Source organism: Paenarthrobacter nitroguajacolicus, assembly GCF_029952445.1.
Classification (GTDB): Bacteria; Actinomycetota; Actinomycetes; order Actinomycetales; family Micrococcaceae; genus Arthrobacter; species Arthrobacter nitroguajacolicus_B.
The window spans coordinates 1-57,671 of the sequence record NZ_JAQPPK010000026.1 but is presented as its reverse complement, the minus strand read 5'-3'; the positions used below and the strand labels follow the sequence as shown (position 1 = coordinate 57,671).

General features: G+C 64.5%; 45 protein-coding genes (1 of these 45 running past the window's edge). 16 read left to right on the top strand and 29 right to left on the bottom strand.

The window, feature by feature from the left end; genetic code table 11:
- The 7 genes from PJL15_RS17670 to sufU form a co-directional block, all read left to right on the top strand.
- Positions 1 to 319: the 3' portion of a 50S ribosomal protein L25/general stress protein Ctc gene (locus tag PJL15_RS17670; RefSeq protein WP_281452445.1), read on the top strand. It extends 257 nt beyond the left edge of the window; 319 of the gene's 576 nt are visible here — the last part of the coding sequence; its start codon lies off the left edge, out of view; the stop codon is at positions 317 to 319.
- 122 nt (positions 320 to 441) lie between these two features.
- The gene (gene pth, locus PJL15_RS17665) at positions 442 to 1,026 is read left to right on the top strand and encodes an aminoacyl-tRNA hydrolase (protein ID WP_281452444.1); all 585 of its coding nucleotides are present in this window, start codon (positions 442 to 444) and stop codon (positions 1,024 to 1,026) included.
- Positions 1,027 to 1,168: 142 nt separating this feature from the next.
- On the top strand, positions 1,169 to 3,901 hold the full coding sequence (locus PJL15_RS17660) for a helix-turn-helix transcriptional regulator (protein WP_281452443.1): 2,733 nt from the start codon (positions 1,169 to 1,171) through the stop codon (positions 3,899 to 3,901).
- 41 nt (positions 3,902 to 3,942) lie between these two features.
- Positions 3,943 to 6,600, top strand: a complete 2,658-nt coding sequence (locus PJL15_RS17655) for an AAA family ATPase (protein WP_281452442.1) — start codon at positions 3,943 to 3,945, stop codon at positions 6,598 to 6,600.
- 679 nt (positions 6,601 to 7,279) lie between these two features.
- The gene (locus tag PJL15_RS17650; protein WP_281452441.1) at positions 7,280 to 9,715 is read left to right on the top strand and encodes an ATP-binding protein; all 2,436 of its coding nucleotides are present in this window, start codon (positions 7,280 to 7,282) and stop codon (positions 9,713 to 9,715) included.
- 79 nt (positions 9,716 to 9,794) lie between these two features.
- The gene (locus PJL15_RS17645) at positions 9,795 to 11,120 is read left to right on the top strand and encodes a cysteine desulfurase (protein WP_281452440.1); all 1,326 of its coding nucleotides are present in this window, start codon (positions 9,795 to 9,797) and stop codon (positions 11,118 to 11,120) included.
- Positions 11,121 to 11,153: 33 nt separating this feature from the next.
- On the top strand, positions 11,154 to 11,606 hold the full coding sequence (gene sufU / locus PJL15_RS17640; RefSeq protein ID WP_281452439.1) for a Fe-S cluster assembly sulfur transfer protein SufU: 453 nt from the start codon (positions 11,154 to 11,156) through the stop codon (positions 11,604 to 11,606).
- Between the two features lie 22 nt (positions 11,607 to 11,628).
- Here the strand turns inward: sufU and nhaA are convergent, their stop codons facing one another.
- From nhaA to PJL15_RS17620, 4 genes are all read right to left on the bottom strand, one after another.
- Positions 11,629 to 12,942: a Na+/H+ antiporter NhaA gene (nhaA, locus tag PJL15_RS17635; RefSeq protein WP_281452438.1), complete on the bottom strand. Its 1,314-nt coding sequence runs from the start codon at positions 12,940 to 12,942 to the stop codon at positions 11,629 to 11,631.
- A 158-nt stretch (positions 12,943 to 13,100) separates the two neighbouring features.
- Positions 13,101 to 13,322 carry an SCO4848 family membrane protein gene (locus tag PJL15_RS17630; RefSeq protein WP_281452437.1) on the bottom strand — a complete coding sequence of 74 codons (222 nt, stop codon included), beginning with the start codon at positions 13,320 to 13,322 and terminating at the stop codon, positions 13,101 to 13,103.
- Position 13,323: 1 nt separating this feature from the next.
- Positions 13,324 to 13,821 carry a DUF2505 domain-containing protein gene (locus PJL15_RS17625; RefSeq protein WP_281452436.1) on the bottom strand — a complete coding sequence of 166 codons (498 nt, stop codon included), beginning with the start codon at positions 13,819 to 13,821 and terminating at the stop codon, positions 13,324 to 13,326.
- Between the two features lie 47 nt (positions 13,822 to 13,868).
- Complete coding sequence (locus PJL15_RS17620; RefSeq protein ID WP_281452435.1) at positions 13,869 to 15,398, bottom strand: SDR family oxidoreductase; 1,530 nt, start codon at positions 15,396 to 15,398, stop codon at positions 13,869 to 13,871.
- Between the two features lie 108 nt (positions 15,399 to 15,506).
- Between PJL15_RS17620 and mfd the strand changes: the two genes are divergently transcribed.
- Both mfd and PJL15_RS17610 read left to right on the top strand, forming a co-directional pair.
- Positions 15,507 to 19,139, top strand: a complete 3,633-nt coding sequence (mfd, locus tag PJL15_RS17615; protein ID WP_281452434.1) for a transcription-repair coupling factor — start codon at positions 15,507 to 15,509, stop codon at positions 19,137 to 19,139.
- A 4-nt stretch (positions 19,140 to 19,143) separates the two neighbouring features.
- Positions 19,144 to 19,938, top strand: a complete 795-nt coding sequence (locus tag PJL15_RS17610; protein WP_281452433.1) for a metal-dependent hydrolase — start codon at positions 19,144 to 19,146, stop codon at positions 19,936 to 19,938.
- A gap of 79 nt (positions 19,939 to 20,017) precedes the next feature.
- Here the strand turns inward: PJL15_RS17610 and PJL15_RS17605 are convergent, their stop codons facing one another.
- The 11 genes from PJL15_RS17605 to PJL15_RS17555 all read right to left on the bottom strand — a co-directional run bounded on the left by PJL15_RS17605 (position 20,018) and on the right by PJL15_RS17555 (position 31,752).
- Entirely contained in the window at positions 20,018 to 20,245 is a 228-nt protein-coding gene (locus PJL15_RS17605; RefSeq protein WP_281452432.1) for a hypothetical protein, read from the bottom strand.
- Positions 20,246 to 20,297: 52 nt separating this feature from the next.
- Positions 20,298 to 20,990 (bottom strand): deoxyribose-phosphate aldolase, encoded by a 693-nt coding sequence (deoC, locus tag PJL15_RS17600; protein ID WP_281452431.1) that lies wholly within the window; start codon positions 20,988 to 20,990, stop codon positions 20,298 to 20,300.
- 127 nt (positions 20,991 to 21,117) lie between these two features.
- Positions 21,118 to 21,990 carry an FAD-dependent oxidoreductase gene (locus PJL15_RS17595; RefSeq protein WP_281452430.1) on the bottom strand — a complete coding sequence of 291 codons (873 nt, stop codon included), beginning with the start codon at positions 21,988 to 21,990 and terminating at the stop codon, positions 21,118 to 21,120.
- A 177-nt stretch (positions 21,991 to 22,167) separates the two neighbouring features.
- A complete protein-coding gene (locus tag PJL15_RS17590; RefSeq protein ID WP_281452429.1) occupies positions 22,168 to 23,511 on the bottom strand; it encodes a patatin-like phospholipase family protein in 1,344 nt (447 codons plus the stop codon).
- Positions 23,508 to 23,963 carry a hypothetical protein gene (locus PJL15_RS17585; protein WP_281452428.1) on the bottom strand — a complete coding sequence of 152 codons (456 nt, stop codon included), beginning with the start codon at positions 23,961 to 23,963 and terminating at the stop codon, positions 23,508 to 23,510. The genes PJL15_RS17590 and PJL15_RS17585 overlap by 4 nt, the downstream gene beginning before the upstream one ends.
- Positions 23,960 to 24,442, bottom strand: coding sequence for a DUF1772 domain-containing protein (locus PJL15_RS17580; protein ID WP_281452427.1), 483 nt, complete (start codon positions 24,440 to 24,442; stop codon positions 23,960 to 23,962). The genes PJL15_RS17585 and PJL15_RS17580 overlap by 4 nt, the downstream gene beginning before the upstream one ends.
- Positions 24,439 to 25,410, bottom strand: a complete 972-nt coding sequence (locus PJL15_RS17575) for an acetoacetate decarboxylase family protein (RefSeq protein WP_281452426.1) — start codon at positions 25,408 to 25,410, stop codon at positions 24,439 to 24,441. The genes PJL15_RS17580 and PJL15_RS17575 overlap by 4 nt, the downstream gene beginning before the upstream one ends.
- Positions 25,407 to 26,462, bottom strand: a complete 1,056-nt coding sequence (locus tag PJL15_RS17570; RefSeq protein ID WP_281452425.1) for an alpha/beta fold hydrolase — start codon at positions 26,460 to 26,462, stop codon at positions 25,407 to 25,409. Before PJL15_RS17570 ends, PJL15_RS17575 begins: the two co-directional genes overlap by 4 nt.
- A complete protein-coding gene (locus tag PJL15_RS17565; RefSeq protein WP_281452424.1) occupies positions 26,459 to 28,483 on the bottom strand; it encodes a hypothetical protein in 2,025 nt (674 codons plus the stop codon). The genes PJL15_RS17570 and PJL15_RS17565 overlap by 4 nt, the downstream gene beginning before the upstream one ends.
- Positions 28,480 to 31,170 carry a GMC oxidoreductase gene (locus PJL15_RS17560; RefSeq protein WP_281452423.1) on the bottom strand — a complete coding sequence of 897 codons (2,691 nt, stop codon included), beginning with the start codon at positions 31,168 to 31,170 and terminating at the stop codon, positions 28,480 to 28,482. The genes PJL15_RS17565 and PJL15_RS17560 overlap by 4 nt, the downstream gene beginning before the upstream one ends.
- Positions 31,171 to 31,320: 150 nt before the next feature.
- Positions 31,321 to 31,752 carry a hypothetical protein gene (locus PJL15_RS17555; RefSeq protein ID WP_281452422.1) on the bottom strand — a complete coding sequence of 144 codons (432 nt, stop codon included), beginning with the start codon at positions 31,750 to 31,752 and terminating at the stop codon, positions 31,321 to 31,323.
- An 88-nt stretch (positions 31,753 to 31,840) separates the two neighbouring features.
- Here PJL15_RS17555 and PJL15_RS17550 point away from each other — a divergent pair, with 88 nt between their 5' ends.
- The 3 genes from PJL15_RS17550 (at position 31,841) to PJL15_RS17540 (ending at position 33,885) form a co-directional block, all read left to right on the top strand.
- Positions 31,841 to 32,617, top strand: coding sequence for an SDR family oxidoreductase (locus PJL15_RS17550; RefSeq protein ID WP_281452421.1), 777 nt, complete (start codon positions 31,841 to 31,843; stop codon positions 32,615 to 32,617).
- A 49-nt stretch (positions 32,618 to 32,666) separates the two neighbouring features.
- Positions 32,667 to 33,260 carry a dihydrofolate reductase family protein gene (locus PJL15_RS17545; protein WP_281452420.1) on the top strand — a complete coding sequence of 198 codons (594 nt, stop codon included), beginning with the start codon at positions 32,667 to 32,669 and terminating at the stop codon, positions 33,258 to 33,260.
- A gap of 193 nt (positions 33,261 to 33,453) precedes the next feature.
- Positions 33,454 to 33,885 carry a LexA family protein gene (locus tag PJL15_RS17540; RefSeq protein ID WP_281452419.1) on the top strand — a complete coding sequence of 144 codons (432 nt, stop codon included), beginning with the start codon at positions 33,454 to 33,456 and terminating at the stop codon, positions 33,883 to 33,885.
- Here the strand turns inward: PJL15_RS17540 and PJL15_RS17535 are convergent.
- Positions 33,876 to 34,892 carry a LacI family DNA-binding transcriptional regulator gene (locus tag PJL15_RS17535; RefSeq protein WP_281452418.1) on the bottom strand — a complete coding sequence of 339 codons (1,017 nt, stop codon included), beginning with the start codon at positions 34,890 to 34,892 and terminating at the stop codon, positions 33,876 to 33,878. The genes PJL15_RS17540 and PJL15_RS17535 overlap by 10 nt on opposite strands.
- A gap of 137 nt (positions 34,893 to 35,029) precedes the next feature.
- On the opposite strand from PJL15_RS17535, the gene PJL15_RS17530 reads away from it, so the two are divergent.
- Complete coding sequence (locus tag PJL15_RS17530; protein WP_281452417.1) at positions 35,030 to 36,493, top strand: sugar porter family MFS transporter; 1,464 nt, start codon at positions 35,030 to 35,032, stop codon at positions 36,491 to 36,493.
- Positions 36,494 to 36,567: 74 nt separating this feature from the next.
- Here the strand turns inward: PJL15_RS17530 and PJL15_RS17525 are convergent, their stop codons facing one another.
- From PJL15_RS17525 to PJL15_RS17515, 3 genes are read right to left on the bottom strand one after another with little or no spacing between them, the layout of a single operon-like run.
- On the bottom strand, positions 36,568 to 36,978 hold the full coding sequence (locus PJL15_RS17525; protein WP_281452416.1) for an arsenate reductase ArsC: 411 nt from the start codon (positions 36,976 to 36,978) through the stop codon (positions 36,568 to 36,570).
- Complete coding sequence (locus tag PJL15_RS17520) at positions 36,975 to 37,694, bottom strand: aquaporin (RefSeq protein ID WP_281452415.1); 720 nt, start codon at positions 37,692 to 37,694, stop codon at positions 36,975 to 36,977. The genes PJL15_RS17525 and PJL15_RS17520 overlap by 4 nt, the downstream gene beginning before the upstream one ends.
- Positions 37,691 to 38,041 (bottom strand): ArsR/SmtB family transcription factor, encoded by a 351-nt coding sequence (locus PJL15_RS17515; protein ID WP_281452414.1) that lies wholly within the window; start codon positions 38,039 to 38,041, stop codon positions 37,691 to 37,693. Before PJL15_RS17515 ends, PJL15_RS17520 begins: the two co-directional genes overlap by 4 nt.
- 166 nt (positions 38,042 to 38,207) lie before the next feature.
- On the opposite strand from PJL15_RS17515, the gene PJL15_RS17510 reads away from it, so the two are divergent.
- A complete protein-coding gene (locus PJL15_RS17510) occupies positions 38,208 to 39,506 on the top strand; it encodes a Y-family DNA polymerase (RefSeq protein WP_281452413.1) in 1,299 nt (432 codons plus the stop codon).
- Between the two features lie 13 nt (positions 39,507 to 39,519).
- On the opposite strand, the gene PJL15_RS17505 is transcribed toward PJL15_RS17510, so the two are convergent.
- The 3 genes from PJL15_RS17505 to nirB are packed head-to-tail and all read right to left on the bottom strand — an operon-like array spanning position 39,520 to position 44,349.
- Complete coding sequence (locus tag PJL15_RS17505) at positions 39,520 to 40,677, bottom strand: uroporphyrinogen-III synthase (protein ID WP_281452412.1); 1,158 nt, start codon at positions 40,675 to 40,677, stop codon at positions 39,520 to 39,522.
- A 12-nt stretch (positions 40,678 to 40,689) separates the two neighbouring features.
- Entirely contained in the window at positions 40,690 to 41,724 is a 1,035-nt protein-coding gene (cobA, locus tag PJL15_RS17500; protein ID WP_281452411.1) for a uroporphyrinogen-III C-methyltransferase, read from the bottom strand.
- 12 nt (positions 41,725 to 41,736) lie between these two features.
- Positions 41,737 to 44,349 (bottom strand): nitrite reductase large subunit NirB, encoded by a 2,613-nt coding sequence (nirB, locus tag PJL15_RS17495; RefSeq protein ID WP_281452410.1) that lies wholly within the window; start codon positions 44,347 to 44,349, stop codon positions 41,737 to 41,739.
- A 282-nt stretch (positions 44,350 to 44,631) separates the two neighbouring features.
- Between nirB and nirD the strand changes: the two genes are divergently transcribed.
- Positions 44,632 to 45,012, top strand: coding sequence for a nitrite reductase small subunit NirD (nirD, locus tag PJL15_RS17490; RefSeq protein ID WP_281452409.1), 381 nt, complete (start codon positions 44,632 to 44,634; stop codon positions 45,010 to 45,012).
- Between the two features lie 20 nt (positions 45,013 to 45,032).
- Here nirD and PJL15_RS17485 read toward each other — a convergent pair whose 3' ends face one another.
- The 4 genes from PJL15_RS17485 to PJL15_RS17470 all read right to left on the bottom strand — a co-directional run bounded on the left by PJL15_RS17485 (position 45,033) and on the right by PJL15_RS17470 (position 51,438).
- A complete protein-coding gene (locus tag PJL15_RS17485; RefSeq protein ID WP_281452408.1) occupies positions 45,033 to 46,778 on the bottom strand; it encodes a phospho-sugar mutase in 1,746 nt (581 codons plus the stop codon).
- Between the two features lie 101 nt (positions 46,779 to 46,879).
- The gene (locus PJL15_RS17480) at positions 46,880 to 48,502 is read right to left on the bottom strand and encodes a glycoside hydrolase family 32 protein (protein WP_281452407.1); all 1,623 of its coding nucleotides are present in this window, start codon (positions 48,500 to 48,502) and stop codon (positions 46,880 to 46,882) included.
- A 93-nt stretch (positions 48,503 to 48,595) separates the two neighbouring features.
- Positions 48,596 to 50,197 (bottom strand): glycoside hydrolase family 68 protein, encoded by a 1,602-nt coding sequence (locus tag PJL15_RS17475; RefSeq protein ID WP_281452406.1) that lies wholly within the window; start codon positions 50,195 to 50,197, stop codon positions 48,596 to 48,598.
- Positions 50,198 to 50,637: 440 nt separating this feature from the next.
- Positions 50,638 to 51,438 carry a purine-nucleoside phosphorylase gene (locus tag PJL15_RS17470; protein WP_281452405.1) on the bottom strand — a complete coding sequence of 267 codons (801 nt, stop codon included), beginning with the start codon at positions 51,436 to 51,438 and terminating at the stop codon, positions 50,638 to 50,640.
- Positions 51,439 to 51,572: 134 nt separating this feature from the next.
- Here PJL15_RS17470 and PJL15_RS17465 point away from each other — a divergent pair, with 134 nt between their 5' ends.
- The gene (locus tag PJL15_RS17465; RefSeq protein WP_281452404.1) at positions 51,573 to 52,982 is read left to right on the top strand and encodes an NAD(P)H-quinone dehydrogenase; all 1,410 of its coding nucleotides are present in this window, start codon (positions 51,573 to 51,575) and stop codon (positions 52,980 to 52,982) included.
- A 104-nt stretch (positions 52,983 to 53,086) separates the two neighbouring features.
- Here the strand turns inward: PJL15_RS17465 and PJL15_RS17460 are convergent, their stop codons facing one another.
- From PJL15_RS17460 to PJL15_RS17450, 3 genes are all read right to left on the bottom strand, one after another.
- Positions 53,087 to 53,854 (bottom strand): MBL fold metallo-hydrolase, encoded by a 768-nt coding sequence (locus tag PJL15_RS17460; RefSeq protein WP_281452403.1) that lies wholly within the window; start codon positions 53,852 to 53,854, stop codon positions 53,087 to 53,089.
- A gap of 121 nt (positions 53,855 to 53,975) precedes the next feature.
- Positions 53,976 to 55,538: an FAD-dependent oxidoreductase gene (locus PJL15_RS17455; RefSeq protein ID WP_281452402.1), complete on the bottom strand. Its 1,563-nt coding sequence runs from the start codon at positions 55,536 to 55,538 to the stop codon at positions 53,976 to 53,978.
- Positions 55,535 to 57,671, bottom strand: a 2,137-nt coding sequence (locus PJL15_RS17450; protein WP_281452401.1) for a molybdopterin oxidoreductase family protein, incomplete at its 5' end; no start/stop codon positions are given. The genes PJL15_RS17455 and PJL15_RS17450, both read right to left, overlap by 4 nt.

Here is a 57,671-nt window from a genome sequence, read left to right as displayed (position 1 = left end):
GCACGTTGACCTCCAGACGGTCAAGGCCGGCGAGAAGGTTACTGTCGACATCGCCATCCACGTTTCCGGTGAAGTTGCTCCGGGTGCTGTCGCCAGCCTCGAAGCCACCACGGTTTCCCTGGAAGCCGAGGCTACCCACGTTCCCACCGCCGTCGAGGTCAACATCGAAGGCCGCAAGGCCGGCGAGAGCATCCACGCCTCCGACCTCGTTCTGCCGAAGGGTTCCACCCTCCTCACCGAAGGTGACACCCTGGTTGTCCGCGTTGCTGAAGCAGCCGGCTCCGAAGAAGAAGAGTCCACGGAAGCAGCTGCCGAGTAGTCTTTTGACTGCTTGAGGGCTTACGCCGTGAGTGGCCGGGTACCTTCGGGTCCCGGCCACTTTCCTTTCCTCCGAACAAGCAACCGCGGCTGCTTCCAACTACGTTTCCCTAGGATGAGACCATGACTGACACCTGGCTGATTGTCGGCCTCGGCAACCCCGGCAGCGAGTACAGCAACAACCGGCACAATGTTGGCCAGATGGTTTTGGACGAACTGGCATCGCGCATGGGTGGCAAATTCAAGGTCCACAAGGCGCGCGCCCAGGTAGTGGAAGGCCGCCTGGGTATTGGCGGGCCCCGCGTAGTGCTTGCCAAGCCGATGACGTACATGAACGTGTCCGGTGGGCCCGTGGCCGGACTGTGCAAGTTTTTCGACATCGCCCCGGACCGTGTGATTGCTGTCCATGATGAGATCGACATCCCTTTTAACACGGTCAAGTTAAAACTCGGTGGCGGCGAGGGAGGGCACAACGGCCTCCGGGATATCTCCAAAGCGCTGGCAACGAAGGACTATCTCCGGGTCCGCGTGGGAGTCGGAAGACCTCCGGGACGCATGGATACGGCCGACTACGTGCTGCGGGATTTTGCCACCGCGGAGAAGAAGGAACTCCCCTTCCTCCTTGATGAGGCTGCCGATGCCGTGGAACTGATGATCACCCAAGGCCTGTTGGCCGCCCAGCAGAAACACCACCCCGCGAAAGCTTGAGCAAATCTTGAGTAAAGCCTGATCAAAGACTGACGGTCCGGAGGACCTTAAGGCCTACACAGTGTCGGCCCCCGAAGGTAGTGTGCATGTTACGCAGATGAGCGGTGGGGGACTATCGCGATTGTGTTAGCTAAGGATGCGGATGTCGGCGGAGTTGCTAAACAGGAGCGGTGGAGGCGCAGCGAGGGCTGCGGCTCCCGATCTTGTGGGCGGACCAAGCGATCGACAGACCTGGTCGCTTCTGGCCCGGAGCCACGATCTGTCCAAGGCCGTCAAGTACCTCGGGTCGCCGGAATCCTATGGAGTGGTCCTTACGGGCGAGCGGGGAATCGGAAAATCAGGCCTGGCCCGCGCTGTGGTGTCATCCCTTGGCCCTAAGGTTCACAGCCTGCAGCTCCGAAACACTGTAGCGAACGGCCAAACCCCCTATGGCTGCCTCGGTTTCCTGTTGGCCCGTTTGCCCTCGGAGGCCGTGGGTTCACCTACGGGCATCCTGCATGCCGTGACCAAACTGATCAGGGCCGAAGCGGCGGGCCGGGAAACCGTCTTCATCGTGGACAACGCGGGCGGCATGGATCCCATGAGCACCGGCGTGTTGTTGAACCTCATGGCCACTGGCACCGCCAAAGTGGTTGCCACCGTCCAGCGGGCCAGCGATCTCCCGGCAGATTTCCACCGTATGGTCCTGGACGGTGAACTCGGCGAGGTGCACCTGAACACGCTCACCGAGGAACAGACAAAGCAGGTACTCGGCTCCGTCCTTGGCCACTATGTCTCGACTACCCTGGCCGGATCATTGCATTCGGCCGTCGGCGGGAATCCCATGCTGCTGCACGCGCTCCTTGAGGAGCAGCGACACAGGGGCAACCTGGTCCTGAATGACTCCGTGTGGACTCTCCGGGACCGGATCACGCTGGAGGGTGCCACGGTGGTGGAGGACTTCGTCCGCTCCAGGCTGGCGCGCGAACCGCAGGCCAGCAGGACGGTTGTTGAACTCCTGGCCTGCGCGCAGCGCGCAACCCTGGTGGATCTGGCCGCCATCTTTGGGACGCAGGTCCTGGTGGAGATGGAGGAAACCGGGCTGCTCACGGTGGAGCGGAACGGCGGACACTGGGTCTCCCTCCGGGATCCGTACGTTGGTGAGGTAGTGCGCGGCTGGCTGAGTACGCGCCGCATGCGGGAACTCAGGCTGATGCTGCACGGCCCCAAAGAGCCGGAACTGGGGGGACTGGCCCCGCAGGACCTCCTGAGCTACGCCGCCTGGATGCACGCCTGTGAAGATGAACCGCAACCTTCGCCGGCGCTGGCTCTGGCAGCCGGGGTGGCGGCTTTGGACGATTACGACCCCAACTTCGCCATTCAATGCACCACCTCCCTGGACCCAAAGGACGCGGAATGGGTACGCGGGCAGCGCCTCAAAGCAGCCGCCTACCTGATGCTGGACCTGCCGTTGCATGCCGCGCAGGCATTGGACGAGATAACAGATGCACATATTGCCGGACTGGACCCCATGGAGTTCGCCGAGGTCACAGCAGCGCAATGCCAGGCCATGACGTGGATAGACGGCCGGTCCGCAATGGTGCCGGGCGTCATTGCGGATGCCATGGAAAGGCTCGCGTTGATGTCCGCCGATTATCCGACCGGAACCATGGCCAAAGCCCGTAATAGGCTGCAGCTGTGCAACTACGAGTACAAGACTTACATGGGCGAGTACGCGTCCATGGTGGAGGATCTCGAAAAAGAGCTGGCCAAGGACTACAACGAGGACCGTGAGCATTGGCTCAGATCGTCCTTTTTCCTGATCGAAGCCCGGTGCATCCTGGGCCGCGAGTTGGAAGCGCAGCAGCTTGCCCGGAGAGTTTCACGCCACTTGGGCGACACCGACAGGCCGGCCCAGCTGGAAGAGGCTTTCGCCACGCATGCCTTCCTGGTCCTTCTGTTGTCCGGCCAGTGGCGCAAGTGCATCGAACTGATGCGGCGCACCCCATCCAGGCCGTCCCGCCTCCAGTACCGCGGCGCACTCACGGAGCTGGGGGTTGGCTTGGCCTACGCCTATGCCGGCAAGCCCGCCAGCGCCATCGAACCGCTGCGTTCCGCCGTTGCCCAGCTGGAGCTCCGCCCCGCCATGAACATGAACAAAGTGGCGTATGCTGCCACGGCCTTCGCTTATGCCCAACTGGGAAACTCCGCCGAGGCCGGCCGCTACCTTGACCTGTACAGGACCTGCAGGGGAGTGGGGATGTATTTCTCCGAGTCCGTGGCAGAGTTTTGCGCCGAGATGGCAGGCAGGTGGATGGGAGATGCGGACGTCAAGGAACGGCTCCTGGCCCGGGTCCATAGCGACATCGAACAGCAGCGCTATACGACGGCGGGCATCTGCCTGTTCGGCGCCACGGTGGAGGGGTCGGATGACGAATACCGCCTGCTGGAAGACATTGCCGGCCGCCGGCAGGGGCCGCTGGCCAAGATCTCCGGCGACCTCGCCCGTGGTTCCTTGAGCAAGAGTTCGCGGTCGTTGTTGGCGGCCGCCGACGCCGCCGCATCCCTGGACTTGCTGGTGGTTGAAGCGCGATGCGTAGCCATGGCTTTGGACTTCGCCAGGGATGCCGGCGAGACCACAACGGCCAGGACGGCCCAGCTGAGGCTTGAACGGTTGGAGCATTCGGTCTCGTCGCTTCCCATCCAGCCACGCAGCGACGCGCCGGTATTGACCGAACGGGAACGCCAAATTGCTAAACTCGCCGGAAAGGGTGTCAGCAACCGCGAAATCGCGATGGATATTGGGGTGTCTGTGCGAACAGTAGAAGGCCATCTGTACCAAGTGTTCACCAAGCTCGGTGTTTCGTCTCGGGGCGAGCTCAATGGGCTGCTGTGAGGTAAGGCGGGCAGTATCCACAAACCTGGTGCAGGTTGCCCATGCAGGCTGAGCACCTTGTAGGCCGGGACGCCGAACTGGACCTGGCTTTGGATATATTGCGTCAGGAAGGTGCCGGGGCCGTGCTGGTCGTGGCGGATCCCGGCATTGGCAAGACCGCCCTGGCTGATGAGATCGCCGCCCGCCTCGCAGCGGACATGGTGGTGATGCGGGTCCACGGCAGCCCCGCCCTGTCTGCCGTTCCTTTTGGTGTCCTTGCGCCCTATTTGTTGGATCTTCCCGTCGAGCAAGCCACGTCCCCGGTAGCTATCCTGCGCGAATTCTGGTCGCAGTTCGAGAAACGGCGCGGCGGCGAAGGCGCGCGCCTATTGCTTGTGGTCGATGATGCCCACGACCTCGATGAAGGCAGCACGCAGATCCTGGCCGAACTGGTCACGGCGGGGTGGGCGCGCCTGGTGGCAACCGGCAGGCCAAGGCCGGGTTTGCCGGCGGCGCTGCTCCAACTCTGGTACGACGGTCTGGCCGAGCGTTTGGAGCTCCATCCCCTGGACAAGGAAACAGCCACGGAGTTGGTGGAGAAGACCCTGGGTGGGACCGTCATGGCAAGTGCGGCGGAGGTGCTGCACGCTGTGTCCGAAGGTAACCCGCTGCTGCTGAGGTGTCTGATTGACGACTCCAGGGCTGACGGGAACCTGGTACGGCGCAACGGCGTGTGGCTCTTGACGCGGGAACCTTCCGGCAGCGGCGACAACCTGGCCGAGGTTGTGAGGAACAGGGTGCTGCGTACCAGCGAGGCCGAACGGGAAGCGTTGTTTGTCATTGCCTTGTCCGAGCCCGTGCCGGCTGCTTTGCTTGATGCTGAGGTAGGTCGCGACACTGTGCGTGCTTTGATGGACAACCGGCTCGTGATCCCCACGAATGGCCCGGGCAGCCCCTTGAAAATCTGGCATCCCATGTACAGCGAGGCACTGCGCCAGATAGTGTCGCCCGCCCGCAGTCTCCAGATCCGCCAGCGGATGGTCCAGCACCTTGCGGTGGAACCGACCACCGCTGAGGGGCTCCTCCGCATGGTGGGTTGGGCGCTGGACTGCGGCGCCGACGTCGAGGATGAACAGCTGCTGCAGGCTGCGTTCCTGGCTGCCAAACTCCTACAGAACCCCCTGGCGGTGGCTGCCGCCGGCAAAGTGCGCTCGGAGGCGCTGCGGCCGCGTGCCCGCGCGGTGATGGCCATGGCCAGCTATAACGACGGCGACTACAACAGTGCCGTGGAGCTGCTGCAGGAGGGCTTCGGGTTCCTGGACGCTGATCCGTTGGGCCCTTCGGGAGCCGGCCTGTTGTGGGCAGCGGCCCGATCAGCCCGTGGCGATTCGGCGTCGGACATTGTGGCCGACGCCCGGGCCGCCGCCAAATCGTTGACCGACGGGTCTCCAGCGTCCGACCCCATGGTTGCGCAGGTCCAGCGGCATGCCTGGGCATTGGAGCTGGCCGCGTTGGCCCACGAGGGCCGTTATGGCGAACTTCACGAGGGCCTGGATTCGTTTGGCGAAGGGCTCCGGACCGATGAGCCGGACAGCACCATGAACCGGATCTTCCTGCTGGCCATGCAGTGCGAGCTCCTCACCGTTGACGGGCAGCCCGGGCAAGCGCTCGACGCCGGTCGTGAAGCCTTGCTCCTGTTGGAGGAGCACAGCGGCAACCTCCTCTACTTCAACGACTTCGTCGTGGTCCGCTATGCCATGGCTGCCTTGGAGTCGGGGGACTGGAGCGCAGCGGATGCTGCCCTTGACCGTCACGCGGCCGGCTCGGCCATGGGGCTGATCACCTTCGGCGGCGACATCCAGGCGCTCAGAGGGCTGGCCTTGCTGCGGCAGGGCCGCGCGGAGCACGCCGCAGCGCTGCTGACCCCGGCGGTGGAGGCTCTCAGGGTCAAGGACCCCCAGCTGCTCCGAAGCCTGGGAAACGCCCTGGCGTTCTATGCAGCGGCCAAGTCCGGCAACACGGCGCTCGCCCAACGACTTGCCGCCGAACAGGTCCCTGGCACGGGCGGTGCCTACGTGGAGGCTTTGGCCGGGCTTTTTGTCCTCGCGGGCCAGGAACTGCTCAACAAGGGCTCAGGGCTGCAGAAGTTGAGGGACCTGCCGGAAACGGACCACTTGCACGCGTTGCCTGGACTCCTCCTGCAGAACCTGGTCCTGCGCGCCGAGCTCGGTGATCTCCGTGCCACCGAAGCCATCAGGGAAACAGCGTCCCATATGGCCGGGGCGTGGGCGGCAGGGTGGCAATCCCTGGCCGCCGCCCAGTTGGACGGTGCCGGCCAAGGTTTCGTGAACGCAGGAAACCTCCTGTCCGCGGCTGGGATGCCCGGTCCCGCTGCCGCGGCGTTCGACAAAGCAGCCGCGACCTTCGACGCCGAAGGAAAACGGCCCGAGGCACGGCAGGCCGCCGTCATGCGCGACGTCAGCGAAGCCAGCCTGGGCGACTCCCTGGTCCGCGATCCGAACACGGACGCTGACCGCCCCGTGCCCCTGACCCGGCGTGAGCAGGACATCGTGGCGCTGGCAGTATCGGGCCTCACGGATCGCCAAATCGCAGAGAAACTCATGGTCTCGGTCCGCACCGTGGAGGGCCACTTGTACCGCAGCTACGCGAAGTTGGGCATCCGGCGTCGCGAAGATCTCGGTGCTGCTGTCCGTCACTGACGCACGGGCTGCTGTGGAGTGGTCGGTGGTGTCCGTTTCGTTGGTTGGCTGCGGGGTGTGCCGTGGGTGGGGCCTGGTGTGCAGCGGGGCCACGAATTGGGCTGCTGGGGAGTGGTCGGTGGTGCCCGTTTCGTTGGTTGGCTGCGGGGTGTGCCGTGCGTGGAGCCTGGTGTGCAGCTGGGCCACGAATTGGGCTGCTGGGGAGTGGCCAGGGAATGTCCCGCTGAGTACCCAATCCGGCGCGTCGGCCGTCTTGTGCCCCAAACCAAGGGTATTTAACCATTCAATGGAGTAATGCCCGGGTGTTTCGTGTCGGAACCAAGTAGTGCCCTCTCCGGGTACTGAGTACAACACAGTATCCGTGCGTAAAAAGCCCCTGGGTAATCGAGTACCGATTACTGGTGTACGACATTTGCCGCCCCGGCAGTATTGATCTTGGAAGAACGGTTCAGCCCCAAGCATCACCGGGATTCCGAAAGTCGCAACAAATGCATCGGTGGTCTCTTCAGCCGATGCCCCGGCCACCGGAAGGTGGTCCGGCCCTGAACGAAGCCGGCGGCGACAGAGTCTTCTGAGACCGAGACTCTCCCCCCAGCCGCCGCCGGCTTCTAAGCCAGGGACCCGCGAATCGCGAAAATCAAACCTTCCCGGACATGGGACTGCTGCTATTGGAGTGTGCATGCTGCCGGACCCTTGGCTGGACGAAGACACCGTCCCAGCCGGGCCAGGATCCCAGCCACTTCCGGACAGAGCACAGCTGCTTGAGTTCGTCCTTTCCACCGTACGCTCACCGGCAACCAGCGGCATCGTGGTCGCGGGAGACAAGGGCTCCGGCAAGAGCCATCTACTGCTCTCGCTCCAAGCCGGACTCCCCGCAACCATGGATGTCCGGACCTTCGCCGGAAGCCTCGAGCTCAAAGCCACGGACTACGGGGTCCTGGGCGCCGGCCCGGAGGCGCACGCCAGCGAGGTCCTGCTGCCGGGACTCCACGTCCTTCGCGCGCTGACCAACACCCTCGGACCGGCCAGCTACCTGTACCCGCCACCCGCCGCGCTGCCACGCAACAACCGAGGCAAACGGAGCAACCTGCCCACCCGTCCCCAGCTGGTCCTGCTGGTGGACGACATCCACTACGTCGACCCGGCGTCCCTGGGGGTGCTGCTGCAACTCATTCCCGGCTTCGGCGCCAAACTCGTAGCCACTGCGGACAGCCAGCGCCCTTTGCCCCAGGACCTGTACCAACTTTGGGAAGACGGGTTCATGGAGCAATATCTCCTTCCGCCTTTCAACTTCATGGAGGCGCATGCCCTGTGCGTGTCCCTTCTTGGCGGCAAGGTCCAGCGACGGGCCAGCAGCCTTCTTGCGGCGATGAGCGGTTTCAACGTTGGGATCCTGTGCCTTGCCGTAGAGGACGCACGCCACGCCGGACTCCTGGTGCAGCGGGAAGGGTATTGGACCATCAATACCCGGGCGCACTGCCAGTGGCCTGGGGTGGTGGAGCGCGTCCGGGCCGAATACGACGCCCGTCCACCGGAGGAGCAACTCGCCCTGGAGCTTGTCGCCCTTGCCGAACCGCTGGCCGCGGACGTCGTGGAGCGTCATTGTGGGCAGCGAGCCTTGGAGAATCTTCTGGCGGATCGCCAGATCCGGTTGATGCCGGGCTGGCGTCCGATGGTCCGCATGGGCTCGTGGTTGCGGGGCGAGGGCACCCGACTCGCGGTTCCGCCCTCCCGTAGCCTGGCCCTTCACCAGCAGATCGAGGAACCCGTCCTCACGCGTGAGACGGCACCGAGCATGTTGCGCTGGATGACCTGGACCCTGGACTGCGGCCTTGGGCTGGCCGACGAGCTCCTCCTCGCGGCCGCGCCTGCCGCCGACCGGCCCTCCACCGCTGAGCTCGCCCTGAGGGCGGCCTCTGCCGTGAAGGACCCGGACCACTTGGAAGAGGCGGGGATGCTGAGGGCCCGGGCATTGATCGCTGAAGGCCAGCTCGCCGAAGCCACTCCGGTCCTCCGCCATCTTGCCGCTGCTGGCAGCTCGGAGAAAGCAAAGGTCGACGCCGGTGGTCGGCTGATGGCGTTGGAACTGTTGGGTGCAGTGCCCGGCGAGTCGGTCCCAGGGGACCACGCTGGCGACCCTGCCGCCCGGATCGCGGCGAAAGCGCGGGAAGCAGAACGACTGCTCATATCCGGTGCCGCTGTGGAAGCCCTGGCGAAGACCACCGCGGCAATGAAAGACGTGGGCAGTGATCCGTCCATGGAAACGTTCCGGGCAGGCGTGCTTCTCCGGCACGTGATCTGTTTGCGTCACAATCTGGCGTGGAGCACCATGGGCACCCTGCTGGAGCATCCCGCCTACACCATGCCCCTTCACCTGGCCGAGTGTTCGGAGGTAGCCCGGGCCTACGTCCAGCTCAGCCAAGGGTTCCCGCGGGCTGCGCGCGCCACTTTGGAGGCGGTGCTGGCAGAATTGTCCGACGCCGCCCTGCCGCCGGTGCGCTCGCTGGCTGCGGCCATGATGGCTTACTGCGAGGCACTGAGCGGCAACCCGGCCGCTGCCTTGGAGCGCGCAAAGCAGGCCACCCGGGGGCGGGGCAGGGGATTGGCGGGTAAGGAAGCGGATGGTCTCCTCCCACAGCTCAGCGCCGTCTACATCGCCGCATCCCGGGACGTAGTCTCAGGAACTTCCGCGCAGCTCCCGGCGCTCGCAGAACAATTCCGGGCCCAAGGAAGCGTTGTGCTCGAAGCCGAGGCCCTTTCCCTCCTGGTGCTCAACGCGAGCAGTACCGCCGTCGTCGATCCTGCCATCCTGCGACGGCTGGGTGCTGCAGCATCCGCCGTCGATGGTGCCGGCGGAGCGGCGCTGCGGACCTTTGCGGACGCCTTGCTGGCCGACGAGCCCAGGCTGCTGGAGGCGGCCGGGCGCTCGCTGTCCGCAGACCGGCAGTTTGCGCATGCGGCCGTTTGCTACGCCCGAGCGGTTGCCGGATACCAGGCGAAGGCACGCGCCGCAGCGGGCCGAAGGGTGTCCGTGCTGGTTGAGCGGCTACGCGGGGTGGCCGACGGTGAGGCAGTGCCCCCGCCGGGTTGGGTCCCGGGCAAGGCCGGCCACTGACGTGCTGTAAGGCACACCGCCCGATCCGGGCCTGCGTGGGATAATGAGGAGTCCCTGAAGGATTCCCAAGGAGCGCCCCTTGACTGCCGTATCAACTCCCGCCTCATTGCAACAGTCCGTGCATGCCATGGACAACGAGGAGGTGCTGCGGATCCGGAACGACTTCCCGGTGCTGGATCAACTGGTCAACGGAAAACCCCTGGTCTACCTGGATTCCGGCGCTACCTCGCAGAATCCGCTCAGCGTCATCGAAGCCGAGCAGGAGTTCTACGAGCAGCGCAATGCCGCCGTGCATCGCGGCGCCCACCACCTGGCTGTTGAAGCGACCGAGGCTTTTGAGGACGCGCGCCAGAGAGTCGCGGACTTCGTCGGCGCACAGTACGAGGAAACTGTGTGGACCTCCAACGCCACCGAGGGCCTGAACCTTGTCAGCTACGCCCTCTCCAATGCGGCGTTGTGGGCTGCGCAGGGCCGTGGCAGCTCTGCGTTGAAAGAGTTGGCCATCGGCCCCGGTGACGAGATCGTGGTCACCGAAATGGAACACCACGCCAATCTCATTCCGTGGCAGGAATTGGCCTTCCGCACAGGCGCCACGCTGAAGTACATCCCCATCACCGACGACGGCGCGCTCCGGCTCGATGCCGCCGGCGAAATCATCGGGAACCGGACCCGGGTCCTTGCCTTCACCCATGCTTCGAACGTCCTGGGCACCATCAATCCTGTGGCCGAACTCGTTGCCATGGCGCGACGTGTTGGCGCGTTGGTGGTCCTGGATGCCTGCCAATCGGTTCCGCACATGGCCGTTAACGTCAAAGACCTCGACGTCGACTTCGCTGTGTTCTCGGGCCACAAGATGCTGGCCCCCACCGGCGTTGGCGTGCTGTACGGCAAGCAGGAGCTCCTAAATGTCCTGCCGCCTTTCCTCACAGGTGGCTCCATGATCACCACCGTCACCATGGAACGCGCAGAATACCTGCCGGCGCCGCAGCGGTTCGAGGCCGGCACCCAGCGCATCTCTCAAGCCGTGGCATTGGCGACCGCAGTGAACTACCTGGCCGAGACGGGCATCGACCGCATCCATGCCTGGGAAGCCACCCTGGGCCAGCGCCTGGTTAAGGGCCTTGAAAGCATCGACGGCATCCGCGTTGTTGGTCCGCCGTCCGGGGCGGAGCGGATTGGTTTGGCCGCGTTCGACGTCGCCGGTGTCCACGCGCACGACGTCGGGCAGTTCCTTGACGACCGCGGCATCGCCGTTCGCGTCGGCCACCACTGCGCCCAGCCACTCCACCGCCGCCTCGGCCTGACGGCAACCACCCGGGCGAGCACGTACCTCTACAACACCACGGACGACGTCGATGCCTTCCTCGACGCCGTTTCGGGTGTGCGTGCCTACTTCCAGGCCTGACCACAACTTTTTGAAGAAACGGGCATCAGCACCATGAGTCTTGACCAGCTTTACCAACAGATCATCCTTGACCATTCCAAGCAGCGGCACGGCAGCGGGCTGGCTGGCACAACAGCTCCCGCGGGCGCGTCCACGGGTCAATCCCACCAACTGAACCCCGTGTGCGGGGATGAAGTGACCCTGCGGCTCGCCGTTGCCGACGGAACCGTCCAGCAGATCAGCTGGGACGGTGCCGGCTGTTCGATCTCCATGGCTTCAGCGTCCGTCCTCAGCGAGCTGGGGGAGGGGATGTCCGTGGAGGAACTGCACTCGGTCATCGATAACTTCCGCGAGGTACTCCGCTCACGCGGGAAGGTCCAGGCTGACCCCGAGATCCTGGGCGACGCTGCCGCCTTCGAAGGAGTGGCCCGCTACGCAGCCCGCGTCAAGTGCGCCATGATCTCGTGGGTCGCTGCTGAGGACGCGCTGAACCAAGCCACTACGTAGCCGGGGGCGCGGCACCTCCGCCTCAGGCGCGGGAGAAGACGTCAGGCACGCCGTCGCCGTCGTCGTCCCGTTCTTCGTCAGCCTGCACCTGACGGTAGCGCCGGTTGCGGGCCTTAAGCACGACGGCGGCCAGCAGCGCCGAGATCAGGGAACCTGCCAGGATGGCCACCTTGGCGTGGTCGTTGTGGGCTGAGCCGGCGCCGAAACTGAGCTCGCCGATGAGCAGCGAGACCGTGAAGCCGATGCCGGCCAACAGTGCCAGGCCGAACAGGTCGATCCATGCGATGCTTGAATCCAGGCTGGCGCGGGTGGTTTTGGTGACCAGGAACGTGGTGCCAAAGACACCGACGGCCTTGCCCGCCACCAGCGCTGCAACAATTCCCAGTGCCACTGGATCGCGGAGGGCCGCGCCCATTCCCTCCAGACCGCCCAAAGCCACGCCTGCGGAGAAGAATGCGAACACCGGGACCGCGAAACCAGCGGAGAACGGGCGAAGGCGGTGTTCAAAGTGTTCGGCCAGGCCCTCGGCCGGTTCGCCCTTTTTCCCGCTGGCGAAGACGGGCACCGCGAAACCGAGCAGGACGCCGGCCACGGTGGCATGGATGCCGGAGGCGTGGACAAAGCCCCACGTGGCAAGGGCCAGCGGGAGCAGGATGTACCAGCTGCGGATCCGCTTCTGCACCAGGAACGTGAAGAGGGCCAACGGTACCAAGGCGGCCAGCAGCATGAGCGGCTGGAGCCCGGTGGAGTAGAAGAAGGCGATGATGCCGATGGCGATGAGGTCATCCACCACGGCGAGCGTCAGGAGGAAGGTCCTTAGCGCGGCGGGCAGGTGGGTGTTGATGACGGCCAGGACCGCCAGTGCGAAGGCTATGTCCGTGGCTGTCGGGATCGCCCAGCCTTTGAGGGTTTCCGGTGATCCGAGGTTGAACAGGACGAAAATCAGGGCGGGTACTGCCACTCCGCCGATCGCGGCAGCCACGGGAACCACTGCCCGGGCCGGTTTGCGGAGTTCGCCGGCCACGAATTCGCGTTTCAGCTCAAGGCCGGCCAGGAAGAAGAACACCGCCAGCAGGCCGTCCGAGGCCCAGTGGCCCAAGCTGAGCTCAAGGTGCCAGGGTTCGAAGCCGAGTTTCAGGTCGCGGAGGGCGAAATAGCCCTCGGCCGCGGGGGAGTTGGCCCAGATGAGGGCCACGACAGTTGCTGCCAGGAGAAGTGCGCCGCCAACAGTTTCCGTGCGCAGGATCGAGAGGATCCTGCGGTACTCCGGATAGCTGGAGCGGGAGAAAACCTTGCCGGACGGGGCCTTAGGCGTTACTGGGGGCTGGTGGGCCACTGAGGGCTCCTAACGGTGGGGCGGAAATCTTCGGGTACGTCGAATACACGCCGACCAGACTTCCCGGCACACCACTGTCCATCTTACCCAACTGGGTAACAGCTCATGTCCTATTGAGTCGTCATTGGAGCAGGAGCTGTTACCCAGTTGGGTGAAAGTCAGGCGATGAGGCCCGCGATCCCTATGACCGCCGTCGCCAGGCCCAGCACCATGGAGATGCTGACCAGGACCACGTGGACGGTCAGGAACTTGGTGGCCTTGCCTGCGGTGTCGCGGGCCCTGGGGTCCTTCATGACGCGCTTGAGGAACTGCGGCCACACAACCAGGGACCAGACGCCGGCCACGATCAGGACAACCGCAAGGATTGCCGGAATCTGCATGCTAGTGGCTTTCGAGCCAGGCCTGCGCCTGCTGCGACTGGATGCCCAGGGCCTTGCCGACCATGGGCTCGGCAGCGTCAGCGATCTTGCCGCCGAGGAACGGAACCGACGACGTCACGTTGCCTTCGAGCTCGATGCGGGTGCTGGCACCCTCAGCCACGAGCCGCTGGACTGCAGTAACGTCCAGCGGGGCGCCGGAGATCTTCAGGGCGATCTTGCTGGCGCGTGAGCCATCCGCGGAGGGAGCTTCCCACTCCTCGGTCTGGGTCACCTTCAGGGTTTCGCCAACGAACTTGCGGGCGATCTCCGGCAGGCGGGTAGTGGGCAGCGTGCGGACGGTGGTGGTGGTGAAAGCGCCGGCGGTGTCGCCGTCAACGGTGAACGATTCCAGCGAGCCGCCCACGTATTCGCTCGTGTGGCGCAGGAAATCCTCGTCGACAAAGACGGCCGCTACGCGGTCAACGCTGTGGGGCAGGGTGGTGGATGCACTCAGGGCCATGGGTCCTCCGTGGATGGTTGTGGTGAAGCTTTTTAGCTCCCAACATCCTACGGGGTCCGGGTGGACAGGCTTGAACCGGGCTCTTCCTGGAGCTCTGTTGCGGCAGCCGAAATATTGCGTGCCATCGACGGGAAGATGAATCCATGGAACGGGTACACGCCCAACCAGTAGAGCCGCCCAGCCAGGCCGCGTGGGAAGAAGATGGCGCGCTGCTTGTACAGGCTTCCGGCGCCATCGGGCTCCACCGACAACTCCAGCCACGCACCACCGGGCGCACGCATTTCGGCCCGCAACCGCAGCAGGTGGCCCCGGTCAATGGCCTCGACGCGCCACCAGTCCACCACCTCGCCCGTGTTCAGTGTCTTGGGATGCCGCCGGCCCCGGAGCAAACCCGCGCCGCCCTGCAGCTTGTCCAGCCAACCGCGCACCTTCCAAGCCAGCGGCATGGAGTACCAGCCGTTCTTGCCTCCGATACCCTCGATGATGGTCCACACATGCTCCGGCCTGGCCTCGCTGTGGAAGGTCCTCTCGTCCAGGAACACTTTGTAGCCGGCCCAGTCGGGGTCACTCGGAAGGGGATCGGCGTCGATGCCCGCGTTCGCCCAAGTGGTCTCCACCTGGCCGTCCCGCTCCTTGCCCAGCGCCAAGGCGACGGCGCGGCGGTAGGAGGTCAGGCCGCCGTCGGGCTGCTTGATGTGACGGTCGACGTCGTGCTCCCGCGACACAGCATCGTGCTGCAGTGACTGCACCAATGGCAGGGACATGGACAGGGGAATGGGCGTTACCAGGGCCACCCACAAGCCAGCCAGCTTGGGAGCGGGTACCGGGAGGGCGATCACCAGGCGCTTGGGCAGGCCGCGTTCCACGGCGTACTCGTTCATCATCTCCTTGTACTTCAGGACATCCCGGGATCCGATGTCGAAGGAGCGGTTCAGCTTGTCCGGAAGGGCGGCAGCGGCCACGAGGTAGTGCAGGACGTCCCGCACTGCGATGGCCTCGATCCGGTTGTTAACCCAGCTGGGGGCGGGCATGACTGGCAGCGTGTCGGCCAGGTGCCGGATCATCTCGAACGATGCCGAGCCCGAACCGATCACCACGCCGGCCTGGAACACGATGGAGTCCACGCCGGATTCCAGGAACACCTTGCCCACTGTTTCGCGGGATCTCATGTGCGTGGAAAGTTCCGTGTTCTCCGGGTGCAGGCCGCCAAGGTAGACGATCCTGTCCACACCCGCTTCCCCCGCTGCCCCTGCCACAAGGCGGGCCATGGCTTCTTCCTTGGCTTCGAATCCGCTGCCGGAGGCCATGGAATGGACCAGGTAGTACAGGACGTCCACACCAGCCAGCGCGTCGGCGAGGCCATCGGCGTCGGACAAGCTGTTTTCAATGATCTCGACGTCGTCATGCCAGGGAACATCGGCGATCTTTTGCGGCGTGCGGACAAGGACTTTGACCCGATGCCCGGCCTCAAGGAGGCGTGGGACGAGCCGGCCGCCGATGTAGCCTGTGGCGCCGGTCACCAGCACGGACTTGGTGTCTTGCGGGGTGTTGGAATGCGTAGCTTCCGAAGGCTGCAAAGGAACTCCTGGGGCTGGGGTGGAGGTAGGCTGGAATGACCCGGCATTCATCTGAATTTCCGGGCATTTGTGTTGCCTGCCCTTGGACCCACCCTAGGAGTTTCTGCCATGAGCCTCAACGGTCTGCGCCGCGCACTGGCGGAGGACAAGACATTTGCGCGTGTTCGAACAGAGGCGCAGCGGCCCTTCAGCGACCGCAACACCGACTACCAGATCAGCGCCCCCACAGGGATGCGGGCGGTCCTGGTTGCCGAGATGGCAGATGCTCTAGCCGACGCTGGTGCCGATGGCGCGGCCGCTCCGGTGGTTCTCGCGGTCACCGCAACCGGCAGGGAAGCCGAGGACCTCACCGCGGCTCTCGCCTCCTACCTCCCTGCGGACTCCGTGGCCGCCTTCCCCAGCTGGGAAACCCTTCCCCACGAGCGTCTCTCGCCGCGCTCGGACACTGTGGGCCGCCGGCTCTCCGTCCTTCGCCGCCTGACGCACCCTGAAACCTCGACGGCGGCCCCGTTGCGTGTGGTGGTGGCTCCCGTCCGCGCCGTGGTCCAGCCGATCGTGGCCGGCCTGGGTGACCTGGTTCCGGTCACCCTCCAAGTAGGCCAGGAGCGTTCCTTCAGCGAGGTTGTCCGCGCCTTGTCCGACGCCGCGTATGCGCGCGTTGACATGGTGACGCACCGCGGTGAATTCGCGGTCCGCGGCGGTATCCTCGATGTCTTCCCGCCCACCGAAGACCACCCCATCCGGGTGGAGTTCTTCGGCGACGAGGTGGACCAGATGCGCTGGTTCGCCGTGGCCGACCAGCGTTCCTTGAGTGCGCCAGGTATCCACCACCCCACCGAGCTGCACGCCCCGCCATGCCGTGAAATCCTGATCACACCCTCCGTGATGTCCCGCGCCGCCAAGCTGAAGGCCGACATGCCCGCCGCGGCCGACATGCTGGAGAAGATTGCCGGCGGCATCGCCGTTGAAGGCATGGAATCGTTGGCCCCCGTGCTGGTGGACGCCATGGTCCCGTTCGTGGATCAGCTCCCTGCCGGCTCGCTTTCCGTGGTGATCGAGCCCGAGAAGGTGCGCACCCGCGCGCACGACCTCGCGGCGACCAACGAAGAGTTCCTGGAAGCGGCCTGGTCAACGGCGTCCGACGGCGGTGCGGCGCCCCTTGATCTTTCGTCCCAGGCCTCAACGGACCTGCACGCCGCCAGTTTCCGCTCGCTGACGGACACACGCTCCGCCGCGCTGGAGCACGGCGTTTCCTGGTGGTCCATCACATCCCTCGCCTCGGACGAAGACCTGGTCCTGGATATCGACGTCCTGAACATGCGAGCCCGCGAACCTCGTGGCTACCAGGGCGAGGTAGCTGAAATGCTCGAATTCATCGGCTCCCGTGTCCGTGAGCAGTGGCGCGTGGTGGTGGTGACCGACGGCCCCGGTCCTGCCCAGCGACTGGCCGAGCTGTTCCATGATGCCGACATTCCGTGTTCCCGCGTTGAGTCCCTGGATCACGAACCCCAACCGGGAATCATCGAGGTGACTACTGCCGCCGTCGGACGTGGTTTTGTCCTGGATGGACTCAAGCTGGGGCTGTTGACCGAAGCGGACCTCCTTGGACGGGCGACAGCCAGTTCCACCAAGGACATGCGGCGCATGCCGTCCAAGCGGCGGAACGCCGTGGATCCGCTGCAGCTGCATGCGGGCGACTTCGTGGTGCACGAGCAGCACGGCATCGGCCGGTTCGTGGAGCTGATCCAGCGCAAGGTGACCGGGACGTCGTCCTCGGACGCCGGGCTTCGCGAGTACCTGGTCCTGGAGTACGCGCCCTCCAAGCGCGGCGCCCCTGGTGACCGGCTGTTTGTGCCGACGGACCAGCTGGACCAAGTGACCCGTTATGTAGGTGGCGACACCCCCGCGTTGAGCAAGATGGGCGGCGCCGACTGGGCAAGCACCAAGTCCAAGGCCCGCAAGGCTGTCAAGGAAATCGCCGGTGAACTGATCCGGCTGTACTCGGCCCGCATGGCTTCCCGGGGACACGCGTTCGCGCCCGATACACCATGGCAGCGTGAGCTCGAAGAGGCCTTCCCCTACGTGGAAACTCCTGACCAGTTGACCACCATCAACGAGGTCAAAGCGGACATGGAGCGCGAGATTCCCATGGACCGGCTGGTGTCCGGCGATGTTGGCTACGGGAAGACCGAGATCGCGGTCCGGGCGGCCTTCAAAGCGGTCCAGGATGGCAAACAGGTGGCTGTCCTGGTGCCCACCACGCTGTTGGCCCAGCAGCACTATGAAACCTTCACCGAGCGCTTCTCTGGTTTCCCCCTGCGCGTGAAGCCACTCTCGCGCTTCCAGTCCAGCAAGGAAGCCAAGGAGACCGCTGAAGGCGTCAAGAGCGGCGCTGTGGATGTGGTGATCGGGACTCACCGGCTGCTGTCCAAGGACTTCGAGTTCAAGGACCTGGGCCTGGTCATTGTGGACGAAGAACAGCGCTTTGGCGTCGAACACAAGGAAGCGCTCAAGAAGATGCGCACCAACGTGGACGTCCTGGCCATGAGCGCCACCCCCATCCCGCGAACCCTGGAAATGTCCCTGACGGGGATCCGGGAAACCTCCACGCTGGCCACCCCACCGGAGGAACGCCATCCGGTGCTCACCTATGTGGGGCCCTTCACCAACAAGCAGACCTCGGCCGCCATCCGCCGTGAACTCATGCGCGAGGGACAGGTGTTTTTCGTGCACAACAGGGTGTCCTCGATCGAGCGCATCGCCGCCCAGATCCGGGAGCTGGTCCCTGAGGCAAGGGTGGAGGTGGCGCACGGGCAGATGTCCGAAAGCCGCCTGGAGAAGATCATCGTGGACTTCTGGGAGAAGCGCTTCGATGTGCTGGTGTGCACCACCATCATCGAAACCGGCCTGGATATCTCCAATGCCAACACCTTGATCGTGGACGGCGCAGACAAGTACGGCCTCTCGCAGCTGCACCAGCTCCGTGGCCGTGTGGGCCGCGGCCGCGAACGGGCCTACGCCTACTTCCTCTACCCCTCCGAGAAGCCTCTGGGCGAGGTAGCGCTGGAGCGTTTGAAGGCGGTGGCAGCGCATAACGAGCTTGGTGCCGGCATGCAGCTGGCCATGAAGGACCTGGAAATCCGCGGCGCCGGCAACCTGCTGGGCGGGGAACAGTCCGGCCACATCCAGGGCGTCGGCTTCGACCTCTACATCCGCCTGGTGGGAGAAGCTGTGGCCGAATACCGTGGTGAGGCCGAGGAGAAGGCCGCTGAGATGAAGATCGAACTGCCTGTCAACGCGCACCTCCCCCATGACTATGTTCCGGGGGAGCGGCTGCGCCTGGAGGCTTACCGCAAACTCGCTGCCGCAATTACCTATGAGGCCATCGACGAGGTCCTCGCCGAACTCGTGGACCGTTACGGCGAGCCGCCCCTCCCGGCCCAAAACCTCATTGCCGTGGCCCGGTTCCGGGTGGGTGCCCGCGAAGCCGGCCTGTCCGACGTCGCGCTCCAAGGGAACTTCATCCGGTTCTCGCCGGCGCAACTGCCCGAATCCAAAACCATGCGCCTGAACCGCATGTACCCGGGTTCGCAGGTCAAACCTGCCCTGGATGCCGTGCTGATTCCCAAGCCGAAGACGGCCAGGATCGGCGGACGCGATCTCCAGGACGCCGAGATTCTGCAGTGGGCCAACAACGTCATTGAGGCGATTTTCGCCGACGTGCCCGTGAAAGCAGGCTAAACGAATGATGGGAGGACACCACGCCGCGTCGGGAGCCGCGGCGTGGATAGCTATTGCCTCGACCGGGCCGTATGCATTGGGGTGGTACCCGCTGGATTCCACGGGAATCCTCATAGGCGCCATGGCGACGGCGGGCACGGCCTTGGTCTGCGACTGGGACCACCGGCACAGCACCATTGCCAACTCGCTGCCGCCGTTATCCAACGTAATTGCGGTGGGGATCGAGAAAGCCAGTGGAGGGCACCGGCAAGGGACTCACTCACTGCTGGGTGCCTCGGCGTTCGTGGTGCTTGCCGCGATGGCCGCGCAGTTCCAGATGATGACCCCGGTCGGCAAGCTGTCCATCGGCGCGGGCCTGCTGTGCATGTTCATGATCAACCTGGCCGCCAAAGCGTTGAACCTGTTCCCGAAATCGGGGTGGATCACCAACTGGCTCTTTGCGCTGGTTATGGCCGGCCTGGTGACGTGGTTCGCGCCGGATCAATGGGGGTGGCTGCCGCTGTCCATGCTGACCGGAGTGGTGGTACACATCGTGGGGGACATGATCACTGTTGGTGGCGTGCCGTTGTTGTGGCCCATCGTGATCAAGCCGCCCAAGTTCCTTCGGAAGTCGCTGGTCAGCGGAATCTGGCGGGCAAACGGTGCTTTTTCCCTGCCGCTGCTTGGCAGGGCCGGGTCCCGACGCGAATGGCTGGTGCTGATTCCCGTTAGCGGTTACGCCATGGTGGGGATGGTTGCTGCCGGGTGGACGCTTGCCCAGCAGCACTGGCCCGGGGTCCTGGCCGCCCTGGCCCTTTAAACAAGAAACGCGGGGTCACTTACGGCCCATCCCTAGGGGGATTATGGGCCGTAAGTGACCCCGCGTTGCTCTTTAAGTCTTAGCTTTCGCCGGCGGAATCCGAACGGCCGAGGATGGTCTGGGGGATCCAGAACGCCAGGGCAAAGAGGCCCAGGCACACGGCCATCGGCCACGGGTTGTCCAGGCTCAGGAAGGAGAGCGAGTAGATGGCACCCAGGAAGAGCACGATCATGACCAGGAACAGGACAATGCTCGTGCCGAGATTGTTTTCGTTTTCAATGGGGGCACTTGGGGCGTTCTTGGACATTCATTCCTCCTCGGCCCCGCAGGGCTCAAAAATCTCTGGCGGTAGCGGAAGCCTAGTAGGCAGATGAACCCTGTTCACCCTTGACGATGGCAATTCCGGAACTCGCTCCGATACGTGTTGCACCAGCAGCAATCATAGCCTGTGCATCGGCCAGGGACCGCACTCCACCGGAGGCCTTGACGCCAAGGTCCGGGCCGACAGTCTTGCGCATGAGGGTTACATCCTCAACCGTGGCGCCGCCGCCATTGAAGCCTGTGGATGTCTTGACGAAGTCCGCCCCTGCTTCCACTGCTGCCTCGCAGGCGATCACCTTTTGTTCGTCGTTGAGCATGGAGGTCTCAATGATGACTTTCAGGATGGCCTCACCGGCGTGGACAGTCTCTGCCACAGCACGGATGTCATCCACCAAAGCACCCTTGTCGTTGGCACGGGCCGACGCCATGTTGATCACCATGTCGATTTCGTTGGCACCGTCCAACACGGCACCGCGGGCTTCAAAAGCCTTGACGTCGGTTGGTGTGGCACCCAGGGGGAAACCGATCACCGAACACGTCAGCACTCCTGAGCCCTTGAGCGCTTTGGTGACTGTCTTGACCCACACCGGGTTCACGCAAACCGACTTGAACCGGTACTCCACGGCCTCCGCGCACACCTTGAGGATGTCGGCCTCGCTGGCCTCGGGCTTCAACAGGGTGTGGTCGATGTAGGAGGCGATGTTTGCAGGGGCGACGGCTTCGTTGCTCATGGGATCCTTCCGTGCAGGGCGTGGCCGGCCCGGTGGCCGCAGGGTTGTCACTGCCCGTCAAAGGACCATCTTGCCACATCCTGCGGGGGCTGCCGGGGGTGTGCGCGGGGTGGCCAGCCGGTCAGGGTCAGGCCGCCATGGCAGGTTGGGATGCGCTGCCCACGGCGCCCAGCAGCATGCCGGATGCGCACAGCATGGCGGACGATTCGGCGGACAGGAGCAGGCCCAAGCGAAGGCCATCGCAGGACGCGGCATCGCCGATCGCCCAGATGCCGGGGACCGAGGTGGCGAGGTCGCGGCCCACGGCGATTCCGCCGTCGAGCGCTGTCCGGAGCCCGGCACTTTCGGCGAGGTCGTTGCGTGCGGTCCGTTCCTCGGCCAGGACCACGAGGTCGCCCTTCATGCTGCTGCCGTCCTCGAAGACGATTCCGGTGGCAGGCATCGCTTGGCCGGGTGCCGCCGAATCGGCATCGGGGGCAACAACGGCCGTGGGGCGCAGGGTGGTTCGGACCGGGCGGACGCCGCGGGCCCGGAGTACCGCTTCGGCCTGGCCCGCTGCTGGACCATTCCCGACGAGGATTCCCATCGGACGGCGGCCGACGAAACGGGTGACTTCCTTGACCGCTTCGCCGATGGAGGCGGCGTCGTCAATGGTGGAGTAGCTCAGGACCGATTCGGCGCCGTCTACCGGAGGAAGGAGTGGTGCCGAGCCCGTGGCGATCACCAACTGATCGTAGGTGAACTCCAACCCGTCCACCGTGGTGACCACCTTGGCCTCTGCATCGATGAAACTGGCGGCCTGGCCGAAGCGGACGGAAACCTGGGGCAGTTCTGCGAGCTCCAAAAGGGACTCAGGGCAGTCGTCGCGGTTGCTGAGCACTGTTACGGTGCCGGCGAAGGGGCGTTGACGGGTGTCGGTCCTGCCAACCAATCGCCGCACCAATGCCTGGGCGGCCGGACCTGCGCCGGCGATGACGATGTGAAGGGATGTGGAGGACATGGTGGGCCCTTTCGCTGATGACCTGTTTGGTGCTTGTGATCCCAGCGTAGGGGCCCGGTTTTTCGCGGGTGTTTCACCGCTGTTGCCATCTCAGGCTCGTTCGTAGCGTGGTGTTTACCCGCCGGTAATAACGTGCGTCACATTCCGGCCCGGCAGGGTTCCAGTACGCATCAGATTTTAGTAGCGCCGCAACAGCTCGCGGAATCCGTTGGCCGTGAAGCGGGCCACCGCCTGGGCGCGCTCGGCGAACCCATGGGCGCCGACTGGTTCAACGGAAGCCAGGAGAGCGGCAGCATCGCCCAAGCCCATCGTGAGCTCCACCTTCTGTCCGCCCAACTCAAGCCTGGCGTTCCTGGCGTCAGACCACGCGTCCGGTCCTGGATCGTCGTGCAGGGTCCGCGTGAGAGCGAGATCCTGCCAGCCGCCGTCGAGCAGGACGCGGGCGCGGTAGCTGAGGTCCTCGCCGTCGACCTCCACCCGCCCGTCCGCCAGGAAGACGCGGCCGAACCGCGGATGGTCCAGGTACCCGCTGAGCTGCGGCGTCCCGTCTCCGCGCTGCGAGGGCATCACGACGGCGGCGCGGAACGCCAGCGGCTGGCCGTCAACCTCTCCGTGCAGTGCGTCGATGAAACGCACTCCCGGCGCGGGCTCGGTCATCGAGGTACAGCGCGCGTCTTTGGCGAGCCCATCGGGTGTCATCGAGTCGAGGTAGGCCCGGGCATCGCGGTACCCCATGCTGATCAAGGTGTCGGCATCCACCCGGCCCAGGTAGAACTCCGGATCCAGGGGCAGGGGATGCTCGGGGCGGATCACGTGCAGCACGAACTCCCGCCCGGCAGCGGCAGCGGCTTCGAAATCCGCAAGCAGTGCCCCCGCGGCACTCATTTCGATCATGTGGACGTACTGCTCCAACGGCCCGTCACCCCAGTACGGAGAATTCCCGATGCACCAAATGAGCCAGACTTCCTGCGCACCGCGGCGCAGGGCCTCCGCCACGTTGGCGTCGCGGATCCACACAGCGTCGGTCCAGATTTTCCCGTCGCGCCGCAACGGGGTCAGGAAGATCGGCAGCGACATGCCCGCGGCCATGAGCTCTGCGTCGATCTCCCTGGCGTCGATGGCGTGGCACCGCTTTTCGGTGAACTCCACCACGTTGAAGGAACCTTCGACGGCGCCTGGTTCCGCCGCGCGCGCACGGATCGCTGCGTCGTCGATTCCCAGGGCTGGAAAGACTTTGTCCAGGATGCCGTCGGCGTCGCCGATCGCGGGCAGCGACCACGGTCCCTTCAGGTAGTCGCCAAAGGGGAGGGCAGAGCCGAAGTCCTTGACATCCACGCCCGACCAGCGCTCGCACATTTCCCTTGAGGACAGCCCGGACAGCAGCATCCCGGCGGTCAGGATGCCCCCGGAAGCGGCGTCAATATGCTGGAACTCCAGGCCTTCTTCTTCGAGGGCGCGCATCACGCCGGCCTGCCACGCCACACGCATGCCGCCGCCGGCCAGTACCAGGGAACGTCTCATCGCGACAGGCCCACAGCGGGCCTGGCACCCAGCCGCCGCCAATGGATAAACAGGAGGACCGCCGTCGCGAGGTCGAAAAACGCGACCACCAGCGCGATCGGAGCGAACACCCCGTTGAGGACGCCGATTCCGACCGCACCGAAGGCGCCGGCCTTCTGGACGCCGGACCAGAGGACCACTTCGGGGGAGGGAACCGGGTTGAGGAGGGTGTGCAGGAGCAGTCCACCTACCACCACCATGAACATGCCAACAGTGCCAAAGAGTTGGCGGGTTTCGGGTGTCGAGTCGGCCCCCAGCACCTGCAGCAGGGGACCACCGAAGGGTACTTCCACCACGCCTGTTATGACGGTGATGATGGCGATCGCCGCCAGCACGGCACGCAACGGGTCAGCCAGTGCCCACGCCACAGTTCCGGGAGGATGCGGTTTCCGGGAGTCCGCGTGCGCGCTCACGTGAACGACTCCAGCAGGCGGCCGCGGTCAACAAGCAGCCACACCATCGAGGCCCAGGTCAGGGTTGAGACGTAGAACCGGATGTCGTTGAGCAGCATCCACCGTTTGAGCAGGGACCGGAGTTCGTCGTCGTCCTTGAAGTCGCCGCCGCGAATGCGCACGTTGATGGGGATGATGATGCCCTGGCCCACGACGGTCAGCGTAATGATCCCCACCAGGCAGATGATGGCGAAGATGACGCGGATGGTGCCCCATTCGGACCACACCAGGACGGCGCCGGAGATGAACATGATGGGCACCACGATGGTGAAGAACTTGGTGGCGGCCCGGGTGGGGATGCCAAAATGCATGTCCACGTTGTCCCGTGCCAGCGAGCGCCAGGTGGGATAGAGGAAGAACTTCAGGACCCACATGGTGCCCACGTACATGGTGGCGCCGAAGAGGAAGTAGAGCGCGTTGACCAGGAGGAGCCAGTTCATGGCGTGCCGCCGCCGGGGTTCACGCTTGTTCCGGCACCGGGTATCCGGCTGCGGTCCGGAGGAGCCAGCCATTCCTGTCCTTGCCCGAGGTCCGTCACACTGTCCAGCATGTCGCCGCCACGGAGTGCCACGGCTTCGAGCTGGGTGGGAGCGGTGAGGAACCAGGCTTCGTAATGGTCATCCAGGACGCCGTGTGCCTGCGGTAGCCACGCGGTAAAGACCGGTTTGCTTTCCACCTGCAGTTCCTTGAGGGGTTCGACGCCGGGCACGTCGCCCAGGATGAGGCGCGCCTTTGCTTGTGCTCCCAGTGCGATGTCTCCGGTGGCTTCGAAGTAAATGTCCGATTTCCAGAGCATGTTGCGGAAGACGCAGTAGTTGGACGCCGCAAGTTTGAGGGGCAGATTTGTCGGTTCGGGCCGTTCGATTTCGATGTAGCAGCCCAGTTGGCCGTCTTTCTCGTACAGCGCGGACACGGTGGAGTCCGTCACCACGAAGTCGAGGTTGGCCTGGTGCTTGGGCATTCCCCAGATTCCCTTGCCGCCCTTGACAGAGACTTCGGTGCTGACAGGCAGGTCCACCACGAACTGGCCCAGCTTGAACGTCTTCTGGAAAAGCAATGGCAGGAGTGGCGGCGCCGGTCTGCTGCCATGGGTGATGGCGATGGCAAGGGAGTATTCGATGTACTTGCCGATATCCGTGGATTTGTAGTTGACCACTGTCACTACCAGCAGCCCTTTGCCGCCCAGGCTGAAGGGTCGCATCTCGGAACCGGGCAGGACTGCAGCCGCTGCGCGTTTGTTGATGGGAAAGGCTGCCATCAGTACGGGTGAATCGTCGGAATTGACCGGCATCACGTATTTGATTCCATCGGCGAAGGCGTGCTGGCCCCGTAGGCGTTCCTGCCTGCTGGGAACCGGGGAGGGCATCACTTTGAGCAGGGGAGTGAGCAGCTGGGTGAGCGTTTTCATGGGGTCGGTTCCTTGGTTCCGTTCAGCTCCTGGACGATGACGGGAAACGTGTCCTGCCAGGCGTGGTCGCCGAAGAAGACGTCGAGGTGGCCATAGCCGGGGATGAGGTGGAGCGAGTCTTTGCCAGGACGGTGTTTGCGGAAGAAGTCGAAGCTGCGTTGCTGGCTTTCGGGGAGGAAGCAGCGGTTGTCCAGGCCCGCTATGAAGGCGAACCGGGCGTCCGTTTGGGGAGCTTCGGCCACGAGGTTCCCGGGCAGTTCGGGGTGGTGGCCGGCGGCCACCATGTGCCCGGCCTTGATGCTGCGGCCCATTTCTTCGAAGAACGTCACCGGCACCTCCGCGAATTCGCCGCTGAGCCACTGGTGGGTGGCGTCGTCGAGGTTTTCATGGGACCAGAGGGCGGGCCGGCCGCTGCCGTAGGTGAAGCTGACCATTTTGCACACGGTGTTGTCGCACTCGTGGTGGGTGGCTTTGACCAGGCCGCGGATGGCCCGCGTGAAGTAGCCCTGCGATTTATAGCCCCAGGCCGGCGAGAGGTAAGGGGTGAAGACTTTTACCACCGGGGTGAGGTAATCGATCTTCAGTCGCGAGAAGGGCGGCACCACCGGGTGCAGCGATACCGCGTTGGAGACGATGGTGTCCACTTGCGGGAGCAGTCCGGCGACGGCGGACATAGTGAACGACGTCGACCCCTGGCAGTGGATCACGGCCTTCATCGTCTCTGCACCGGTTGCGTTAAGGACGTGTTCGACGGCGGCGGGGTGGTCGTACACGGCGGCGTCGGCAAGGGTCCAGGACAACGGATCGAGGTCGATCGATGCCCGCCAATTGAGCATCCACACGTCCCAACCGTCCTCCAGGAGAACGTCAACCAGGGTGGTCCTTACCGGTGGCCGGAACAGTTCGGCCCTGACTCCGGAGCCGTGGACCAGCAGCACAGGTCCTTTGCCGGGTTCCACGGGCGAGGTGACATGGACCAGGCTTAGCGGGGTGTTGTCCCGGGCACGGAACGGGATGACCTCGGTCCGGTGCTCGGCACGGGTGATGATCATGGTGCGCTTCCCTTCTGTGGGATGGTGATGGCCTGTGCAGTGGTGATGGCCTGTGCAGTGGTGATGGCCTGTGGGATGGTGATGGGCTGTTCAAGCAGCCGTATGGCCGGAAGGCCGGTTTCGGGAACCAGCCGCGCGCCGTCGTCGTCGTCCTCCTCCAGACGCCAGTCGCGGCAGATGGTGTCCACCGCCAGGGGGTAGACAGTGAGTGAGCCGTCCGTGGCCAAGTGGAGGCGGAGGAAGCCCTTGTGGTCCTCGATGGATTGTCCGGACATCCGCCACGTGGACACTTCGCCGCTGGGAGTGGCCAGGATGAACAGAGCGAATGCTTCGCTGCCCAGCACCCAGCCGCCCACATCCACCAGGGCGAGCGCCAGCAGCACCACCACGATGTCCGGCCAACTGCCGGGCCACGGTACAAGGATGACGACGCCGGCGCTCACGGCGAGCGCGGACAGCTGGTAGAGCGCTCCCCGGGCGAAGACGACGATCCCGGCCGTGGCGATGCGAAAGGCCCGGGCTGCAAGGGCGGTCAGGCCCAGGAGCAGCGGCATGGCGAGGATTAGTGCTGCGAGCAGGAGCGGGGTGTTTCCGTGGGTGAGTCCCCGGAGGCTGCCCACGAACGAGTCACCGCGGAAGGCGCTGAACACGGTCCAAACTGTCAGTGCGGCAACCACATGGACCAAACCCATGGAGACCCCGAAGCCCGGATTTCGCACCGGCAGCCATGACAGCGAGAGGGGGTTGGCCAGACGTGGTCCAAGGAGGCGTGAGTCGGACTGGTCCGGATAGATGGTGGGGGTGCGGATGAAGCGGCGGTTTGATACCTGGTGGTGCCCGGGAGCTGTGGATGACGTGCCTGGGCCTGCGGGTGCGGGAAGGACGATCTGGTCCGGCAGCCAGTGTGCGTCCGATAAGTATGCTCCGCCGAGCCCGCAGGTGATGAGCTGGGTTTTCCCTGGCGCGGCCCCGGAGGTGTCTTGCTCGTACCGGGAGTAATGGTGGAGGTCACCGGTGAGCCAGAGCCGGACGTTTGCCCCCGTCGCTTCGAACAACTGCGTTTCCGGATTGAAGCGGCGGTGCAGGTAGTCCTGCTCAAAGAAGCCGACTTGCCGGAATTCATCGCTCCCTTTGACCCAGAAAGGGGCGGCTACGCAGAGGATGATCGCGTCTCCGGGCTGCAGCTGCGAGGTGACATTGCGGTAGAAGTAGTCCAGCTGTGGCTCGTCGATGTATTGCCCCAGCTGGCTGTCCAGGCCCAGGAGCCACCACCCCGGTGTGCCGCTGTGGCCCGGGGTTGGAGCTTGGCCGGTGAGTCGCAGGCCAAAGTAGCTGCGTGTCTGGATGGTCCGCCACTGGCCGATGGTCCGTTGGCGGGTGAAGATCCGGATGAAGGAGGTCAAGCCGTCGTACCAATCGTGGTTTCCGGGGAGGGCCAGCATGACAGGCGCCTCGCCGTGTGGTCCCTGTGGTCCGCGTGGGGGCAACGCCATCCGGTAGGGCCCAACCATCCGGTCCTCATATCCGGCCGGCGAGGCCACGGGGTAGACCTCGTCACCACCCAGGACCAGGACATGGCCCCTCGGCAGGTCAAAGCCCCCCACGCTGAGCGACTCCTCGGCCAGCAGGGAGGCAACTGTGTAGGTGGCATCAAATCCGTCGCCGAGATCTGCCGCGAAATCGAGCCACAATTCAGTGGTCTGTCCTGTGCCATTTTTGTTCGGGGCGTCCGTGTCCTGGCGGGCTGAACCGTCCCTGTCCAGGGCAGCGGGATCCGGCAGGCCGCGCCCCCTGACCGACGGTTGTGCCGGTTGGCCCGGTACGGGCAGCCTGTCCAGGCTCAGCTGATCCGCCGGGAAGCTTCCCTCCAGCTCACGTTTGTCCCCAAAATCTGCGAACACGGTGGCGGCCATGACTTTCAGTGCTGTGCGCGCCAGCGACTTTGGCGAGAGCCAACGGACCGCCGTCCGGGGAGTGAAGCCCAGAACGGCGTGGTGTTGTGCGAGCTCCCGGCTCTTCATCGCTTCGGCTTGAGGGGAAACGGTACGCGTGCGGGTATCCGTCCGTAGACCCGCCACAGCTCGCCGCCAAACAGCTTCCCGAACGTCAGCAGCCCCGCGGCCGGAGCGGGTCCCTCGGCCCGGAACGTGGTCAGCTGCCTGGCGAAGTCCAGGGGACGGATAAAGAGGATTCCCGCCCCTACCTTGCCGTCCTGAGTGCCTCCCACCTCAGTGTCCGGCGGAACATGCCCCCGGACGATGGTCGCATAGAGCGTGGTGGTATCCGGCCAGAGGTCGAATCCGGCCTCGTTGTGAATCAGTTTGTGGCCCGTAAACGTCAAGGGCGTGCCGCCAGGGTCGCGCAACCACAAGCGGTACAGCATGCGCCTGGCCGGCCTGCCGTCGTCGGACGCGTCCGCCACGAACAGGTTGAACCATCCACGCTCCACCGGCATCCGGCCACCGAAGTAGTCCGCCAGCACGTACCCCTCCGCTTTTGCGGGGTGTCGGGGATCAGCGGCGAACGCCTCAACGTCCTCTGCAGTAATGGTCAGTTCGAACATGATCTTCCGGGACCGGTCCCTGCCCAGGCTGCGGCCCTTCTCCGGATCGGTGACACCCGGGCTGAACCAGCCGTGCATCTGCTCGGTGAAGCGTACCGAGGTTGCTTCCTTCGCCGCATCGTCTGGCAGCCCGAGGCTGCGGGGCGCCGTCGTCCCTTCAGCAACCGCGCTCGCGGGCTGTTCGGGCTGCGCGGCCTTGCCTTTGGTGGCGTCCGGTGCCAGGGCACGCGGAGCCAGCCCGCCGACGTCGACGACGGCGCCGGCAGCCTCCCGCTGGACTGTTGCCTGGACGGTCGCTTGAGTTGTGGCCTGAATCGTCGGCTGAGCCAGCGCGGCATCGCCGGGGTTGATGTCCCTGTGGCGGGCTTTGTCGTCGGCCTCGACGATGTGGGCGCAGGCGCGTTCCGCGAACGCAGCAATGGTCAGCGATGGGTTGGCGCCCACCGGTCCTGGCATCGCCGCGCCGTCCACAACGAACAGCCCCGGATAACCGAATACTTCCCCGTACGGATCGCAGACAGCCTCGCCTGGATGCCGGCCGGCGGGTGCGCCGCCGATCGGATGGACGGTGATGACGCGTTTGGCCCACCAGAGTGGGTTGTCGATGAAGTCGCCGTCCAGGTCCTTGGCGATCTCGGACATCGTTTGGCGGACCCGGCCAAAGTACCCGGTAGAGGTGGCCATGGTCCACGCGATGGCGAGCCTGCCGTCGCGAAGTGACATGACGCCGTCGGGGATGTCCCGTCCCATGCCCAGCAATGGGACGGAACTGGAGGACAACCGTCCGTCTCCCAGGGCAGCGGCGAGGTCCGCGGAGACATTGGACCGCCCGGCGTCGAACAGCCTGTCCTTGAACAACTGCCCGGCAACCCTCGCAGTTCGTTTAACCGTGGTCTTCAGCTGGGCCGTTTCAATCAGCCAGTTCATGAAGGCCGGATACCCGGCGTCCTCCACGTAATAGCCCCGGCCATCGCCGTCGTCGTCGTTCGAATCCGGAACCCTGACGGCCGTGGTGATCACCGGTCCCTTGCTCCCGGAGAGCGTCCGGACACCTGGCCGGGAGCCGTTGCTTGGGGGTGTCTTGGCATCCATGATGAACGTCAGGAGGTCGCCGTTGCCGCTGAAGCGGGTGCCCAGGGCGTCGCTGAGCGCGGGCAGGGAACCGTGGTTGCGGAGCAGCAGGAAGTTGCTGCCGAAGGTGCCCGCGCCAAGGATGAGCCGGCGGCAGTGGATGATGCGTTCGGTGAGCAGCCCACCCTGGCCATCGGGGTGGTGGATGACGTAGCGGACTTCGTAACCGCCGTCCCCACTGCCCGGGGCGAGAGGTCGAATGCCGCGGACATCGTGGAAGGTACGGACATCGGCACCTTTGAAGGCCGCCGCCGAAAGGTAGTTGTGGTCCAGGGTGTTCTTGGCACCGGCGTTGCAGCCGATGTCGCATTCACCACTGAGGGTGCAGGTGGTCCGCACGGTGTTGGGGCCGTGGATACTGCCGTAGTGGGGGAGCGGGAGTGCTTGGTTGGTGCGCGGTGCTGCGTCTGGTCCAGAGGAGAACGTGACGGCGATGGGCGGCCGGGTGATGGAAAGTCCCAGGTTCGCAGCTGTCTTTTCCATGGCCATGGTCTTGGCCGTGTCCTGGTAGGGGTAGGGCACGGGGTCCAGCATGGCTTCGGCGGCGTCGTAGTAGGGGTCGAGGTCTGCTCGCGTGAACGGCCAATTCTCGTAGCCGCCCCCTGGGATGGGGGATTCGTTGACGAACCACTTCTCGTCCTTACGCAGGAGCACGTTCGCGTAGATCAGTGAGCCGCCGCCAAGTCCGCTGGATACCAGGCCCTCCGTTCCACGGAAGGTCCACGCATCGAAGAGTCCATACAGGCCACGGTCCGGGTCCCAGAAGTTTTTACCCATCTCCGACGGCGTGCGGGCAAAGCTCCCGGGCGGGTACGGTTTCCCGCGCTCCATCAGCACCACGGACTGTCCGGCTTCAGCAAGACGCAGGGCCGCTACCGAGCCGCCGAAGCCCGAGCCGACCACCACCGCGTCCACTTTCTCGATGCTGTTCAGGCTGTGGATACTGTGGCGTCGGGGATCACCAGTGGGTTCAGGACCTGCATCCCCACTTTTCCCGGTCCCCAGACGACCCATGGCCGTTCCTCTCAGAGGAGAGCTGACTTCATGGCAGCGGCAGAGGGCGCCGGGTGTGGCCGGGCGTTGCCTCCGCGGACTATGGGCCTTATGTTCCCACCGGGCAAGGGATCTGTAAATGAGCTGGAGTAATGCTGTTCCTGCCAGGGGTCAGGCGATCCGCGAGTACACCATGTCGAAGTCGTGCTCCAGCGGCCCGCCCGGATAGTTTCCCCGTTCCAGACGGGCGTTGATGGTGTTGCCGTCCCCGCTGATATGGCCGACGAACCGTTGCGGCCAATCCGGGCCGTCCCTGAAAAGCGTCCACACGTTGTCCCGAAGCATCATGTCGAAAATCCGGGTAACACCGCGGGAGTCGAAGTAGTGCTGCTGGAATGCCCCGTCCGATCCGGTGGCACCTATGATGCTGACGGCGTTGGGATACTCCGGCCTTTCGACTGTGGAGCGCTGGATCAGGAAGCCGCCACCTTCCAGCCATTCGAAAGTTGTCCGACCCCGTGTTTCCGCGCTGGGGATGGTGGTCTGCCATTCGCCCACAAGAATGTTCAGTTGCTCCAGTGAGGGTTCTGGTTCCCGTGCCATGGCCGCCTTCTTTCGCAGGTGTTGACAGCTTCAGCGTAGGACCCGCCGGATACAGTGCATAGGGCCAAAAGCCGCATAGGGTCTGAACATGACGTTGGAAAAAGCACCGAAGGTAGCGGTTCTCACAGGCGTTGGAAGGCGCCGCTCCATTGGGGCGGCCTTGGCCGTGGGGCTCGCAACAGACGGTTGGTCCCTTGTCCTGAACCATTGGAAACCCTACGACGACCGGCTTGGCCTTGAAGGGTCCCCCGACGACGCCAGCGCCATAGCCGCCGAATGCCGCGCGGCTGGCGTCGCCGTCGAACTCGTTCCTGGCGACCTCAGCGACCCGGCCGTCCCTGCTGCGCTGATCGAGGCGGGCCGTAGCCTGGGGCCCGTGACCGGGCTGGTCATGTCGCACTGCGAATCTGTGGACAGCAGCGTCCTCACAACGTCCGTGGAAAGCTGGGACCGTCATTTCGCCGTGAACGCGCGGGCTCCGTGGCTGCTCATCAAGGCATTTGCAGGGCAGCTCCCGGTCGTTCCTTCGGGCACGGTTGGCGGCCGGATTGTGGCATTGACCAGTGATCACACGGTCCACAACCTGCCATACGGTGCGAGCAAAGGTGCCCTGGACCGGATCGTAAAGGCGGCCGCCGTCGAACTCGGTGACGCCGGAGTGCGTGCGAACGTGATCAACCCGGGGCCGATTGACACGGGCTGGATGGACGACGACGTGCGGGACTGGGCCACAGGGGCGACTCCTGCGGGACGCTTGGGCACACCTGCGGATGCGGCCGGGCTGGTGCGGTTCCTCTTCTCGGACGCGGGATCGTGGATCAATGGCCAGGTCCTGCACAGCAACGGCGGCTTCAACGTCTCGTGAGGGTCGAAGGGTCTGGCCGTGCAGCCCGCGGCAATGGCAGGATGGGCGCATGACCCGAGTTACGTGTGACCTCACTGTGTCCCTTGACGGCTTTGTGGCCGGACCCAACCAGAGCATGGAACAACCGCTCGGTGAAGGCGGAGAGAACTTGCACCGCTGGCAATTCAAAGAACGGGATATCAACGAAGCAGAGGTGGCCGGCATCCTCGAAGCCGGTGCCTACATCATGGGCCGGAACATGTTCGCCGGACCAGGAGATGGGCTGTGGGACGAAGAGTGGCGCGGCTGGTGGGGCGAAGAACCGCCCTACCACGCCCCGGTTTTCGTGCTGACGTCCCACGCGCATGAGCCCATGGTGATGGACGGCGGTACTACGTTCCACTTCGTCAACGACGACATCGAGACCGTTCTGTCCCGCGCCAAGGAAGCTGCGGGCGGGAAGAACGTTGCCATCGCCGGTGGTGCTTCCACTGCAAGGCAGTTCTTGTCTGCCGGCTTGATCGATGAGTTGCGGCTCCACGTAGCCCCGGTGGTTCTGGGCGGTGGCGAACGCTTGTTGGACGGCGTGGGAGAACTGAAGTTGGAGCCATTGGAGGTCCGTGGAACCAGCCTGGTCTCCCACCTCCGCTACAGGGTGGGCTAGGGGACGCTGGTACGCAGCGCCGAGTTCGCTGGAAACCGGCCAAGGCAACGCCGACTTCGCGGGAAAGCGGCCAATTCGTTGGAAGCTTCCCTGCGAGCTCGCAATGTTCCCGCGAACTCGCCAAAACGGCGTGGAATGTCGGCCACCCGCTGTACACTCGAGTATCGAACATATATTCGAATAAAGGTGTGTTGTGGGCGTGATAGTCGGCCCCCGCGTGGTAGATGCGGGCTTTTCCTTGGTCTCGGCGCTGCTGGCTCCCGTGTCTGTGGCGGCGGGGTACCCGTCGCCGGCGCAGGACTACTTCGATGGCCGGATAGACCTCAATGAGCACCTGATCAAGGACGTCACCAGTACCTTCGTGGTGCGGGTCACCGGCCAGTCGATGGAAGCCGCCGGAATCAGCGACGGCGACGAGTTGATCGTCAACAGGGCGCTGGAACCTAAGGACGGATCCGTCGTCGTGGCTGTCCTGGACGGTGAGCTGACCATCAAACGGCTCCGCATTACGCCGACGGGCGTGGTGTTGCAGGCGGACAACCCAGCCTTCCCGGATATCCGGGTGGCGGCGTTATCCGAGCTGACAATCTGGGGCGTTGCCACAACGTGCCTGCATCACGTCTGAGCCGGCGGAGGCGCGGTCGAGTTGCGGATCACCAGTTCCGGCCGGAGGCTTTCGTCGGCAATCGGGCCCTCCGGATTCTTGAGCCGCTCCAACGCGATCGCCCCGGCGGCCTGGCCCAGGCTGGCGGCATGGAGGTTCACTGTGGTGAGGTCGATGCCGTGCAGTCCGGCGATCCGCGAATTGTCGTAGCCCACTATGGACAGGTCCTGAGGGATGGAAAGGCCCAAGGCGTAGGCGGCTTCGCGGGCGCCCAGGGCGAGCTGGTCGTTGTGCGTGAAAATCGCTGTCGGGCGTCCGGATTGTTTCAGGAGTAGCGTGGTGGCGCGCTGTCCGGCCTCCTGCGTGAAGTCGTCCGCCGCCAGCGTTTGGGGCTTCAGCCCGGCGTCGTGCATGGTTTTTTCGTAGCTCCGCCTGCGGGCGGTGTGTCCGTCGTAAACGGGCCCGGCAAGATGGGCAATGCGCTTATGCCCGAGCCCGAGCAGGTGCTCCGTAGCAGCCCTGGCGCCGGCGATGTCGTCCGAATAGACGCTGTCCACGCCGGGCACCGGGCGTGTGACGCTGACAAGGGGCACGATCTGCGCCAATTCCTGCACGCTCTCGTCCGGATCCAGGAGCGTCGCTGCAATGATGATCCCTGCCCGGGCCTCGATGAGGGACTCCAGTGCGCCCCGGTCAACACCATCCACCGATCGGGATACGCTCAGAATCAAGCGGTTGCCATCCTGCGGAAGGGCGAGCCGGACGCCGCTAAGGATGTCGGCGTAGACCTCGTTGCGGATATCCATCAGATAAAGTCCGACGGCGGAACGGTGCTTGCGTGCCAGGTCGGCGGCTACTGCGTTGGGCCGGTATCCGAGACGCTTGGCGGCTTCGAAGATGGCCTCCTTGGTCTCGCCGCTGACTCCAGGGGCTCCCCGGAAAGCGAATGACACAAGCGTTCTGGAGACGCCAACTTCCCGGGCGACATCACTTTGCGTGGCGGGTCGGAGCGGACGGGAGGGGGCCATGTCCTCCATCCTCCCACGTCATGGAAAGGAGAAATGTAGGTGTTTGTTAGTTTGACCTTACATTTAAGCCTTTCGCGCGTTAGTCTGTATTCAGAGCGGATATGTATGACCCGCAACACACTGACAAAGGAGTCCTGATGTCTGCAACGCAAACGCAGCGGGAAGGCGCCCATGGGGCCGCTCTTCCTCCGCTGACCAACGGTCCGCACCGGAAGCGCCTTGGCCTCGTAGCCTTGGTCGCCACCTTCGGTGGACTGCTGTTCGGCTATGACACGGGTGTCATCAACGGTGCCCTGCGGCCCATGACGGCCGACCTCGGGTTGACGCCCCTGACGGAGGGGATCGTGACCAGTTCACTACTCTTCGGCGCGGCAGCCGGGGCTGTGGGAGGCGGCCGGCTGTCCGATTCGTGGGGCCGCCGGAAGTCCATCCTCCTGCTTGCGGTGCTGTTCCTCACGGGAACCATCGCCTGTGTGTTCGCGCCGAATTTTGAAGTCATGGTGCTGGGGCGAGTGATTCTCGGACTCGCAGTCGGCGGAGCTTCGACTGTTGTGCCTGTCTTCCTTGCCGAGCTGGCGCCCTACGAGATCCGGGGTTCGCTGGCAGGGCGTAACGAACTCATGATTGTCATCGGTCAACTTGCAGCGTTCGTGGTCAACGCCATCATCGGCAACGTCTGGGGAGAGTTCGGGGGAGTGTGGCGGGTCATGCTCGCCGTCGCTGCCTTACCTGCCATCGCTTTGTTCTTCGGCATGCTCCGGATGCCCGAATCGCCGCGCTGGTTGATTTCAAAAGGTCGGTGGGAGGAAGCCTTGGCGGTCCTCAAAACCATACGGTCGGTGGAACGTGCAGAGGCCGAAATGGCGGACGTCAAGCACCTTGCCGACGAAGAACGCGCGTCGAAGGCCACATCATGGGGCGCGCTCAAGGACAAGTGGATCCTTCGCATTATCCTGGTGGGCATCGGGCTGGGTGTTGCCCAGCAGCTGACCGGCATCAACTCGATCATGTACTACGGTCAGTCCGTGTTGGTCGAAGCCGGGTTCGATTCCAATGCCGCCTTGATCGCCAACATCGCTCCCGGCGTGATCGCAGTGGTTGGCGGCGTCATCGCCCTGACTTTGATGCAACGAGTCAACCGCCGGACCACCCTGCTCCTGGGCTTTACCCTGACCACCGCCTGCCACTTCCTCATCGGCATCGCATCGATCGTCCTGCCAGTTGGCAATGCGGCGCGTCCCTTCGTGATCCTCTTCCTGGTGGTGGCGTTCGTCGGTTCAATGCAGACGTTCCTGAATATCGCCGTATGGGTCATGTTGTCCGAGATCTTCCCGCTTCACGTCCGTGGTTTCGCGATCGGACTCTCGGTGTTCTGCCTCTGGATTGCCAATGCGCTGCTGGGCCTGTTCTTCCCCACCCTGGTTGCCGGGGTAGGGATCACGGGCACGTTCTTCCTGTTCGGCATTGTGGGAATCGCGGCCCTCATCTTCATTTACACGCAGGTCCCCGAAACCAGGGGACGCACCCTGGAGGCGCTTGAAGAAGACGTCACCACCGGTGCCATCTACCTGGTGCACAAGAAGGCGCCCGTCGGTTCATAGCATCGCTACAGCTGCGTCATCATCCCGCCCTCCGGACGTTTGCACAGTTCGGAGGGCGGGATGTCTGGTCATCACTAAGATCCAGCCGGGGTCAGGGAGGCTATCAGTGCCTCGACCCGGTTCTTGATCTCATCCCGGATGGGGCGGACGGAATCGACGCCCTTGCCGGCGGGGTCCTCCAGTACCCAGTCTTCGTAGCGTTTGCCCGGGAAGTACGGGCACTCGTCCCCGCATCCCATGGTGATCACGACGTCGGAGTCCTTCACGGCTTCGGTGGTGAGGACTTTGGGGATTTCGGTGGACATGTCGATGCCGACCTCGGCCATGGCCTCGACCGCCGCGGGGTTGACCTGCCCGGCGGGCTGGGATCCGGCCGACCGGACCTCAATCGCCCCACCCGAGAGGGTTGTCAGGAACGCGGCGGCCATTTGGGACCGGCCCGCGTTGTGGACGCAGACGAACAAGACGGAGGGTTTGACGCTCACGAGAGCACCTTTCGATCGGCCGCGGATTCATCCGCGGGAACACTGAGGGTGGTGGAATCAGCGGGGTAAAGGAACCGGAGAAGGATTAGTCCGAGGACACCGCCTGCCAGTTGGGCTGCGATGAAGCCCGGCGCGGAGATGGGGGCGATCCCGGCGAAGGTGTCGGTGATGGTCCGGGCGATCGTGACAGCCGGGTTGGCGAAGCTTGTGGAGGACGTGAACCAGTACGCGGCTGTGATGTATCCGCCGACGGCGAGAGCGACCCGGTCGGGCCGTCGGGAACGGATCGACCCAAACACGATGACCAACAGCCCTGCCGTGGCGATGACCTCTGCCAGCCAGAGACCCGGACCAGACCGTTGATGGGTGGAAAACGCGATCGGGGCCAAGCTAAACATCAGGTTCGCCACGATGGTACCGGCCAAACCACCCAGCACCTGAGCCGCAACCAAGGCCACAGCTGTCCGTGTGCCGATCACTCCGAGGACCCGTTCGACCAAGGTCACAATCGGGTTGAAGGACGCCGAAACCGGCTGCAGGGCCAGGATCAGCGCAACGAGGGCGGCGCCGGTGGCGAGGCTGTTCTGCAGCAGCTGCAGTCCGACGTCGTTCGGTGATAGCTGGGTAGCCATCACTCCGGAGCCGACCACAGCCATCACCAGAAAAGCCGTGCCGATAAATTCGGCCGCGGCACGCCGGGGCAAGGCGGTGTTCACTTGGCCTGTCCGCCAATCAATGCCGCCAGGTTCTGCAAGGCTTCCGTGCGCGCTTTGTAGTAGACCCAGACTCCGCGCTTTTCCCGGTCCAGCAAACCGACTTCGTGCAGCACCTTCAGATGGTGGCTGATGGTCGGCTGCGACAAATCGAAGGCATCATTCAGGTCGCAGACGCAGGCTTCCCCGCCCTCGTGCGAGGCGACCAGGGACATCAGCCGCAACCGCACCGGATCCGCCAACGCCTTCAGCAGCGGTGCGACCCCATCGGCTTCCTTCTCCGACAACGGCACCCGCGTCAAGGGCGAACAGCAGGCAACGGTCTGGACCGGCGTTAACTCCAATGACATAGACACAGGTAAATATTTACACTCATCAATGTTTATGGCAAGGGCGGGGTGCTTTGTTGTCGGGGGTCGGAGGTACAGTTGAACTATTCGAATATATGTTCGAATTTAGGGCGTGTCCTTTCCCATTCCCTTGGGCGGGCATGCTAGTGCCGACCCGAGGAGGACAATGTCCAAGCCAGCCCTCATGCACCGGATGCAGGAGATCGCCCACGTGGACATCAACTGTTTCTATGCTTCGGCGGAACGGGCCTTCAACCCCGCCCTGGAGGGTAAACCGCTGATCGTACTGTCCAACAACGACGGCTGTGCCGTGACCAGGTCGCCGGAGGCCAAGCGGCTTGGTATCGGGCTCGGAGACCCGTGGTTCAAGTTGGCCCCACGGGCAAAGGAATGGGGCCTCATTGCCCTCTCCAGCAATTACGAGCTGTACGGAGACATCAGCTCCCGGGTCATGGAGCTGTTGCGACGCTACTCGGCGTGGCAGGAGGTCTATTCCATCGATGAGGCCTTCCTTGGCGTCAAGGGACCGCCGGAGGAGTTGCTGCAGTTGGGGCGAACCATCAAAGATGCTTGCCGCCGGCACGTTGGGGTTCCGGTGTGCGTCGGAATCGCCCGCACCAAAACCCTCGCCAAGCTGGCCAACAAGTGGGCCAAGCACAACCCTGCATTCAACGGGGTATGCCGCTGGGACTCGGTTCCGGAAACGGAACGCGAGGCACTCATGGGAAGACTTTCCGTTATCGAGATCTGGGGCGTCGCCACAAGGCTCACCAAGCGGTTGAATGCCATGGGCATTTTTTCGATCCTGGACCTGGTCCGGGCGGAACCGGTCGCGCTGCGTGACAAGTTCTCCGTCGTCATGATGCGCACCGTCCTGGAGCTGCAAGGCACACCGTGCATCCCCATGGAGGAGGAGCGGATCGGGCGGGACCAGCTGATCTTCTCGCGCTCCTTCTCAACGCCGATTACGACGACGGCCCAGTTGGGTCAGGTGCTGAGCGTGTACGGGCAGATGGCAAGTGCCAGGCTGGCCAAGCACGACCTGCAAGCCAAACTGCTGACGGCCTTCGCTGCAACGTCGGTCTATAACCCGAACGACACATCGTTCCCGAGTGTCAACGTCAAACTGCCCATGCCCACTGCGGATCCGGTGTTGCTCACCAAGGCCGCGCACGCGCTCCTTCCCAAAATCCAGGAGGGCGTGAGATATGCCAAGGCCGGCATCATGGTCACCGACCTCCGCCCCACAGGCAACCAGAAACCCTTGGAGATCTTCGAGAACCGGCACGAGGAACGGGGTATCGGGAGTTTGCTGGAGGACGTCAGCAAACGATACGGGCGCGGCTCCATCGGATTGGGCCACGCGGGCATAAAAGGCGGCCCGGACTGGTCCATGAAACGGGACATGCTCAGCCCCCGCTACACCACCAACTGGGACGAGCTGCCCTTGGTGAAGGCGGCGTAGCGTGGGCCGAACCCTATGCCCGCAGCCGGTATCCGCGCTTCACAACTGTTTCCACGAGCTTGCCGTCCGGGAGCGAGGACCGCAGCCGGCTGACCGTCATGTCCAGGGCATGCACGGAACCGCGCAGGTCAAGCAGGTCCGAGAGCGCTTCACGAGACAATACCGCTCCGCCTGCGCCAAGCAGCGCCCGCAACAGCAGGAGGGGAGCGGGCGCCAGTTCCACCACTTCGCCGTCGATCCGAAGGCAACGCCCCCGCAGCTCGATCGTGGCGCTCTTGGTCTCCAACCGGCGCACATGGTTCAACGACAGGTGCTCGGTCACAAGGCGAATGAGCGCACCCATGCGGTAGCGGTCGGGGATAAGGGGCGTCAGCCCGGCGTCGACCAGCGGCTGTGCGGTGACCGGCCCAACGGCGGCGACAGTGACGGGCCCCTTGAGGGCTTCGATGAGTTGGCGGTAGAGGCCCATCTCATGCGCCGTGCTCCACATGGCATCGACAGCCGGGGCGCTGGTGAACGTCAGGACGTCGAGGTTGCCGCCAACCACGGCCTCGATCAGCCGCGGCAATTTGTCTTCACCATCCGGCTTGACCCAGCGGTACGGCGTTACTGTAAGGACGGTGGCGCCGGACATGCGGAGCCGTTCAAGCTGCCGGACATCCGTGTACCCGTGCAGCTGCACGGCCACAGTCTTACCACGCACACCCTCCACCAGGAGCATGTCCACCAAGGTCGCGGTGGTTTCGTCGCTGCTGATTCCGACGTCGGCCAGCCCGGCCGCGCGAACGGCACCACGGGCCTTGGGTCCCCTGACGAACATGCGGCAAGCGGACAGGGTGTCCAGGAGCTGCTCGCCAATACCAAAGGAATCGGCGGCCTCGCACCAACGGCGCATCCCGTAGGCCGTAGTGGCGATGCAGATATCCGGCTTCGCCTCGATGATGGCACGGGTGTCCTCAATGAGGATCATGTCCTCCTGGACGGGGGCGATCTTCAGCGCGGGGGCGTGCAGCACACTCGCGCCGCGCCGTTCCAGGGCCTCGATGAGGTCACGGGACCGGCGGTGGGAGGTGACCCCGATGCGGAATCCGTCCAGGGGAGCTTCGGCGGTTTCGGAAACTTCCGGTGCCGCGTTGGCGTCCAGGACTTCGATGGCACGTGCAACAGTCATGTGTTCTTACCTTCAGGCTTCAAGGAGCGAAGCCGCGAGCCGGCTCAGTTCAGCGGATGCTTCGGCATGATTCCGGTTGGCCTCGGCCACCCTGACCACCTCGCCGATGACCAGTACGGCCGGGTTGCTGCAACCGGTCGCTGCCGTTTCGATATTACCGAGATCGGCAATGGTGGTGCGCTGGCCCGGACGGTAGCCACGTTCCACCACGGCCATGGGCATGTCCGGCTTCATCCCTGCCCGGCGCAGTCCGGAGGCCAGTTGGGGCAGCGTTCCTATACCCATCAGGACCACGATGGTCCCGCCGAGCCCGGCAAGGTGGGTGTGCTCCTTCTCAGTCAAGGGAGCGTGCCCGGATACCACGGTGAACATATGGCTCACTTCGCGGTGCGTCACCGGAATCCCCGCTGCAGCGGGTACGGAAATGGCACTGGTAACACCGGAAATAACCCGGACCGGAACACCGGCTGCAACACAAGCAGCCACCTCTTCCCCGCCCCGCCCAAAGACATAGGGATCACCGCCCTTGAGCCGGACCACGTTCTTGCCCAGCAGCGCAGCTTCCACCATGAGCTTCTCGATGTCGCGCTGGGTGACCTTGTGAAGGCCGGGCTGCTTTCCAACGTCAACCAGCTCGGCGGAGGTCAGGTCAGCCAGTTCCTGGTAGGGAGCCAGGCGGTCATAAAACACGACGTCGGCATCCCGCAGGGCGTCAACGGCACCCACTGTCAGCAAATCCAGGGCGCCCGGGCCCCCGCCCACCAACGTCACGTGACCTTCAGAGCCCGGCGCAGGCTCGAATGCCACCGGGATTCCAGCTTCGCGGCAGCGTTCCACCAGCGCAACCCAACCGGCCTCGCCGTCGTCCACCACCGCCACCAGGAAGGGGCGCTCGGGAAGCTGGCCGTCAGCCGGTGCGCCGTCAGGCGTACTCAGGCGGTAGACGTTGGCACCGGCGTTCCGATAACGGCGGACGGCTTGGCGGGCGGCCTTTTCGGATCCTGTAACCAGGACATCGCGGCCGGTGAGATCAATGGTGAGCTGCATGGGGACCCCTTGTTATTCGCTGCGGACCGGGATGGTGGTGGCGATGAGCACGCCGCCCTTTTCTTCGTTCGTCGCGGGCCGGATCTGGCCTCGCTCCGGAACAAAGGAGATGGACTCGTCCTTCTGGTCGGGCGCGTTGACGAAGGAACGGAAGCGACGCAGGCGTTCCGGATCCTTCAGCGTCTCTGCCCACTCGTCCTCGTAGGTGTCGATGTGCTTGGCCATGGCCGCCTCAAGTTCGGCGGCAATGCCCAGGGAATCGTGAACCACTACGTCCTCGACGTGCTTGATGTCGCCGTCGAGCTCTTCCTGCCACCGGGCAGTGCGCTGCAGGCGGTCGGCGGTCCGGATGTAGTACATCAGGTACCTGTCGATGTACTTCAGCAGGGTCTCGTCGTCCAGGTCCTTGGCCAGCAGTTTGGCGTGCGCCGGGGTGGCACCGCCGTTGCCGCCCACGTACAGGTTCCAACCATCGGCCGTGGCGATCACACCAACGTCCTTGCCGCGGGCCTCGGCGCACTCGCGGGCGCAACCGGAAACGCCCATCTTGAGTTTGTGGGGGCTGCGGAGTCCGCGGTAGCGCAGCTCCAGGGCGATTGCCATGGCCACCGAATCCTGGACACCGAAGCGGCACCACGTGGATCCGACGCAGGACTTCACAGTACGCAGGCTCTTTCCGTAGGCCTGGCCCGACTCGAAACCGGCGTCCACCAATTCCTTCCAGATGTCCGGCAGCTGCTCGAGCCTCGCACCAAACATATCGATGCGCTGGCCACCGGTGATCTTGGTGTACAGGTTGTACTTCTCAGCCACGGCTGCAATAACGCCGAGGCCCTTGGGCGTGATCTCGCCGCCGGCAATGCGGGGAACCACCGAATAGGTGCCATCCTTCTGCATGTTCGCCAGGGCGCGGTCGTTGGTGTCCTGCAGGCTGCCACGACCGGCATCGAGGACGTATGCGGAGTGCTGGCTTGCCAGGATGGAGGCGATGGTCGGTTTGCAGATGTCGCAGCCGGCGCCGGTGCCGTACTTGGCCATGATGTCCTCGAAGGACGTCAGTTCCAGGACGCGGATGGCATCGAAGAGTTCCTGGCGGGAGAGGCTGATGTGCTCGCAGAGGGCCTTGGAGACCTCGATCCCGGACTTTGTCAGTTCGCCTTCCAGGAGCTTCTTCAGCATCGGAACGCAAGAACCGCACTGTGTACCGGCGCGGGTGCATCCCTTGAGCTCGCCCAGTTCCTGGACCGGGGCGTTGCCTTCGCAAGCGCCGCAGCCGTTGATGGTGTCACGGATGGTTCCGGCGGCTACGTTGTTGCAGGAGCACAGGATCGCGTCGTCCGGCAGCTCAGTCTCCGGAGCTTCGCCTCCACCGGCGGCGCTCAGGTAAGCACCCGGCTCGGCCGACAGTTCGCGGCCCAGGAGCGGGCGCAGGCTCATGTAGGGGGAAGCGTCGCCCACGAAGATGCCGCCCAAGAGGGTCTTGGCGTCGTCAGTGGTGACAATCTTCTGGTAAACGCCGCGGGCGGGGTCGGCATAGACGATTTCGAGGGAGTGTTCCGTCCTGGCAAAGGCGTCACCAAAGCTGGCAACGTCCACACCGGACAGCTTCAGCTTGGTGGCGGTGTCGAAGCCCGGGAAGGTCGCTTCGCCGCCGTTCAGCCGGTCGGCAACGATTTCCGCCATGGTGTTTGCCGGGGCCACAAGACCCAGGCACATGCCCTCGAAGTTCGCCACTTCACCGATGGCCCAAATGCCTTCAACCTCGGTAGCGCAGAAGTCGTTTATGACCACTCCGCCCCGCTGGCCCAGGCTGAAGAGCTGCTCTTCTCCCTCGGCCGCGCGGAACAAGTCGTCGCGGGGCTTCACGCCGATGGCCACGATCACCAGGTCAGCGTCAATGGTGCGTCCGTCCGCCATCAGGACCCCGGTGACCTGGCCGTCGTCGTCGGCTATGACCTCCGAAGGAAAGACGCCGCCGTGCACTTCGAAGCCCTTGGCTGCGATCAAACGGCCCAATGCCTGGCCGGCGCCTTCATCCAGCTGGGTGTTCATCAACCACGGGGAGCCGTTGATGACCACCGGCGTCGCGCCGAGTTGCTCAGTACCTGCGGCGGATTCGAGGCCCAGGAGGCCGCCGCCGATGGTTACAGCGTTGACTTTCCGGCCCAGCTTCGCAGTCAACCCGGCAATGGCCTTGTTGATGGACCAAACATCCTCGAGGGTGCGGTACACGTGGGTGTGCTCGGAGCCGGGAATGGGGAGCCGTGCCGCATCAGAACCCGTAGCAACCACCAGTTCGTCGTACTCGTACTTGTTGCCGGCAGCCGTGATGACGCTCTTGGCAACAGGATCAATCCTGACTGCGCGCTCGCCGGTCTTCAGTTCCACGGCGTCGTGGTCCCACATCGAAGCATCGCCCAAAGTGAGGTCGACGTCGGTTTCCGTGAGGGCCTTGCTCAAGGCGACGCGGTCGTAGGGGAGGTGGGCCTCCTCCGTCAGCACCGTGAGCTGCCAGCCTTCAAGACCGCGATTGACCATGGCATCGGTGAAGCGGTGGGCAGCGGGGCCGCCGCCGACCACGACGACGCGGCGTGGGTTCTCTGTACTTGAAGTTTGTCCGGTCACTGGTGGGCCTTTCGCAGATGTTGCAGACGGATCTCCGCAACTTGTGATCCCAGCCTAGGGACGGGCAGTTTCGCTTCAGTTTCCCTTTTGTTTCGTGGTCTTAACTTCTGCATCACGAACGCGTTTCAGCGTGTGTGAGGTGTCTTTTACCAGTCGGACACAAACGAGCACCCCGGATGAAACACCCGGGTTTTAGCGTGGAGAAGTGGCCGCAAGCGTGGCCCGGTCCGGGGGAGTGACGGTGGAAAATACCAGCACCCGGACACAGTGAGAGGGGCTGAAATGACCGTAATTCTGGACCGTGCCGACATTCTTGACAGTGCCAAAGACCTGGACGCAACCGTGGCCTGGCACCGTGTTTGCCCCCTGGACGAGCTCGAGCCCGCCTGGGGAGAAGCGGCACTGATCGCGGGCCGCCAGGTTGCCCTGTTCCGCACCGGGGCCTCGGAGGTCTACGCCGTAGCCCAGCAGGACCCGGCGACGCTCGCCAACGTCATGGCACGTGGCATCATCGGATCCCGCGGAAGCCGGCCAACCATCGCCTCGCCGCTTCACAAAGAGGTCTACGACCTGGAAACGGGCGAGTGCTTCACCAATCCCCAACTCCGCCTGGACGCCTTCGCCACGCGACTGGTGGACGGCTTCATCGAGGTTGAACTCTAGGGCTTATATTGCCGGGGTGCTTATTGCCCCAACGCTTCGCGGACATCGCTGAGGACATCGTCCAGGGCGGTCCGCGCGGCTTGGCGTGCTTCGGGAAGTTCCGCCGCGGATTCAACGGGCCGGATGACTTCCAGGTAGCACTTGAGCTTGGGTTCGGTTCCGCTGGGCCGGATGATGACGCGGCTCTGGTCGCGCGTGAGGTACAGCAGCCCATCTGTCGGAGGCAGGCTGTCGCTTCCTTCGGCCAGGTCCGTTGAAATTTCGACGGCGGAACCTCCGAACGCTTCAGGCGGGTTGACCCGGAGCCGGTTCATCATGGCGTCCAGAAGGCCCAGGTCAGCGACGCGGATGCTCAATTGCTCGCTCGCATGGAGGCCGTGGACGAGGTACAAATCATCCAGGGTGTCGAAGATCGTCTTGCCCTCGGCTTTGGCAGCCGCCGCCATCTCGGCGATCAGAACAGCCGCAGAGATACCGTCCTTGTCGCGGACCAGGTCCGGCGCCACGCAATATCCCAGGGCTTCCTCGTACCCATACGTGAGGCCGGGAACGCGGGAAATCCACTTGAAGCCCGTCAGCGTTTCTTCATGGGCGTAGCCCGCGGCCGCAGCGATCCGCGAGAGCAGCCGTGAGGAAACAATCGAGTTGGCGAAGACACCGGACTGCGGCTCCTCCGGGGCGGCAGCGGCAAAGCGGGCCACGATATGCGCTCCCAGCAATGCACCAACTTCGTCCCCCCGCAGCATGCGCCATACCCCGGTCGCTGGATCCAGGGCAGCAACAGCCGCGCGATCGGCGTCGGGATCGTTGGCCAGCACGATGTCGGCACCGGCATCGGCGGCCGCCGCGAGGGCCAGATCCAAGGCCCCCGGTTCTTCCGGATTCGGGAAGGCCACCGTGGGGAAGTCCGGGTCCGGTTCGGCTTGTTCTGCAACCAGCGTGACGTCGGTGAACCCCGCAGCATTGAGGACGGAGACGGCCGTCCCACCACCAACGCCGTGCATGGGAGTCAGGACGATTTTCAGGTCCCGCGCGGGGAAATGCTGCCGGTCGACCAGCCCGGACATCGCAGATTCGTAGTCAGAGGCGATGGATGCCGGCAACACAGACCAGCCTGAGTCGGCCAACTCAACGGAATCCAGGGCGCCGACGGCGTCGATCCTTGCCGCGATTTCGGCATCGTACGGAGCAACGATTTGGGCACCCCGGCCGCTCTCAGACACGGCGTGCCGCCCCAAGTAGACTTTGTAACCGTTGTCCTGCGGCGGGTTGTGGCTGGCTGTGACCATCACACCGCCGTCGCAATCCAGGTTCCTGACCGCGTAGGCGAGCAACGGCGTCGGAAGGGCGGCAGGCATGAGGAACGTTTCGATACCGGCGGCAGTGAAGATCGCCGCTGTTTCTTCAGCGAAGATGTCCGAGTTGTAGCGGGCATCGAAACCGACGACGGCGCGCGGCCGGCTTCCCGGCACCGCCGCGGCCACCGTTTCGGTGAGGAAAGCTGCCAGTCCTGCCGCGGCCCGTCGCACCACCACGCGGTTCATGCGGTTTGGGCCGGGGCCGAGGGCTGCGCGGAGGCCGGCCGTGCCGAACTGGAGGGTGCCGTTGAAGCTGTCTCCCAGTTCCTGGGTGGCTCCCGCATCGCCGGCACTGGCGAGGTCGGCAAGCTCCAGGAGCGCCGCCGTCGTGGTCGGGTCCGGGTCTTGTGAGGCCCATTGGCGGGCGTCGATGATCAGCTGTTCAAATGCGGCATCACTGGATGTCATAGGGACAAAACTATCCTCATTGCCCACATCAAGAGCAACGCGGGGTCAGATATGGCCCATAAACAGGGTCGTAATGGGCCATAACTGACCCCGCGTTGCTTTCACACGCGGCGGGAACTCACCGTGAACTCTGTCTCGCCGTCCATGCTGAACACCGACGATCCCGTTGCCTCCCAGTCCGGGAAGAACGTATCCGAGATAACGGCCACACCGTCCTCGGCGAAGACCTCCACGGAAGAGGAATCCAGGAGGATCGTCAGATGGACTTTCCCGTCGCTCCCGTTGGAGGGAAGGGATACCTGATGGTACGGGCTGAATTTCTCGGAGAAATTGGTGGTTCCCGCCTGCGACCGGTCCACTTTCACAGTGCGGGTCTCTTTGGAGTAGGAGATGCGCAGCCCGGACTTGCCGTCGGAGGACTCACGCAGGATCACTCCTGCCTCCGGCGAAGAGGTCAGGTCCATCGCGAGTTCGATCAGTTGGCTCCGACCCGTAAAGTCCGCTCCAAGATCCTGGACCGAGGACCCTGCGGTGAGGTTTTTGTTTTTCACCTCACCGCCGTGATCCTCCAGCGCTGACCGGGCCGCGGTGGCGATGGCTGAACGTAGCTCGTACCGGTGCTCTCCCCGGACCAGCGTGAGTTCCCTCGGGATGGCCATGGAGCCGCGCCAGGGAGTGGTGGGAACGTTCTGGGCATAATCCCAGTTGCCCATCCACCCGAGCAGCACCGGCTTGTCCCCGGGCGCGCCGGAGATCGAGTTGGCTGCGTAATAGTCCGCGCCGTGGTCCAGCCATTGTGAGTCGCTGAGGGGCGCATCCGGCGCCGCCGCGTTCTCCGCAGTGAAGCGCGTCCCGTCGAACCCGCCCACGAAGTACTGCATGCCGGAGCCGCCGGCGATGCCGCCAGGGTTGATGCTCAGCAGCATGACCCATTTCTTCGCGGTGGAGCCTTCGACGTTCATCTGCACAAGTTCGGGTACCTCCCAGAGGCCTCCCTGCGCACCGGCGCCGGAGAAGTCGCTGAGGTAGTCCCAATGGAGCAGATCAGTGGACTTGAAGAGTTTGACCACCTGGGCATCGGCCACCACGGTGGTCATCACCCAGTATTTGCCGGGCTCGTACCAAAAGACTTTCGGGTCCCGGAAGTTGTTGTTGGTGGGTGCGAGATTAAGGACGGGGTTGCCTTGGTACTTCTGCCAGGTGGTGCCGCCGTCCAGGCTGTAGGCGACGGACTGCGCCTGCGCACCCTGGGGGAGCGCGCCGTTCTTGCCGTAGGCGCTGGTGTACAGGGCAACCATCGGCGGGTTTTCCGCAGAACCGAGGCCCGAGGCGTTGTTGGTGTCCATCACCATGCAGCCAGAGAAGATCTCTTCCTCGCGGCTGGCCTCCATGGCCAACGGTTGCTGCTCCCAGTGCACAAGATCGGTGCTGGTGGAGTGGCCCCAGGACATGTTGCCCCACGAGTTGGCACGCGGGTTGTACTGGTAGAACGCGTGGTAGGTGCCGTCGTGGAAGATCAGTCCGTTGGGGTCGTTGAGCCAGTTCTTTTCGGCCGTCAAGTGCGCCACGGGCCGCCACGGATCCGCAGGGGTCGGCGTCCGACCCGCCAGGGTGGGGGCCGGCGTCGGACTGGCCGTGCAGGAGGCGGCAGCAAAAGAGACCACGACGGCGGCACTTGCGGCGAGCAGTTGGCGGCGGGACAGGCGGGGGTTGGGATGAGTCATGGGGAGAAATCCTGGGGGTTGGGGTGTGGCAGGGGTGGGGGCCCTTGTGGAACCTCCACCCCTGCCGTGGCCTGACGGCCGGGGTGCTGCGGCCTACTTGTAGAGGCCTTCGCCGCCAACGCGGACGTTGGTGGGCAGGTAGCCGAACGGACCGAGGCCGTTCTGGCCGAAGCTGCGGTCAACCTGGGTCACGCCGCCCTGGAAGTTGATCTTCACGGTGGGTGAGAGCGATCCGCCACGGACGCCGTCCACGTTGTCGATGAACGACTGGACGAGTCCGCCGGGCTGCACGTAGTGCGAGTAGGCCTGGAACTGACGGCCGTTCTGGCGCGGGTCCGGACCTTCGGGTGCGTTGGCCGGCATGTTCAGGTCGGTCGGGGAACCGAGGGCCAGGCCGCTGTTGTTGACCGGCTGGAAGTCCGAGCGCACGCCGTTGCCGACGAAGCCGTAGACGCCGTCGGGACCGCGCATGCCGTCCGCATAGGTGAACTGGTGGCTGATGGTGAACAGGTAGTACTTGTTCTTGCCATTCTCGTTCTGGATGAAGATCTGCGGACGTTCAGTCTGGTCGTTGACGCAGTTCGCTGACAGGATCGGGGGCAGGAAGCTCCACTTGGTCAGGTCCTTGTTGTCGGCCACGGCCAGGCCCACGTTGGCGGTCTGGTACCAGGCGCCGGTGGTGTTGTTGACGGTGTCCAGCGATTCAGCGTGCGGATCGCCCGGACGGTAGCCCAGGTCTTCCTGCTTGCACTTGTAGGAACCACGGGTTCCGCCGGTGTTGCCTTCGAAGACCATGAAGGTCTTGCCCGGGTGTGCCGGGTCCGCGAACGTGTACGGATCACGGAAGGCGAAGCCCGGGTTCTGGGCCTTGTTCTGGTACAGCTTTCCGTCCGGCTCCAGCAGTTTGGTGTGCTCGAAGCCGTCGAAGGTTACGCCGTCCTTGGTGGCGTGGATGTTGCCCAGCGCCTTGGCGATGACTGCGTCCGGGGCGATGCCTCCGCCGCCTGCGTTCCGCTCGGCGACGTCGTAGAACGTAGTAGCCGTGTAGAAGACGTTGATCTTGTTGCCCTGCATGAGGCGCGTGGAGCCGGACCATTCGGTGTTGCCGATGGAGGAGTTCGGCAGGAACAGGTGTCCGCCGTAGTTCCACTTGTCCTTGGCGGGATCGGCGTTGGTCTTCCGGAAGAAGTAGCCGATCCTGGCGTTCCAGTGGCGCTGGTCGAAGCCGTAGCCTGCGTGGCGGTCAGCGACCAACGCGAAGATTACGTCCCAGCCCTTGTAGCTGATCTGGTTGGCGTTCTCGTCAGTCAGTGACCAGGTGTCCCAGACCCACACGTCGTCATTCATGGCCGGGAAGTCCTTGGGGATTTCGGGCATGGTGACGGTGGGGCTCATGGAGTTCTGGCCGGGGGTGACGTTGGGGTTGCTCTGCGCCATGATCTGCTTGGCGTCGGCCCGGGTCCACTTGGACGTAAAGTCCGCTGCCGGGTCGTAGGCCTGCTGGCTGTGCTGGCTCGGCAACGGGAAGCTGGGCGTGGGTGCCGGCATGGTGCTCGACGGCGGGTCGGCGGGCAGGTTTGCCTGCGCAGCCGGCGTGACCATCAGGATGGTGCCGGCTACGCTGGCTGCCGCTGCGACGGCTACTGCCCGTCGCAGACGGCGCCGTGGCCGTTGAGGGGTTGAGTGCGTGTTCATGCTTGCTCTTCTCGCGGAGTGTTGGACTTCGTGGAGGTGCTTCGCAACTCAAGCGTCCGCTCGATCCGCTGGTGGCGTCTTCGAGGGACGCCATCGTTTCGAGGTGCGGAGGGTCCCTTGTGGGACGCCTGCCGCGTGGCTCCGGTACGTCGACTTACCGGAACGAACTCCACGCTAGACACGTGTTAGGCAGCAAATCAAAGAGCGTTTCGGCAGCCTTTGAAGCTACTCATGGGTAGATGTGCAAGCGCTTACATTGCCAAGGCGCGCGCGTGCCACAACCCGCCGTCGAGAATCAAATGTTGCACAATAAATCTGATTTAACCTGAGAATTCACTGTGCGTTTACGCCCCGGTTAAAAGCAACGCGGGGTCACTTATGGCCCATGTTTGTCGTAAACATGGGCCATAAGTGACCCCGCGTTGCTCCTAAAGGAGGTGTTACAGCTTGGCGATGATCTCCGCCAGGAGCTTGGAAATCTGCTTGCCGGCTGCCTGGCCGGCCTCCAGGACCTCGGCGTGGCTCAAAGGAACCGGGCTGATGCCCGCGGCGAGGTTGGTCACCAGCGAGATGCCGAACACCTCCATGCCTGCATGGCGGCCGGCGATCGCTTCCAGGGCCGTGGACATGCCCACCAGGTCCGCGCCGATCCGCTTGGCGTACTGAACCTCTGCGGGCGTCTCGTAGTGCGGGCCTGTGAATTGGGCGTAGACACCCTCCTGCAGCGAGGAATCCACTTCGCGGGCCAGTTGGCGGATGCGTGAAGAGTAGAGGTCTGTAAGGTCCACGAACGTGGCGCCCTCGAGCGGCGAGGTGGCCGTGAGGTTGATGTGATCGCTGATCAGCACAGGGGTGCCAGGCGTCCAGTCCTCGTTGAGTCCGCCGCAACCATTGGTCAGCACCAGGGTCTTGCATCCTGCCGCGGCCGCAGTGCGAACGCCATGGACAACCGAACGTACGCCGCGGCCTTCGTAGTAGTGCGTCCTGGCGCCCAGGACCAGTGCGCGCTTGCCCTCCTTTGTAAGGACGGAGCGGATGGTGCCAACATGGCCCACCACTGCCGGTTTGTGGAAGCCGGGCACCTCAGAGGCGTTCAGGGTGGCAGTGGTTTCACCGATGAGATCGGCGGCCTCGGCCCAGCCCGATCCGAGCACCAGCGCTACGTCGTGGGATTCGACGCCGGTCTCCGCGGCTATGAAGTCTGCTGCGGCCTGGGCGGCTTCAAAGGGGTCTGTGTTCATCAGCTCAGTGTTACTCACTGGTACAAGCTACCTTGCGCCCACCTTAATCAGGTAGGGGCCGCTTACAAGATGCCGGCGCAGGTGAGGGTGGGCTGAGTGGCAGCCTGCGTGGCAATGAGCGAGAATTGAGGATTGTGACCACCCAAGTTGACTTCAGTGCCCCCCGTATCGCGATCCTGGGAGGTGGTCCCGGCGGATATGAAGCCGCCATGGTAGCCGCCTCACTGGGCGCACACGTCACCATCATCGAGCGCGCCGGCCTCGGCGGATCCGCCGTGCTGACCGACGTCGTGCCTTCCAAGACCCTGATCGCCACCGCCGACCTCATGACCCGCGTAGGCGAGGCGGACGAGCTGGGAGTCAAGTTCGACGGCGACGGCTCGGCCTCAAAGCCCCGCGCCGACCTCAAGCACATCAACGACCGCGTCCTGAACCTCGCCCACGGCCAGTCCAACGACATCCGCGCCGGCCTTGAGCGCCTGGGCGTGGAAATCGTCATTGGCTCGGGCCGCTTGCTGGACAACAACAGCATCGAGGTCCTGACCCTTGAGGGCACCCGGACAATCGACGCCGACGCCATCCTCCTGGCTGTTGGCGCCCACCCGCGCGAACTCCCCACCGCGAAGCCCGACGGCGAACGCATCCTCAACTGGGCCCAGATCTACAACCTGGACGAACTTCCCGAGGAACTGATCGTGGTGGGTTCCGGTGTCACCGGCGCCGAGTTCGCCTCCGCCTACAACGGCCTTGGCTCCAAGGTCACCCTGATTTCCAGCCGCGACCAGGTCCTCCCCGGCGAGGACACAGACGCAGCCAAGCTGCTCGAAGGCGTCTTTGAGCGCCGCGGCGTCCGGGTCTTGTCCAAGTCGCGCGCCAATGCGGTAGAGCGGACCGACGACGGCGTAAAGGTCACCCTGGGTGACGGATCGGTCGTGACAGGTTCGCACTGCCTGGTGTGTGTGGGCTCCATTCCGAACACTGCCGGCGTGGGGCTTGAGGAAGCCGGCGTGACCTTGACCGAATCAGGGCACATCAAGGTCGACGGCGTTTCCCGCACCACTGCCCCCAACATCTACGCTGCCGGCGACTGCACGGGTGTCTTTGCCCTTGCCTCCGTTGCGGCCATGCAGGGCCGCATCGCCATTGCGCACTTCATGGGCGACGGTGTGAAGCCCCTCAAGCTCAACCAGGTGGCTTCCAACATCTTCACGTCCCCGGAAATCGCCTCCGTGGGTGTCTCCGAAGCCGATCTCGCTTCCGGAAAGTACCAGGGCGACGTCGTGATGCTGTCCTTGCTCAGCAATGCCCGTGCCAAGATGCGCAACACCAAGGACGGCTTTGTCAAGATCATCGCCCGCAAGGGATCCGGCACCGTGATCGGTGGCGTGGTGGTTGGACCGAACGCATCGGAACTGATCTTCCCGATTTCCGTAGCTGTCACGCAGAAGCTGCACGTGGATGATGTTGCCAGCGCCTTCACCGTTTACCCGTCCTTGACCGGCTCCATCTCTGAGGCTGCACGCCGCCTGCACGTGCACATGTAATTTGCGGCTGCGGGAGCCCGTTTCGACGCTTCGCTGCGCGTTAGACCGTTGGACGGTGGAACCATCTATTGCGCAGCGAGCCATCGAAACGGGCCGGACAGCCCCTACCCCCGCAGCTTGCTGACGGCCTCGGACAGGGACATCTGCAGGGCGGGACCATGTCCGGGCAGGATTACGTTCGCCTGCAGACTCTCCAATTGCCGGGCAGAGGACAACGCTGCGGCCGGGTTTGAGTGATACATCCTGTGCAGCATTTGCGGTCCTTGCTTGCTGCTGATGGGGTGACCGGTGACAAACGTGTCTCCCACGGCAATCGCGCCAGCGTCCGGCAGCAGGACCGCAACATTCCCGGGAGTATGGCCCGGAACCGTGATGGCTTCCGGGCGGCCAGGGAGACCAGCAAGTTTGTCTGGTGTCCAGGCCTCGGCACGCGTGGCTGGCTCCGCTTGCAGTGCCTTGGCTTTGATGACGTGGAGCATCCAGCGGAAAACACGCGGACGCCAGACCCTAAGCAGCACCTGCCCCAGTGTCACCTGGTGCTTCTCCTTGCCTTGGACGTGGGCCAGTTCTTCGGGGGAGCAAAGGACGGGAGTGCCAAAGGTCCTGGAGAAGTAGGCGGCGGAGCCCGTGTGGTCCACGTGCCCGTGGGTGATGAGCATGGCCCGGGCATCGGCCGGCTCCAGTCCCAACTGGCGGATGGAGGACAGGACCAGGTCCCTGTCCGCCGGGTAGCCGCCGTCGATCACTATGAAGCCGGCGGCAGCTGGCGTGGCTGCAACGCTTGCCGGAGCCGGGGCATCGCGGACAATGATCCAGTTCGACGCGGGCCCTTCCACAAAATGGACGCCGGGAACGGGTTCTGAGATCTTCACTCCGGCATTCTAAACGTACCGGACACGCGACCTCGCGGGAGAGCTGCGGGCCCGCAGGGAAACTTCCGGCGAGCGGGCAGCCCTCCCGCGAACTGGGAGTCCGAGCCCCGCGGCTCAGGCTTCAGGCAGCGGCCGCTTGGAAATGTTTTTCGATGAGCCCCTTGATGTCCTCGTGGCATCCGCCGCAGCCTGTGCCGGCACGGGTGGCCTTGGAAACTTCGGCAACGGAAGAACAGCCTTCCAGTACCGATTCCTCGATGCTGGCGGCACTCACTCCGGCGCATCGGCAGACAGTCCGCTGGGGGTCGTTGTTGCTCGCGCCGGCGTCGAGTTGGTCAGGTCCGTCCAGCCGGAGCAGCAGTGAGCGGTCTGCGGGCAGCTCCGAGGACCGTTCGAAGAGCATCACCAGCTCGGCAGCAGTCCGGGGCATCCCCACGGATACCAAGCCCTCCAGCACTCCGCCCCGCGTGGTCATCTTCACGTAGCGGCCATGCTCAGGATCAGCCCACTGGGAGATCTGGCGGCGCAGGCGTCCGGGAGCGGCTCCGGCTTCCAGGAGTTCTTCATCCCAGGGGTCGGCCTGGTTGTCTCCGGCCACGGCCAGGTTGATGCCACGGGCCTTCAGGACCACCACGCCGGGCTTCTCCTGGGGGAGGGGTTCAAGTGCGTCGGCGGCGGACTGGCCGTCACGGGCCAGGACCAAGAGGTATTCAGCAAGCCATTCCGCCTGCCGCCAGCCCGGACCCACCAAACCGGACGGGCCGGAAGCAGTGCGGCAGTCAACACAGGAAGCATCGGGGCAATGTACTTCCGCGCAGTCGCCGATCGCGAACATGTGGGGCTCGTGGTAGGTCCGGAGATGGTGGTCCACCAGGATGCCGGACGCAACAGGAAGTCCGCAGCCCTCCGCCAGTTCAATCCGGGGGCGGACACCACAGGACAACACCAGCAGGTCGCCGTCGATCGCGGAGCCGTCCTCAAGCAGCAGGGCGGAGAAGGAACCGCCGGACCCCGCTGTCTCAATACCCGTGGAACGGGCGTTGCCGGCCATCCGGACGCCGCTTGCACGCAGGCTGTTGGTAAGGACCGATCCACTGCCGCGATCGATGCTGCGACCAAGCGGGAACGGGCCGTTGTGGACCACTGTTGCCTGGGCACCTTCTTCGGCTGCGGCCAGGGCGGTTTCCAGGCCAAGCACGCCTCCGCCGAGGACCACAACACGCTTTCGGTCGGCAACAGCCGAGCGGAGCACGGCCGCGTCCTGCAGGTCGCGAAGAGTGATGACACCAGACGGGAGAACCGGGCCGGACGGATCAGGATTCAGGCCCGTGAGGTTGGGGATGACAGGGCGGGAACCGGTTGCAAAGACCAGGCGGTCATAGTGTTCGGACGTGTCGTCGGACAAGACCACTTGCTGGCGGGCCCGATCGATCCTCCGGACCTTCGTCCCCAGCCGGACGTCGACGCCGGCGGTCTCCAGCTCCGCAGCATCAGCCATGGCGAGGGCGTCCGCGGTGGTCCGGCCAACACCCAGCTCGGCAACCATCACGCGGTTGTAGGCCGCCTCGGCTTCCTGGCCCACTACGAGCAACTGCACCAGCCCGCTGCGGACAGCCGGCAGCAGTTCATCCACCAGCCGTGCAGCTACCGGCCCGAAGCCGACAACAACAATGCGCTCGCTCATGAAGCCTCCTTGACGTGTAGTGGCATTCCCGCTCCTGCGGGGACGCCATCCAGGGTTTGGGTTGAGGCAGCGCGCTGGACCCAGACCCGGCTGGTCTTGAACTCCGGCATGCCGGAGATGGGATCTGTGGCCGCCTCAGTGAGCCGGTTGGCGTTTTCCTGGCCGGGGAAGTGGAAGGGCAGGAAGACGGTGTCCGGGCGTACGGCGTTGCTTAGTTCGGCCCGGCAGAGGACTTCGCCGCGCTCATTGGTCACCGTGGCGTAGTCGCCGTCGGCAATGCCCCGCGCGGCCGCGGGTCCGGGGTGGATGAGGAGCCGGGCCTGGGGTTGGGCCGCCAGGAGCTCGGCAACCCTGCGTGTCTGGGCGCCGGACTGGTAGTGCTCCAAAAGCCTCCCAGTTGCCAGGGCCAGCGAATCGTCGGCAAACGAACGGACAGCCCGCTTCGACGGCGTTACGGGAACCATCACGGCCCGGCCATCGGCGTGCGCAAAGCCATCGGCGAAGAGCCTCGGAGTGCCGGTGCTGCCCACAGGGTAGGGCCAGTAGGCTGCTTCGCCACGGTCAAGCATGGCGTAATCGATGCCCGAGTAGTCGGCCAAGCCTCCGGCCGAAGCCAGGCGCAGCTCTTCGAACACTGTCTCCGGGTGGTCGCTGAAGGTAGAGGGTGCTTCAAGCATGTCGGCGAGCCGGGCCATGAGCCACAGCTCGCTGCGGACGCCCGGGGGAGGGGTCAGTGCCTTGCGACGGCGAATCACCCGGCCCTCGAGGTTGGTCAGGGTTCCCTCTTCCTCGGCCCACTGCGTCACGGGCAGCACAAGGTCGGCCTCGGCAGCGGTCTCCGACATGAAAAAGTCGCAGACCACCAGGAAATCGAGCGCCCGCAGCCCGGCAGTCACAGCGTTCGTGTCAGGAGCGGAGACCACCACATTGGCGCCGTGCACGAAGAGGCAACGGACGCCGTCGGGCTTTCCAAGTGACTTCAGAAGTTCGACGGCGGGCAGGCCGGGTCCCGGTATCAGGGACTCCTCGACACCCCACACAGCCGCCATGTGTGCGCGGGCAGCGGGGTCGGTGATTTTGCGGTAACCGGGCAGCTGATCGGCCTTCTGGCCGTGTTCGCGGCCGCCTTGGCCGTTACCCTGGCCGGTGAGCGTGCCGTAGCCGCTGCGTGCCGAGCCGGGCAGGCCCAGCAGGAGGCTGAGGTTGATTGCGGCGGTGGCGGTGTCGGTGCCGTCCACGTGCTGTTCCACGCCGCGGCCGCTGAGGATGTAGCTGCCGCCCGCACTGGCGCCCTGGGCCAGGCGGCGTGCGGTCTCGCGGATCAGGTTGGCCGGGACGCCGGTGATGGTCTGGACCCGCTCGGGCCAGAAAGAGGACAGGCTGCGGACCAACGCGGAGTAGCCGGACGTCCGCTTTTCAACATATCCCGAGTCCACCAGCCCTTCGTGGACCACGACGTGGGAGATGCCCAAAAGGAGCGCCAAATCCGTGCCGGGCGTCGGCTGCAAGTGGAGGCCGCCGCCGTCGGACGTAAACGCTGCAGTAGCCGAGCGGCGGGGGTCCACCACGATCAGCCCGCCGGCGTCGCGCGCGCCCTGGAGGTGCTGGACGAACGGCGGCATTGTCTCGGCAACGTTGGAACCGAGCATGAGGATGACGGATGCTGAATCCAGGTCCGTTACCGGGAAGGGCAGTCCCCGGTCCACGCCGAAGGCGCGGTTGCCGGCGGCCGCAGCCGAAGACATGCAGAACCGGCCGTTGTAGTCGATCCGCGAGGTCCGCAGGGCCAGCCGGGCGAACTTGCCCAGCAGGTACGCCTTCTCGTTGGTGAGGCCGCCGCCGCCAAAGACTCCCACGGCGTCGTTTCCGTACTGCCGCTGGGTGTCCCTGACGGCTGCGGTGATGAGCATGAGCGCCTGGTCCCAGGAGATCGGCTGGTGGACGCCGTCGGATCCTTTAAGCATGGGTTCGGTGACGCGTCCGTTATGACGCAACAACGACGCCGATGTCCAGCCTTTGCGGCACAGCCCGCCCCTGTTGGTGGGGAAGTCGCGCCCGGAAACCTCGAGCGGAACGGTGGGTCGGGCAGCTGGCGCTTCGGGCGCGGGCGCCGCCCCCGGCGCGGCGGAGTCC

Coding starts and splice junctions, on each gene's coding strand:
- PJL15_RS17505 (WP_281452412.1), bottom strand. CDS start 40,677: ATGACTGTTGCACGTGCCATCGAAGTCCTGGACGCCAACGCGGCACCG.
- PJL15_RS17455 (WP_281452402.1), bottom strand. CDS start 55,538: ATGAGCGAGCGCATTGTTGTTGTCGGCTTCGGGCCGGTAGCTGCACGG.
- pth (WP_281452444.1), top strand. CDS start 442: ATGACTGACACCTGGCTGATTGTCGGCCTCGGCAACCCCGGCAGCGAG.
- PJL15_RS17530 (WP_281452417.1), top strand. CDS start 35,030: ATGTCTGCAACGCAAACGCAGCGGGAAGGCGCCCATGGGGCCGCTCTT.
- PJL15_RS17570 (WP_281452425.1), bottom strand. CDS start 26,462: ATGATCATCACCCGTGCCGAGCACCGGACCGAGGTCATCCCGTTCCGT.
- PJL15_RS17655 (WP_281452442.1), top strand. CDS start 3,943: ATGCAGGCTGAGCACCTTGTAGGCCGGGACGCCGAACTGGACCTGGCT.
- PJL15_RS17485 (WP_281452408.1), bottom strand. CDS start 46,778: ATGACATCCAGTGATGCCGCATTTGAACAGCTGATCATCGACGCCCGC.
- PJL15_RS17535 (WP_281452418.1), bottom strand. CDS start 34,892: ATGGCCCCCTCCCGTCCGCTCCGACCCGCCACGCAAAGTGATGTCGCC.
- PJL15_RS17565 (WP_281452424.1), bottom strand. CDS start 28,483: ATGAAGAGCCGGGAGCTCGCACAACACCACGCCGTTCTGGGCTTCACT.
- PJL15_RS17605 (WP_281452432.1), bottom strand. CDS start 20,245: ATGTCCAAGAACGCCCCAAGTGCCCCCATTGAAAACGAAAACAATCTC.
- cobA (WP_281452411.1), bottom strand. CDS start 41,724: ATGCAGCTCACCATTGATCTCACCGGCCGCGATGTCCTGGTTACAGGA.
- PJL15_RS17550 (WP_281452421.1), top strand. CDS start 31,841: ATGACGTTGGAAAAAGCACCGAAGGTAGCGGTTCTCACAGGCGTTGGA.
- mfd (WP_281452434.1), top strand. CDS start 15,507: ATGAGCCTCAACGGTCTGCGCCGCGCACTGGCGGAGGACAAGACATTT.
- PJL15_RS17625 (WP_281452436.1), bottom strand. CDS start 13,821: ATGGCCCTGAGTGCATCCACCACCCTGCCCCACAGCGTTGACCGCGTA.
- PJL15_RS17575 (WP_281452426.1), bottom strand. CDS start 25,410: ATGAAAACGCTCACCCAGCTGCTCACTCCCCTGCTCAAAGTGATGCCC.
- nirD (WP_281452409.1), top strand. CDS start 44,632: ATGACCGTAATTCTGGACCGTGCCGACATTCTTGACAGTGCCAAAGAC.
- PJL15_RS17660 (WP_281452443.1), top strand. CDS start 1,169: ATGTCGGCGGAGTTGCTAAACAGGAGCGGTGGAGGCGCAGCGAGGGCT.
- PJL15_RS17630 (WP_281452437.1), bottom strand. CDS start 13,322: ATGCAGATTCCGGCAATCCTTGCGGTTGTCCTGATCGTGGCCGGCGTC.
- sufU (WP_281452439.1), top strand. CDS start 11,154: ATGAGTCTTGACCAGCTTTACCAACAGATCATCCTTGACCATTCCAAG.
- PJL15_RS17555 (WP_281452422.1), bottom strand. CDS start 31,752: ATGGCACGGGAACCAGAACCCTCACTGGAGCAACTGAACATTCTTGTG.
- PJL15_RS17610 (WP_281452433.1), top strand. CDS start 19,144: ATGATGGGAGGACACCACGCCGCGTCGGGAGCCGCGGCGTGGATAGCT.
- deoC (WP_281452431.1), bottom strand. CDS start 20,990: ATGAGCAACGAAGCCGTCGCCCCTGCAAACATCGCCTCCTACATCGAC.
- PJL15_RS17515 (WP_281452414.1), bottom strand. CDS start 38,041: ATGTCATTGGAGTTAACGCCGGTCCAGACCGTTGCCTGCTGTTCGCCC.
- PJL15_RS17560 (WP_281452423.1), bottom strand. CDS start 31,170: ATGGGTCGTCTGGGGACCGGGAAAAGTGGGGATGCAGGTCCTGAACCC.
- PJL15_RS17470 (WP_281452405.1), bottom strand. CDS start 51,438: ATGAACACAGACCCCTTTGAAGCCGCCCAGGCCGCAGCAGACTTCATA.
- PJL15_RS17510 (WP_281452413.1), top strand. CDS start 38,208: ATGTCCAAGCCAGCCCTCATGCACCGGATGCAGGAGATCGCCCACGTG.
- PJL15_RS17650 (WP_281452441.1), top strand. CDS start 7,280: ATGCTGCCGGACCCTTGGCTGGACGAAGACACCGTCCCAGCCGGGCCA.
- PJL15_RS17475 (WP_281452406.1), bottom strand. CDS start 50,197: ATGAACACGCACTCAACCCCTCAACGGCCACGGCGCCGTCTGCGACGG.
- PJL15_RS17595 (WP_281452430.1), bottom strand. CDS start 21,990: ATGTCCTCCACATCCCTTCACATCGTCATCGCCGGCGCAGGTCCGGCC.
- PJL15_RS17590 (WP_281452429.1), bottom strand. CDS start 23,511: ATGAGACGTTCCCTGGTACTGGCCGGCGGCGGCATGCGTGTGGCGTGG.
- PJL15_RS17545 (WP_281452420.1), top strand. CDS start 32,667: ATGACCCGAGTTACGTGTGACCTCACTGTGTCCCTTGACGGCTTTGTG.
- PJL15_RS17480 (WP_281452407.1), bottom strand. CDS start 48,502: ATGACTCATCCCAACCCCCGCCTGTCCCGCCGCCAACTGCTCGCCGCA.
- PJL15_RS17580 (WP_281452427.1), bottom strand. CDS start 24,442: ATGAACTGGCTCCTCCTGGTCAACGCGCTCTACTTCCTCTTCGGCGCC.